This is a genomic window from Kitasatospora sp. NPDC059599, assembly GCF_042735125.1.
GTDB lineage: Bacteria > Actinomycetota > Actinomycetes > Streptomycetales > Streptomycetaceae > Kitasatospora.
On sequence record NZ_JBHWCL010000006.1, the window covers coordinates 1 to 56,533 of the forward strand.

Annotated in this window: 58 protein-coding genes (1 of these 58 cut by a window edge); 50 read left to right on the forward strand and 8 right to left on the reverse strand. The window is 70.6% G+C overall.

The genetic code is table 11. From position 1 onward, the window contains the following. The first annotated feature begins 140 nt into the window (after window positions 1-140). From rplK to ACFV04_RS03515, 17 genes are all read left to right on the forward strand, one after another. A complete protein-coding gene (rplK, locus tag ACFV04_RS03435) occupies window positions 141-575 on the forward strand; it encodes a 50S ribosomal protein L11 (RefSeq protein ID WP_360254583.1) in 435 nt (144 codons plus the stop codon). A 77-nt stretch (window positions 576-652) separates the two neighbouring features. After that, complete coding sequence (rplA, locus tag ACFV04_RS03440) at window positions 653-1,375, forward strand: 50S ribosomal protein L1 (protein ID WP_360254585.1); 723 nt, start codon at window positions 653-655, stop codon at window positions 1,373-1,375. A 201-nt stretch (window positions 1,376-1,576) separates the two neighbouring features. Continuing rightward, window positions 1,577-2,359, forward strand: coding sequence for a hypothetical protein (locus ACFV04_RS03445; protein WP_380341378.1), 783 nt, complete (start codon window positions 1,577-1,579; stop codon window positions 2,357-2,359). Between the two features lie 126 nt (window positions 2,360-2,485). Beyond that, complete coding sequence (locus tag ACFV04_RS03450; RefSeq protein ID WP_380341375.1) at window positions 2,486-3,325, forward strand: hypothetical protein; 840 nt, start codon at window positions 2,486-2,488, stop codon at window positions 3,323-3,325. 160 nt (window positions 3,326-3,485) lie between these two features. Continuing rightward, window positions 3,486-4,364, forward strand: a complete 879-nt coding sequence (locus ACFV04_RS03455; protein ID WP_380341373.1) for a hypothetical protein — start codon at window positions 3,486-3,488, stop codon at window positions 4,362-4,364. Window positions 4,365-4,766: 402 nt separating this feature from the next. Continuing rightward, window positions 4,767-5,330: a 50S ribosomal protein L10 gene (gene rplJ, locus ACFV04_RS03460; protein WP_045693068.1), complete on the forward strand. Its 564-nt coding sequence runs from the start codon at window positions 4,767-4,769 to the stop codon at window positions 5,328-5,330. Between the two features lie 88 nt (window positions 5,331-5,418). After that, on the forward strand, window positions 5,419-5,802 hold the full coding sequence (gene rplL / locus ACFV04_RS03465) for a 50S ribosomal protein L7/L12 (protein WP_189916036.1): 384 nt from the start codon (window positions 5,419-5,421) through the stop codon (window positions 5,800-5,802). A gap of 696 nt (window positions 5,803-6,498) precedes the next feature. Continuing rightward, window positions 6,499-9,975 carry a DNA-directed RNA polymerase subunit beta gene (gene rpoB / locus ACFV04_RS03470; protein ID WP_360254595.1) on the forward strand — a complete coding sequence of 1,159 codons (3,477 nt, stop codon included), beginning with the start codon at window positions 6,499-6,501 and terminating at the stop codon, window positions 9,973-9,975. A 100-nt stretch (window positions 9,976-10,075) separates the two neighbouring features. After that, the gene (locus tag ACFV04_RS03475) at window positions 10,076-13,969 is read left to right on the forward strand and encodes a DNA-directed RNA polymerase subunit beta' (protein ID WP_360254597.1); all 3,894 of its coding nucleotides are present in this window, start codon (window positions 10,076-10,078) and stop codon (window positions 13,967-13,969) included. A 260-nt stretch (window positions 13,970-14,229) separates the two neighbouring features. Further along, window positions 14,230-14,904, forward strand: coding sequence for a DUF4097 family beta strand repeat-containing protein (locus ACFV04_RS03480; protein WP_380526573.1), 675 nt, complete (start codon window positions 14,230-14,232; stop codon window positions 14,902-14,904). An 82-nt stretch (window positions 14,905-14,986) separates the two neighbouring features. Continuing rightward, a complete protein-coding gene (locus ACFV04_RS03485) occupies window positions 14,987-16,174 on the forward strand; it encodes a sensor histidine kinase (protein ID WP_380341366.1) in 1,188 nt (395 codons plus the stop codon). Then, a complete protein-coding gene (locus tag ACFV04_RS03490; RefSeq protein WP_360254603.1) occupies window positions 16,171-16,851 on the forward strand; it encodes a response regulator transcription factor in 681 nt (226 codons plus the stop codon). Before ACFV04_RS03485 ends, ACFV04_RS03490 begins: the two co-directional genes overlap by 4 nt. A 243-nt stretch (window positions 16,852-17,094) precedes the next feature. Then, window positions 17,095-17,766 carry a hypothetical protein gene (locus ACFV04_RS03495; RefSeq protein ID WP_380526575.1) on the forward strand — a complete coding sequence of 224 codons (672 nt, stop codon included), beginning with the start codon at window positions 17,095-17,097 and terminating at the stop codon, window positions 17,764-17,766. Between the two features lie 203 nt (window positions 17,767-17,969). After that, window positions 17,970-18,710, forward strand: coding sequence for an NAD-dependent deacetylase (locus ACFV04_RS03500; RefSeq protein WP_380526577.1), 741 nt, complete (start codon window positions 17,970-17,972; stop codon window positions 18,708-18,710). A gap of 157 nt (window positions 18,711-18,867) precedes the next feature. After that, the gene (locus ACFV04_RS03505; protein WP_380526579.1) at window positions 18,868-20,082 is read left to right on the forward strand and encodes a cytochrome P450; all 1,215 of its coding nucleotides are present in this window, start codon (window positions 18,868-18,870) and stop codon (window positions 20,080-20,082) included. A gap of 27 nt (window positions 20,083-20,109) precedes the next feature. Then, window positions 20,110-21,108, forward strand: a complete 999-nt coding sequence (locus tag ACFV04_RS03510; protein WP_380341356.1) for an ADP-ribosylglycohydrolase family protein — start codon at window positions 20,110-20,112, stop codon at window positions 21,106-21,108. An 81-nt stretch (window positions 21,109-21,189) separates the two neighbouring features. Next, entirely contained in the window at window positions 21,190-22,509 is a 1,320-nt protein-coding gene (locus ACFV04_RS03515; RefSeq protein ID WP_380341354.1) for a serpin family protein, read from the forward strand. Window positions 22,510-22,581: 72 nt separating this feature from the next. Here ACFV04_RS03515 and ACFV04_RS03520 read toward each other — a convergent pair whose 3' ends face one another. The 4 genes from ACFV04_RS03520 to ACFV04_RS03535 all read right to left on the reverse strand — a co-directional run bounded on the left by ACFV04_RS03520 (window position 22,582) and on the right by ACFV04_RS03535 (window position 27,809). After that, window positions 22,582-23,694: an ADP-ribosylglycohydrolase family protein gene (locus ACFV04_RS03520; protein WP_380526581.1), complete on the reverse strand. Its 1,113-nt coding sequence runs from the start codon at window positions 23,692-23,694 to the stop codon at window positions 22,582-22,584. Between the two features lie 55 nt (window positions 23,695-23,749). Further along, a complete protein-coding gene (locus ACFV04_RS03525) occupies window positions 23,750-25,051 on the reverse strand; it encodes a DUF2786 domain-containing protein (RefSeq protein ID WP_380526583.1) in 1,302 nt (433 codons plus the stop codon). Window positions 25,052-25,248: 197 nt separating this feature from the next. Beyond that, entirely contained in the window at window positions 25,249-26,871 is a 1,623-nt protein-coding gene (locus ACFV04_RS03530) for a transporter (protein ID WP_380526585.1), read from the reverse strand. Further along, entirely contained in the window at window positions 26,868-27,809 is a 942-nt protein-coding gene (locus tag ACFV04_RS03535; RefSeq protein ID WP_380526587.1) for an ABC transporter ATP-binding protein, read from the reverse strand. The genes ACFV04_RS03530 and ACFV04_RS03535 overlap by 4 nt, the downstream gene beginning before the upstream one ends. Before the next feature lie 242 nt (window positions 27,810-28,051). Here ACFV04_RS03535 and ACFV04_RS03540 point away from each other — a divergent pair, with 242 nt between their 5' ends. The 7 genes from ACFV04_RS03540 (at window position 28,052) to ACFV04_RS03570 (ending at window position 35,116) form a co-directional block, all read left to right on the forward strand. Beyond that, entirely contained in the window at window positions 28,052-28,651 is a 600-nt protein-coding gene (locus ACFV04_RS03540) for a DUF1707 and DUF4190 domain-containing protein (protein WP_380341340.1), read from the forward strand. A 417-nt stretch (window positions 28,652-29,068) separates the two neighbouring features. Further along, on the forward strand, window positions 29,069-29,440 hold the full coding sequence (rpsL, locus tag ACFV04_RS03545) for a 30S ribosomal protein S12 (protein ID WP_014144289.1): 372 nt from the start codon (window positions 29,069-29,071) through the stop codon (window positions 29,438-29,440). A 2-nt stretch (window positions 29,441-29,442) separates the two neighbouring features. Further along, complete coding sequence (rpsG, locus tag ACFV04_RS03550) at window positions 29,443-29,913, forward strand: 30S ribosomal protein S7 (RefSeq protein ID WP_188306747.1); 471 nt, start codon at window positions 29,443-29,445, stop codon at window positions 29,911-29,913. Between the two features lie 39 nt (window positions 29,914-29,952). Beyond that, on the forward strand, window positions 29,953-32,058 hold the full coding sequence (gene fusA / locus ACFV04_RS03555) for an elongation factor G (protein ID WP_360254625.1): 2,106 nt from the start codon (window positions 29,953-29,955) through the stop codon (window positions 32,056-32,058). Between the two features lie 220 nt (window positions 32,059-32,278). Then, window positions 32,279-33,472, forward strand: coding sequence for an elongation factor Tu (gene tuf / locus ACFV04_RS03560; RefSeq protein WP_031063092.1), 1,194 nt, complete (start codon window positions 32,279-32,281; stop codon window positions 33,470-33,472). A gap of 190 nt (window positions 33,473-33,662) precedes the next feature. After that, a complete protein-coding gene (locus ACFV04_RS03565; RefSeq protein WP_380341337.1) occupies window positions 33,663-34,625 on the forward strand; it encodes a glycosyltransferase family 2 protein in 963 nt (320 codons plus the stop codon). Beyond that, on the forward strand, window positions 34,622-35,116 hold the full coding sequence (locus ACFV04_RS03570) for a GtrA family protein (protein ID WP_360254629.1): 495 nt from the start codon (window positions 34,622-34,624) through the stop codon (window positions 35,114-35,116). The genes ACFV04_RS03565 and ACFV04_RS03570 overlap by 4 nt, the downstream gene beginning before the upstream one ends. Here ACFV04_RS03570 and ACFV04_RS03575 read toward each other — a convergent pair. Beyond that, window positions 35,103-36,677, reverse strand: coding sequence for a DUF2142 domain-containing protein (locus ACFV04_RS03575; protein ID WP_380341335.1), 1,575 nt, complete (start codon window positions 36,675-36,677; stop codon window positions 35,103-35,105). The genes ACFV04_RS03570 and ACFV04_RS03575 overlap by 14 nt on opposite strands. A gap of 101 nt (window positions 36,678-36,778) precedes the next feature. On the opposite strand from ACFV04_RS03575, the gene ACFV04_RS03580 reads away from it, so the two are divergent. Then, entirely contained in the window at window positions 36,779-37,216 is a 438-nt protein-coding gene (locus ACFV04_RS03580; RefSeq protein WP_360254633.1) for a GtrA family protein, read from the forward strand. Window positions 37,217-37,301: 85 nt separating this feature from the next. Here the strand turns inward: ACFV04_RS03580 and rfbC are convergent, their stop codons facing one another. Both rfbC and rfbA read right to left on the reverse strand, forming a co-directional pair. After that, a complete protein-coding gene (rfbC, locus tag ACFV04_RS03585) occupies window positions 37,302-37,901 on the reverse strand; it encodes a dTDP-4-dehydrorhamnose 3,5-epimerase (RefSeq protein WP_360254635.1) in 600 nt (199 codons plus the stop codon). Further along, on the reverse strand, window positions 37,898-38,773 hold the full coding sequence (rfbA, locus tag ACFV04_RS03590) for a glucose-1-phosphate thymidylyltransferase RfbA (RefSeq protein WP_360254637.1): 876 nt from the start codon (window positions 38,771-38,773) through the stop codon (window positions 37,898-37,900). Before rfbA ends, rfbC begins: the two co-directional genes overlap by 4 nt. Window positions 38,774-38,856: 83 nt before the next feature. On the opposite strand from rfbA, the gene rfbB reads away from it, so the two are divergent. The 8 genes from rfbB (at window position 38,857) to ACFV04_RS03630 (ending at window position 45,345) form a co-directional block, all read left to right on the forward strand. Next, a complete protein-coding gene (rfbB, locus tag ACFV04_RS03595) occupies window positions 38,857-39,834 on the forward strand; it encodes a dTDP-glucose 4,6-dehydratase (protein ID WP_360254639.1) in 978 nt (325 codons plus the stop codon). Then, window positions 39,831-40,745, forward strand: a complete 915-nt coding sequence (gene rfbD / locus ACFV04_RS03600) for a dTDP-4-dehydrorhamnose reductase (RefSeq protein ID WP_380341331.1) — start codon at window positions 39,831-39,833, stop codon at window positions 40,743-40,745. The genes rfbB and rfbD overlap by 4 nt, the downstream gene beginning before the upstream one ends. After that, window positions 40,742-42,061 (forward strand): hypothetical protein, encoded by a 1,320-nt coding sequence (locus ACFV04_RS03605; protein WP_360254643.1) that lies wholly within the window; start codon window positions 40,742-40,744, stop codon window positions 42,059-42,061. The genes rfbD and ACFV04_RS03605 overlap by 4 nt, the downstream gene beginning before the upstream one ends. A 121-nt stretch (window positions 42,062-42,182) precedes the next feature. Further along, window positions 42,183-42,563, forward strand: a complete 381-nt coding sequence (locus ACFV04_RS03610; RefSeq protein WP_350519905.1) for a DUF2304 domain-containing protein — start codon at window positions 42,183-42,185, stop codon at window positions 42,561-42,563. Then, window positions 42,560-43,339, forward strand: a complete 780-nt coding sequence (locus tag ACFV04_RS03615; protein WP_360254647.1) for a glycosyltransferase family 2 protein — start codon at window positions 42,560-42,562, stop codon at window positions 43,337-43,339. Before ACFV04_RS03610 ends, ACFV04_RS03615 begins: the two co-directional genes overlap by 4 nt. A gap of 6 nt (window positions 43,340-43,345) precedes the next feature. Beyond that, complete coding sequence (locus ACFV04_RS03620; RefSeq protein ID WP_360254649.1) at window positions 43,346-44,239, forward strand: glycosyltransferase family 2 protein; 894 nt, start codon at window positions 43,346-43,348, stop codon at window positions 44,237-44,239. A 48-nt stretch (window positions 44,240-44,287) separates the two neighbouring features. Next, window positions 44,288-44,977 carry a glycosyltransferase family 2 protein gene (locus tag ACFV04_RS03625; protein ID WP_380341326.1) on the forward strand — a complete coding sequence of 230 codons (690 nt, stop codon included), beginning with the start codon at window positions 44,288-44,290 and terminating at the stop codon, window positions 44,975-44,977. Beyond that, complete coding sequence (locus ACFV04_RS03630) at window positions 44,974-45,345, forward strand: DUF2304 domain-containing protein (RefSeq protein ID WP_360254653.1); 372 nt, start codon at window positions 44,974-44,976, stop codon at window positions 45,343-45,345. The genes ACFV04_RS03625 and ACFV04_RS03630 overlap by 4 nt, the downstream gene beginning before the upstream one ends. An 85-nt stretch (window positions 45,346-45,430) precedes the next feature. On the opposite strand, the gene ACFV04_RS03635 is transcribed toward ACFV04_RS03630, so the two are convergent. Beyond that, window positions 45,431-46,639, reverse strand: a complete 1,209-nt coding sequence (locus ACFV04_RS03635; RefSeq protein WP_380526592.1) for an acyltransferase family protein — start codon at window positions 46,637-46,639, stop codon at window positions 45,431-45,433. Window positions 46,640-46,970: 331 nt separating this feature from the next. Here ACFV04_RS03635 and ACFV04_RS03640 point away from each other — a divergent pair, with 331 nt between their 5' ends. The 17 genes from ACFV04_RS03640 to rpsH form a co-directional block, all read left to right on the forward strand. After that, complete coding sequence (locus tag ACFV04_RS03640; RefSeq protein ID WP_380341320.1) at window positions 46,971-48,785, forward strand: hypothetical protein; 1,815 nt, start codon at window positions 46,971-46,973, stop codon at window positions 48,783-48,785. Between the two features lie 396 nt (window positions 48,786-49,181). Continuing rightward, a complete protein-coding gene (gene rpsJ, locus ACFV04_RS03645) occupies window positions 49,182-49,490 on the forward strand; it encodes a 30S ribosomal protein S10 (RefSeq protein WP_012785157.1) in 309 nt (102 codons plus the stop codon). A gap of 14 nt (window positions 49,491-49,504) precedes the next feature. Beyond that, window positions 49,505-50,152 carry a 50S ribosomal protein L3 gene (rplC, locus tag ACFV04_RS03650; RefSeq protein WP_360254659.1) on the forward strand — a complete coding sequence of 216 codons (648 nt, stop codon included), beginning with the start codon at window positions 49,505-49,507 and terminating at the stop codon, window positions 50,150-50,152. 5 nt (window positions 50,153-50,157) lie between these two features. Further along, the gene (gene rplD, locus ACFV04_RS03655; RefSeq protein WP_093861718.1) at window positions 50,158-50,835 is read left to right on the forward strand and encodes a 50S ribosomal protein L4; all 678 of its coding nucleotides are present in this window, start codon (window positions 50,158-50,160) and stop codon (window positions 50,833-50,835) included. Further along, the gene (gene rplW / locus ACFV04_RS03660; RefSeq protein WP_030280768.1) at window positions 50,835-51,152 is read left to right on the forward strand and encodes a 50S ribosomal protein L23; all 318 of its coding nucleotides are present in this window, start codon (window positions 50,835-50,837) and stop codon (window positions 51,150-51,152) included. The genes rplD and rplW overlap by 1 nt, the downstream gene beginning before the upstream one ends. Before the next feature lie 43 nt (window positions 51,153-51,195). Further along, entirely contained in the window at window positions 51,196-52,032 is an 837-nt protein-coding gene (gene rplB, locus ACFV04_RS03665; protein WP_030393297.1) for a 50S ribosomal protein L2, read from the forward strand. A gap of 11 nt (window positions 52,033-52,043) precedes the next feature. Then, window positions 52,044-52,325 carry a 30S ribosomal protein S19 gene (gene rpsS, locus ACFV04_RS03670; RefSeq protein WP_030055821.1) on the forward strand — a complete coding sequence of 94 codons (282 nt, stop codon included), beginning with the start codon at window positions 52,044-52,046 and terminating at the stop codon, window positions 52,323-52,325. Window positions 52,326-52,382: 57 nt separating this feature from the next. Further along, a complete protein-coding gene (gene rplV, locus ACFV04_RS03675; RefSeq protein WP_095874452.1) occupies window positions 52,383-52,730 on the forward strand; it encodes a 50S ribosomal protein L22 in 348 nt (115 codons plus the stop codon). Next, entirely contained in the window at window positions 52,730-53,554 is an 825-nt protein-coding gene (gene rpsC, locus ACFV04_RS03680) for a 30S ribosomal protein S3 (RefSeq protein ID WP_360254661.1), read from the forward strand. The genes rplV and rpsC overlap by 1 nt, the downstream gene beginning before the upstream one ends. Window positions 53,555-53,559: 5 nt before the next feature. After that, window positions 53,560-53,979 (forward strand): 50S ribosomal protein L16, encoded by a 420-nt coding sequence (gene rplP, locus ACFV04_RS03685; RefSeq protein ID WP_030055824.1) that lies wholly within the window; start codon window positions 53,560-53,562, stop codon window positions 53,977-53,979. Then, window positions 53,979-54,203, forward strand: coding sequence for a 50S ribosomal protein L29 (rpmC, locus tag ACFV04_RS03690; RefSeq protein WP_049649042.1), 225 nt, complete (start codon window positions 53,979-53,981; stop codon window positions 54,201-54,203). Before rplP ends, rpmC begins: the two co-directional genes overlap by 1 nt. Further along, on the forward strand, window positions 54,203-54,475 hold the full coding sequence (gene rpsQ, locus ACFV04_RS03695) for a 30S ribosomal protein S17 (protein WP_030055826.1): 273 nt from the start codon (window positions 54,203-54,205) through the stop codon (window positions 54,473-54,475). The genes rpmC and rpsQ overlap by 1 nt, the downstream gene beginning before the upstream one ends. A gap of 102 nt (window positions 54,476-54,577) precedes the next feature. Next, a complete protein-coding gene (rplN, locus tag ACFV04_RS03700) occupies window positions 54,578-54,949 on the forward strand; it encodes a 50S ribosomal protein L14 (RefSeq protein WP_030393301.1) in 372 nt (123 codons plus the stop codon). Window positions 54,950-54,964: 15 nt separating this feature from the next. Beyond that, window positions 54,965-55,276, forward strand: coding sequence for a 50S ribosomal protein L24 (gene rplX, locus ACFV04_RS03705; RefSeq protein ID WP_030055828.1), 312 nt, complete (start codon window positions 54,965-54,967; stop codon window positions 55,274-55,276). Then, complete coding sequence (rplE, locus tag ACFV04_RS03710) at window positions 55,276-55,845, forward strand: 50S ribosomal protein L5 (RefSeq protein WP_030393302.1); 570 nt, start codon at window positions 55,276-55,278, stop codon at window positions 55,843-55,845. Before rplX ends, rplE begins: the two co-directional genes overlap by 1 nt. A 4-nt stretch (window positions 55,846-55,849) precedes the next feature. Beyond that, entirely contained in the window at window positions 55,850-56,035 is a 186-nt protein-coding gene (locus ACFV04_RS03715) for a type Z 30S ribosomal protein S14 (RefSeq protein ID WP_030393303.1), read from the forward strand. A 266-nt stretch (window positions 56,036-56,301) separates the two neighbouring features. Beyond that, on the forward strand, window positions 56,302-56,533 hold the 5' portion of the coding sequence (gene rpsH / locus ACFV04_RS03720; RefSeq protein WP_354641027.1) for a 30S ribosomal protein S8. The gene runs 176 nt beyond the window's last position; the window shows 232 of its 408 coding nt (coding positions 1-232); it begins with the start codon at window positions 56,302-56,304; its stop codon lies beyond the right edge, outside the window.

A 56,533-nucleotide genomic window follows, 5' to 3' on the forward strand; every position in this document is an offset into this window, starting at 1 on the left:
GGGCCGAGGGCCCTGCCCCGGATCCGTTTTGGTCCAGCGGCGCTGACGCGTTAGCCTGGTTCGATGTGTGTGCTGGCGGCCGGGTGTCGCCCCGGTTCCGCACGCACCAGCAATCACCTCTCGGAAGGACCCGGAGAGACATGCCTCCCAAGAAGAAGAAGGTCACGGGGCTTATCAAGCTCCAGATCAACGCCGGTGCGGCCAACCCGGCGCCGCCGGTCGGCCCCGCGCTGGGCCAGCACGGCGTCAACATCATGGAGTTCTGCAAGGCCTACAACGCTGCGACCGAGTCGCAGCGCGGCATGATCGTGCCGGTGGAGATCACGGTCTACGACGACCGTTCCTTCACCTTCGTCACGAAGACGCCGCCGGCCGCGCGCCTCATCCTGAAGGCCGCCGGTATCGAGAAGGGCTCCAGCGAGCCGCACAAGACCAAGGTCGCGAAGCTCACCAGCGCCCAGGTCCGCGAGATCGCCACCACGAAGATGCCCGACCTGAACGCCAACGACCTGGACGCGGCGGAGAAGATCATCGCCGGCACCGCCCGGTCGATGGGCATCACCGTCGAGGGCTGATCACCTTCTCGTCCCCTGTGGTAGGGCCTGCGCAGGCCCGTGAATACCACAACTCCAATCACCATTCAGGAGCAGCAGTGAAGCGCAGCAAGGCTCTGAAGGCCGCGGACGCCAAGGTCGACCGCGAGCGCCTTTACGCCCCCCTCGAGGCCGTCCGCCTCGCCAAGGCGACCAGCACCACCAAGTTCGACGGCACCGTCGAGGTCGCCATGCGTCTGGGCGTCGACCCGCGCAAGGCCGACCAGATGGTCCGCAGCACCGTGATCCTCCCGCACGGCACCGGTAAGACCGCTCGGGTCCTGGTCTTCGCGACCGGCGAGCGTGCCGAGGCCGCGCGTGCTGCGGGTGCCGACATCGTCGGTGCCGACGAGCTGATCGACGAGGTCGCGAAGGGCAAGCTGGACTTCGACGCCGTCGTCGCCACCCCGGACCTCATGGGCAAGGTCGGCCGCCTCGGCCGCGTGCTCGGTCCCCGTGGTCTGATGCCGAACCCGAAGACCGGCACCGTGACCCCGGACGTCGCCAAGGCTGTCAACGACATCAAGGGCGGCAAGATCGAGTTCCGCGTCGACAAGCACTCGAACCTGCACTTCATCATCGGTAAGGCCTCCTTCACCGACGAGCAGCTGGTCGAGAACTACGCCGCCGCGCTGGACGAGGTGCTCCGCGCCAAGCCGTCCGCCGCCAAGGGCCGCTACATCAAGAAGACCGCGTTCTCGACCACCATGGGCCCCGGCATCCTGGTGGACCCGAACCGCACCCGCAACCTCCTCACCGAGGAGGACCCGGCCGCGGTCTGAGCCCCAGTGCTCTAGAGCAGTCCGTACGGCGGGCCCGTACCCCCTTCACCGGGGGTGCGGGCCCGCCGTCGTTCCCGCCGCGGGGCCCGCGGTCCGGGCCGGTCGCGGGGACCGGGACCTGCACGGATGGGAACAAGTGCCCGAAGCGTCGTACGCTCTGTCGGTCAGCATGTGGAGAACCCGTGACCGACGGAGTGTGCCGTGCCGCCCGCCCCCCGCTCCGCCGCCCTGGTGGCGGCCCTGCTGCTGCTCGGCGCCGGCTCCGGCTGCAGCCTGCTGGCCGCACCGGCCACCCGTACCCCCGGCTCCCCGGCGGCCGTACCGCCCAAGCAGGTGGTGCTCTCGGCCGCGCAGGCCCTGGACGACGCGGGCGGTGCCCGGATCGAGGTGGTGCGGGAGGGCCCGGCCGGTCGGCGCACCGCGAGCGGCACGCTGGTCTGGGGCCCCCGGGACGAGGCCGAGCTGACCGTCACCGACGAGGCGGGCACCGGGCAGCTGGTGATGAAGGACGGTGCCATCGACCTGTCCTACGGGGGCGGTGCGGCCAAGCACGCCGAGCGGGCCACCGCCGAGGCGCTGGACCCGACGGCCGGCCCGGCCCCGGACGGTTACGCCGGCGGCTGGACGACCGCGCTGGTCACCGCCCCGGGCAGCCGCGCGTACGCGATCGCGCAGAGCGTCAAACTCGGTTCGCTCGGCGCCGAGGAACTGGCCGGCACGACCGTGGCGCACTACCAGGGCTCCGCGCCGGTGGAGGAGTTCTTCGCTGCGGACCCGGAGTCGAGCCCGCAGCGGCGTGCCGCGACGGTGGACTGGTACCGGCAGCACGGGGTGACGGCGATCGCCTTCGACGTCTGGGTGGGACCCGGCGAGCGGTTGCTCCGGCTGCGCGAGACGGTCCGGGGGAGCGACGGAACCACCGTGACCACGACCGACGTCCCCTCCTCCGGCACGGACGACGCGACACCCGCCGCAGGAGGCTGACCGGAGGCCCGGAATCCGCTGCGTGGCGGCTCCGACGATCCGTTAGAGTCCGGCTGGGCAATGCCTGGGAAGAGCTGACAATCGGCTCTTCCGTGAAGCTGTTACGGATCTCACGGGGGTACCTCCATGCGCGCTGTGCGCCTCGCCTCGGTCGTCGCGACGACGGCCGTCCTGCTCGGTGCGGTCACCGCCTGCGGTGGCAGCAAGGGCGGCAACGACGCCAAGGGCGGTGACGCCAAGGGGGGCGACCCCATCGCGGCGGCGCTGACCGGGGACCCGAAGGCGGCGCTGACCGCCTCCGCGCTGGTGATGCAGAAGGCCGGCAACGGCAAGGTCAGCATGGTCAGCCCGGACGACAGCAAGGGCGGCGGCACCGGCGACGCCGACTGGAAGGAGCCGGGCAAGGCCTCCGTCGACCTGGTCGGCGACATGGGCGGCAAGAAGCTCAAGATCCGGGTGATCGGGCCGGACGCCTACCTCGGCACGGACGACGCGGCCGCGGCCCTGGGCGGCAAGCACTGGGTCAAGCTGCCCGCCGGCAACGAGGCCGGCGACGGCTTCCGGGCGGCCGGCCAGATGCTGAACCCGGTCGTCCTGCTCACCGTCGCGGCCCAGAGCGGCAAGCTGTCCAAGGTCGGCGAGGAGACCCTGGACGGCGCCCAGACCACCCACCTGAAGGCGGTCGAGGACACCGCCACCCTGGTGGCCGGGATGGCGGCGCTCCCCGAGGAGCAGCGCAAGGTCGTCCAGAAGACGCTGGAGCAGGACGGCAAGACCCTCACCTTCGACTTCTGGCTGAACGGCAAGCAGGAACTCGTCCAGTACCAGGAGTACGGCGACGCGAACGGCCCGAAGCAGGCCGTCACCGTCAAGTACTCCGGCCTCGGCAAGGCCGCCGCGATCACCGCGCCCGCCGCCACCGACCTCGGCAGCGAGGCCGACCTGCTGAAGCTGCTCGCGGGCTGATCGACCCGGGCCCGTGACCGGGCCGGCTCGGCCGACCGGTGGATCCGGCCGGGTCCGCGCGATCCGACCAGGGGGCCGCCACCCGCCGGGCCGGGGACGGGTGGCATGGTGGCCGGACGAGGACGGCCGCCGGACGGGGCCGGCGACGAAGGGAACGGACGTGGCGGGACGGCAGCGGTTGGCGGCAGTGGCCGTCGTCGCCCTGCTGGCGAGCGGGCTGAGCGGATGCGGCGGCGGGGACGACGCGACCGCCACGCCGTCCGGCAGTCCGACCCCGACCAGCGTCTCGCCGACCGGATCCCTTCCGACCGGCCCGGCCAAGCCGACCGACCGCTCCCCGCACGGGGTGCTGCTCTCCGCCCAGCTGGCCATGCAGACCGCCCGCCGCGCCAAGGTCAGCTACCGGCTCGGCGCGGACGCCGGGTCGGGTCCGCTGTTCTGGGCGCCCAAGACGGCGCTGCAGATCAAGCGCTCCACCCCGGCCGACGCCGAACAGCTGATCGTCGTGGACACCGTCGCCTACCAGGGCGGCGACGCCGCCACCGCGGCCCGCCAGGGCGGTAAGCACTGGGAGCGCTTCACCGTCCCGCCGGACCCGGACGGCCACAAGGAGATCCCGTACGCCGGCCTGGTCGACCTGCTGAACCCGGTCGAGGCGCTGGCCGCGGCCACCGCCGACGGGGTGGACCCCGCCTTCGTCGGCGAGGAGAAGTACGAGGACTCGACCGTCGAGCACTACCGGGTCACCACCACCGCCGAGAAGTACGCGGCCGCCCAGACCCAGCTGAGCCAGACCCGGCGGGACGGCCTGCGGGCCGCGCTCGCGCCCGGCGGCTCGCTCTCGCTCACCGTGGACCTCTGGCTCAACGACAAGGACCAGCTGGTCCGGCTCCAGCGCACCGGCAGCGGGGACAGCGGCCGGGCGGACGACTCGGTGCTCTACACCGACCTCGCCGGGGCGCTGCTCTCGGCGCAGGCGCCGGCCGAGGCGGACACCGCCGACACCGGCGTCCGGACGGTCCCGCCGCCGGCCCGCTGAACCCGCCGAGCCCCGCCGGGCGTCCCCGGAACCGCTCCGGAACCGCCCGGGAGGCCGTTCCGGGCCGGTCCGTCCGAGGGCGATTTGCACCTGGGGAACGCCTCCGGCTAATCTGGCCGAAGCCAAAGACCGCTGGTTGTCGCCGCGCCCCCGCAAGGGACTCGGTGGCCGAAGGATCTGCGCTTCGTCGCAGGCAGCCCGCGCAGGTGCGTCTGGAGCTTCGACTTCCGGGTCCCGCGTTCGCGTGGGTGTCCGTCGAGGTCGTTCCGAGCCCCGTGCCCCTGCGCACCGGGGCTCGTTGCATTTCTGCAAGAGCTTCCTTCCGTCCGGTCGGTCCGCGGCGACATTGGTCGACTTTCGCGGTCGGCCCGAATTCGACATCACGGAAGGAGGCGTAAGCCTATGGCCAGGCCCGACAAGGCTGCCGCCGTCGCCGAGATCACGGACAAGTTCCGTGGCTCCTCTGCGGCGCTGCTGACCGAGTACCGCGGTCTCTCGGTGAAGCAGGTCAAGACCCTGCGTCGCTCGCTCGGCGACAACGCCGAGTACGCCGTGGTGAAGAACACGCTGACCAAGATCGCGGCCAATGAGGTCGGGATCACGGAGCTCGACGACCTGTTCAACGGTCCGACGGCTGTCGCCTTCGTCACCGGTGACCCGGTGGAGTCGGCGAAGGCTCTGCGTGACTTCGCCAAGGAGAACCCCGCTCTCATCATCAAGGGCGGTGTCCTTGACGGTAAGGCGCTGTCCGCCGATGAGATCAAGAAGCTCGCGGACCTCGAGTCCCGCGAGGTGCTGCTCGCCAAGCTGGCGGGTGCCCTGAAGGCCAAGCAGTCCCAGGCTGCCGCGCTCTTCCAGGCCCTGCCGTCGAAGCTCGTCCGCACTGTGGACGCGCTGCGCGACAAGGTCGAGCAGGGCGGTGCCGGTACGCCGGCTCCCGCCGCCGAGGACGCTGCCGCCGAGTAATTCGGCAGGCTCACGCCTCGCTGCGGGCCCGTGCCCGCCCAACCCGTACATCCGGCACCACCTGCCGATTTAGTGGAAGGACGCCATCATGGCGAAGCTGACCCAGGACGAGCTGCTCGCGCAGTTCGAGGAGCTCACCCTCATCGAGCTCGCTGCCTTCGTGAAGGCCTTCGAGGAGAAGTTCGACGTCACCGCTGCCGCCCCGGTCGCCGTTGCCGCCGCCGGTGCTGCCGGCCCGGCCGCCGAGGCCGTTGAGGAGCAGGACGAGTTCGACGTCATCCTCGACGGTGCCGGCGACAAGAAGATCCAGGTCATCAAGGAGGTGCGCACCCTGACCTCCCTCGGCCTGAAGGAGGCCAAGGACCTCGTTGACACCGCTGGTGCCAAGGTCCTGGAGAAGGTTGCCAAGGACGTTGCCGAGAAGGCCAAGGCTGCCCTCGAGGGTGCCGGCGCCAAGGTCACCGTCAAGTGATCTTGCGCCCCCTCTGAGGGGGCGTGCGGCCGGGCCGATCACCCTTGCGGGTGGTCGGCCCGGCCTTTTCGCGTTCCCGGGGGCGGGGCCGGCCGTCGGCCGCGTTCCGCCGTCCGGGTCGACGCGCTCCACCGGTGTGGCCGATCGCGCACTCGGCACCGTCGGTGGCGAGAGGTATGGTGATCACCGTCGTCGGGTGGCCCCCACCACGGGTTCTGTAACGCGGGAGGGGTCCGGGCCGATGAACGGGGTGAGGCCCGCGCCGTCGGCGGGCCCTTGACGAACCAGGCGCGGCGCGCGATTCTCAAGGCGCGAGTCCGCCCGGTTGGTCCGCTGCTGGATGCATAACCAGTGGCTCCGGCGGGAAATGACTCCACGTGAGTTAGAGCAGTACCCGGTGGGCGTCCGCGCTCCCCGGCTACCGGGAGGAGTCTCCGATTCGGTCTCCGAATCAGAGCTGGACAGCAGTGTGGCCTTTGGCTACACTGTCCCTTTGCGCTGCCTGTTAGCTGCTCCGTGACTCGTCGCCCGGAGTTTGCGTTGCCCTGAAGGGGTCTGGCATCGCCTCCGCAAAGCGGCTCTGACCTGGGGTTTCGACCCCGGCGGAGGCCGGTGGCGATGGAGGCGGGACCAAGCCCAAGCAGGCCCGGCTGGTACGCGCGTAGTGAGCTCCGAGCCCTCGGAAGGACCCCCCTCTTGGCCGCGCCGCGCAACGCCTCGAACAATTCCGCCGCATCCACCGCCCCGCTCCGCGTCTCGTTCGCGAAGATCAAGGAGCCCCTCGAGGTCCCGAACCTCCTGGCCCTGCAGACCGAGAGCTTTGACTGGCTGCTCGGCAACGCGGCCTGGAAGTCCCGGGTCGAGGCGGCCCTGGAGAGTGGTCAGGACGTCCCCACCAAGTCCGGTCTGGAGGAGATCTTCGAGGAGATCTCCCCGATCGAGGACTTCAGCGGGTCGATGTCCCTGACCTTCCGCGACCACCGTTTCGAGCCGCCGAAGAACTCCATTGACGAGTGCAAGGACCGCGACTTCACGTTCGCGGCCCCGCTCTTCGTCACGGCTGAGTTCACCAACAACGAGACCGGTGAGATCAAGTCTCAGACGGTCTTCATGGGCGACTTCCCGCTCATGACCCACAAGGGCACGTTCGTGATCAACGGCACCGAGCGTGTCGTCGTCTCGCAGCTGGTCCGCTCCCCGGGTGTGTACTTCGACTCCACCCTGGACAAGGTGTCCGACAAGGACATCTACTCCTGCAAGGTCATCCCCTCGCGTGGTGCCTGGCTGGAGATGGAGATCGACAAGCGCGACATGGTCGGCGTCCGCATCGACCGCAAGCGCAAGCAGTCCGTCACCGTGCTGCTCAAGGCGCTCGGCTGGACCAACGAGATGATTCTCGAGGAGTTCGGCGAGTACGAGTCGATGCGCGCCACCCTGGAGAAGGACCACACCCAGGGCCAGGACGACGCGCTGCTGGACATCTACCGCAAGCTGCGTCCGGGCGAGCCGCCGACGCGTGAGGCCGCGCAGACCCTGCTCGAGAACCTCTACTTCAACCCGAAGCGCTACGACCTCGCGAAGGTCGGCCGCTACAAGGTCAACCGCAAGCTGGGCAACGCCGAGTCGCTGGACTCCGGCGTGCTCACCGAGCCCGACATCATCGGTGCGATCAAGTACCTGGTGAAGCTGCACGCGGGCGAGACCGAGTGGCGTGACGGCGAGGGCCGCGACATCGTGGTCGAGGTCGACGACATCGACCACTTCGGCAACCGTCGCCTGCGCAACGTCGGCGAGCTCATCCAGAACCAGGTCCGTACGGGTCTCGCCCGTATGGAGCGGGTCGTGCGCGAGCGCATGACCACCCAGGACGTCGAGGCGATCACGCCGCAGACCCTGATCAACATCCGGCCGGTCGTCGCCTCCATCAAGGAGTTCTTCGGCACCAGCCAGCTGTCGCAGTTCATGGACCAGACGAACCCGCTGTCGGGCCTGACCCACAAGCGTCGTCTGTCCGCCCTCGGCCCCGGCGGTCTCTCCCGTGAGCGCGCCGGCTTCGAGGTCCGTGACGTGCACCCCTCGCACTACGGCCGCATGTGTCCGATCGAGACCCCCGAAGGCCCGAACATCGGTCTGATCGGGTCGCTGGCCTCGTACGGCCGGGTCAACGCCTTCGGCTTCATCGAGACCCCGTACCGCAAGGTCGTCGACGGTGTGGTCACCGAGCAGGTGGACTACCTGACCGCCGACGAGGAGGACCGCTACGTCATCGCGCAGGCGAACGCCCCGCTGACGGCGGAGCTGACCTTCGCCGAGCCGCGTGTCCTCGTCCGCCGCCGTGGCGGCGAGATCGACTACATCCCGGGCTCCGAGATCGACTACATGGACGTCTCGCCGCGCCAGATGGTGTCGGTCGCGACCGCCATGATCCCGTTCCTCGAGCACGACGACGCCAACCGCGCGCTCATGGGCTCGAACATGATGCGTCAGGCGGTGCCGCTGCTGAAGAGCGAGGCCCCGCTGGTCGGCACCGGCATGGAGTACCGCTGCGCCGTCGACGCCGCCGACGTCATCACCGCCGAGAAGGCCGGTGTCGTCCAGGAGGTCTCGGCCGACTACGTCACCGTGGCCAACGACGACGGCACGTACACCACGTACCGCGCCGCCAAGTTCACCCGCTCCAACCAGGGCACCGCCTTCAACCAGAAGGTGCTCGTGGACGAGGGCGCCCGGGTCGAGGTCAACCAGGTGCTGGCCGACGGCCCCTGCACCGACGAGGGCGAGATGGCCCTCGGCAAGAACCTGCTCGTGGCGTTCATGTCGTGGGAGGGTCACAACTACGAGGACGCGATCATCCTGTCGCAGCGCCTCGTGCAGGACGACGTCCTCTCCTCGATCCACATCGAGGAGCACGAGGTCGACGCCCGTGACACCAAGCTCGGCCCCGAGGAGATCACCCGGGACATCCCGAACGTCTCCGAGGAGGTCCTCGCCGACCTCGACGAGCGCGGCATCATCCGCATCGGCGCCGACGTCGTCACCGGCGACATCCTGGTCGGCAAGGTCACCCCGAAGGGCGAGACCGAGCTGACCCCCGAGGAGCGCCTGCTCCGCGCGATCTTCGGTGAGAAGGCCCGTGAGGTCCGCGACACCTCGCTGAAGGTGCCGCACGGTGAGTCCGGCAAGGTCATCGGCGTCCGCGTCTTCGACCGCGAAGAGGGCGACGAGCTGCCCCCGGGCGTCAACCAGCTGGTCCGCGTCTACGTGGCCCAGAAGCGCAAGATCACCAACGGTGACAAGCTCGCCGGCCGTCACGGCAACAAGGGCGTCATCTCCAAGATCCTGCCGGTCGAGGACATGCCGTTCCTGGAGGACGGCACCCCGGTCGACATCATCCTCAACCCGCTGGGCGTCCCGTCCCGAATGAACCCGGGACAGGTCCTGGAGATCCACCTCGGGTGGCTCGCCAAGCAGGGCTGGGACGTCTCCGGCCTCGCCGACGAGTGGGCCCAGCGCCTGCAGGCGATCGGCGCCGACCAGGTCGACGGTGGCACCAACCTCGCCACCCCGGTCTTCGACGGCGCCCGCGAGGACGAGATCACCGGCCTGCTGGACAACACCACCCTCACCCGTGACGGTGAGCGCCTGGTGAACTCCACCGGCAAGGCCCGGCTGTTCGACGGCCGCTCCGGCGAGCCGTTCCCGATGCCGGTCTCGGTCGGCTACATGTACATCCTCAAGCTGCACCACCTGGTCGACGACAAGCTGCACGCCCGTTCGACCGGTCCGTACTCGATGATCACCCAGCAGCCGCTCGGTGGTAAGGCGCAGTTCGGTGGTCAGCGCTTCGGTGAGATGGAGGTGTGGGCCCTTGAGGCGTACGGCGCGGCCTACGCGCTGCAGGAGCTGCTCACCATCAAGTCCGACGACGTGCTCGGCCGCGTGAAGGTCTACGAGGCCATCGTCAAGGGCGAGAACATCCCCGAGCCCGGCATTCCCGAGTCCTTCAAGGTCCTCATCAAGGAAATGCAGTCGCTCTGCCTCAACGTGGAGGTGCTGTCCTCGGACGGCCAGTCCATCGAGATGCGGGACTCCGACGAGGACGTGTTCCGCGCCGCCGAGGAGCTCGGCATCGACCTGTCCCGGCGCGAGCCGAGCAGCGTCGAAGAGGTCTGACGGAGGCCGGGCCGGCCGCACGACCGCGGCCGGCCCGCCCCCAGGCCCCCCTCAGACCACATGAACGACTCTCGACTTACGAAAGAGGGCTTGACGACCAGTGCTTGACGTCAACTTCTTCGACGAGCTCCGCATCGGCCTGGCCACCGCCGACGACATCCGCCAGTGGTCGCACGGCGAGGTCAAGAAGCCGGAGACCATCAACTACCGCACCCTGAAGCCGGAAAAGGACGGGCTCTTCTGCGAGAAGATCTTCGGCCCCACCCGGGACTGGGAGTGCTACTGCGGCAAGTACAAGCGCGTCCGCTTCAAGGGCATCATCTGTGAGCGCTGCGGCGTCGAGGTGACCCGCGCCAAGGTGCGCCGCGAGCGGATGGGCCACATCGAGCTGGCCGCCCCGGTCACCCACATCTGGTACTTCAAGGGTGTCCCGTCCCGTCTGGGCTACCTGCTGGACCTGGCGCCGAAGGACCTCGAGAAGGTCATCTACTTCGCCGCCTACATGATCACCTGGGTCGACGACGAGCGCCGCCAGCGCGACCTGCCGTCCCTGGAGGCGCACGTCTCGGTCGAGCGCCAGCAGATCGAGAACCGCCGCGACTCCGACCTCGAAGGCCGTGCCAAGAAGGCCGAGACCGACCTGGCCGAGCTGGAGGCCGAGGGCGCCAAGGCTGACGTGCGCCGCAAGGTGCGCGAGGGCGCCGAGCGCGAGATGAAGCAGCTGCGCGACCGCGCGCAGCGCGAGCTCGACCGCCTCGACGAGGTGTGGGCCCGCTTCAAGAACCTCAAGGTCCAGGACCTCGAGGGCGACGAGCTGCTCTACCGCGAGCTGCGCGACCGCTTCGGCACCTACTTCTCCGGCTCGATGGGCGCGGCGGCCCTCAAGGACCGCCTCGAGAACTTCGACCTGGCGGAGGAGTCCGAGCGCCTGCGCGAGATCATCCGCACCGGCAAGGGCCAGAAGAAGACCCGTGCGCTGAAGCGCCTCAAGGTCGTCTCCGCGTTCCTGCAGACCACCAACAAGCCCAACGGCATGGTGCTGGACTGCGTCCCGGTCATCCCGCCGGACCTGCGTCCGATGGTGCAGCTGGACGGTGGCCGCTTCGCGACCTCCGACCTGAACGACCTGTACCGCCGCGTGATCAACCGCAACAACCGCCTGAAGCGCCTCCTCGACCTCGGTGCCCCCGAGATCATCGTGAACAACGAGAAGCGCATGCTCCAGGAGGCCGTCGACGCGCTGTTCGACAACGGCCGCCGCGGCCGTCCGGTCACCGGCCCGGGCAACCGCCCGCTGAAGTCCCTCAGCGACATGCTGAAGGGCAAGCAGGGTCGTTTCCGTCAGAACCTGCTCGGCAAGCGAGTCGACTACTCGGCCCGTTCGGTCATCGTCGTCGGCCCGCAGCTCAAGCTGCACCAGTGCGGTCTGCCGAAGGCCATGGCGCTGGAGCTCTTCAAGCCGTTCGTGATGAAGCGCCTGGTCGACCTGAACCACGCGCAGAACATCAAGTCGGCCAAGCGCATGGTCGAGCGCGCCCGTCCGGTCGTGTGGGACGTCCTCGAAGAGGTCATCGCCGAGCACCCGGTCCTGCTGAACCGTGCGCCCACCCTGCACCGCCTCGGCATCCAGGCCTTCGAGCCGCAGCTGGTCGAGGGCAAGGCCATCCAGATCCACCCGCTCGTCTGCACCGCGTTCAACGCGGACTTCGACGGTGACCAGATGGCCGTCCACCTGCCGCTCTCCGCGGAGGCGCAGGCCGAGGCCCGCATCCTGATGCTGTCCTCGAACAACATCCTGAAGCCGGCCGACGGTCGCCCCGTCACCATGCCGACCCAGGACATGGTGCTGGGCCTGTTCTTCCTCACCTCGGACCGCGACAACGTGAAGGGCGCCGGCCGCACCTTCTCGTCGACCGCCGAGGCGATCATGGCCTTCGACGCCCGCGACCTGGACGTCCAGGCCCCGATCGAGCTGCGCCTGCCGGCCGGCACCGTCCCGCCGCGCGGCTGGGCCGCTCCGGTGGACGAGGACGGCCAGCCGACCTGGTACGAGGGCGAGCCCTTCCGCCTGACCACCACCCTGGGCCGCGCGCTCTTCAACGAGCTGCTGCCCGAGGACTACCCGTTCGTCGACTACGAGGTGGGCAAGAAGCAGCTCTCCGCGATCGTCAACGACCTGGCGGAGCGCTACCCCAAGGTCGTCGTCGCGGCGACCCTGGACAACCTGAAGGCGGCCGGCTTCCACTGGTCGACCCGCTCGGGCGTCACCGTCTCGATCTCGGACGTCGTCGTCCCGCCGAACAAGCCCCAGATCCTCGAGGGCTACGAGGCGAAGGCGGAGAAGGTCCAGCGTCAGTACGAGCGCGGCCTGATCACCAACGACGAGCGCAAGCAGGAGCTCATCGGCATCTGGACCCAGGCGACCAACGAGGTCGCCGAGGCCATGAACGTGAACTTCCCGAAGACGAACCCCATCTTCATGATGGTCGACTCGGGTGCTCGCGGAAACATGATGCAGATGCGCCAGATCGCCGGTATGCGTGGTCTGGTGTCGAACGCCAAGAACGAGACCATCCCGCGACCCATCAAGGCGTCGTTCCGTGAGGGTCTCACCGTGCTGGAGTACTTCATCTCCACCCACGGTGCCCGTAAGGGTCTGGCCGACACCGCCCTCCGTACCGCCGACTCCGGCTACCTCACCCGTCGTCTGGTCGACGTCTCCCAGGACGTCATCATTCGCGAGGAGGACTGCGGCACCGAGCGCGGCCTGAAGCTGGCGATCGGCTCCGTGGGTGCGGACGGCGTGCTGCGCAAGGCCGACGACGTCGAGACCAGCGTGTACGCCCGCATGCTCGCCGAAGACATCACCATCGACGGCAAGCTGCTGGCCACCGCGAACACCGACCTCGGTGACGTGCTGATCGACGAGCTGATCCGCCACGGCATCGGCGAGGTCAAGACCCGCTCGATCCTGACCTGTGAGTCGGCCGTCGGCACCTGCGCCATGTGCTACGGGCGTTCGCTGGCCACCGGCAAGCTGGTCGACATCGGTGAGGCGGTCGGCATCATCGCCGCCCAGTCCATCGGTGAGCCCGGTACCCAGCTGACGATGCGTACCTTCCACACCGGTGGTGTGGCCGGTGACGACATCACCCAGGGTCTGCCGCGTGTCGTCGAGCTCTTCGAGGCCCGTACCCCCAAGGGTGTGGCCCCGATCTCGGAGGCCACCGGCCGGGCGCGGATCGAGGACACCGAGAAGACCCGCAAGATCGTCATCACCCCGGACGACGGCAGCGACGAGATCGCCTACCCGGTCTCCAAGCGTGTGAAGCTGCTGGTCAGCGAGGGCGAGGCGGTCGAGGTCGGCCAGAAGCTGACCATGGGTGCCACCAACCCGCACGACGTCCTGCGCATCATGGGCCAGCGTGCCGTCCAGGTCCACCTGGTCGCCGAGGTCCAGAAGGTCTACAACTCGCAGGGCGTGTCGATCCACGACAAGCACATCGAGATCATCATCCGGCAGATGCTCCGCCGCGTGACGATCATCGAGTCGGGCGACGCCGAGCTGCTCCCGGGCGAGCTCGTCGAGCGCGGCCGCTTCGAGACCGAGAACCGTCGTGTGGTCGCCGAGGGCGGTCACCCCGCCTCCGGCCGTCCGCAGCTGATGGGTATCACCAAGGCCTCGCTGGCCACCGAGTCCTGGCTGTCGGCCGCCTCCTTCCAGGAGACGACCCGGGTCCTCACCGACGCGGCGATCCACGCCAAGTCGGACCCGCTGCTGGGCCTCAAGGAGAACGTCATCCTCGGTAAGCTCATCCCGGCCGGTACGGGTCTGCCCCGCTACCGCAACATCCGGGTCGAGCCGACCGAAGAGGCCAAGGCCGCGATGTACTCGGCCGTCGGCTACGACGACTACGACCTGTCGCCCTTCGGCGCCGGCTCCGGCCAGGCCGTTCCGCTGGACGACTACGACTACGGCCCGTACACCGGCTGAGTCCCCCTCCTCGCCCGTCATCGGGCAGGAGTGGCCCAGGTCACTGATCGCAGGGCGGTCACCCCTCACGGGGTGGCCGCCCTGCGGCGTTTCCGGGCTGCGGGGCCGCGGGGCCGCGGGTTCCGAGCCGAGGGCGGCGGGCCGGCGGCTCACCCGTGCGGGGGAGGGGCAGGAACCGCTCCGGGGAGGGAGGTGGGGGAGGGCGCGGGCGGGGGAGGGTTCTCGGTGTCGGGATGACGGGCTTGCGAAGGGGGCCGGGGATGAAGCGGGTACTGGGCGCGATGGCGATCACGGCGGGGGTGCTGGCCGGGATGTCGGGCTGTCTGCCGATCGGGGACGACCAGGAGCACCGGACGGTCGGCTACGGGGTGGCGGAGCCGGTCAGGGAGCTGGTGGTCGAGGGGGAGAACGGCGGTGTGGTGGTGAACGGCGGCGGTGACGCCGTGCACGTCGTCGAGAACCAGAACTACCGGGGGGACGCGCCGAAGAGCACGCACGAGGTCAAGGACGGCGTGCTCCGGCTGACGTACGACTGCGACCACTGCGGGATCGGGTACACCGTGCAGGTGCCGGCCGGGACCAAGGTGCGGGTGAAGGAGACCAACGGCGGGATCAAGCTGACCGGGCTGGCCGCCGAGGTGGAGGTGGACGTCAAGAACGGCGGGGTCGAGGCGAGCGGGCTGACCTCCCCGCGGGCGAAGCTGACCGCGGTGAACGGCGGGGTGCGGGCCGATTTCGCGGCCGCGCCGTCGAAGGTGGAGGCGACGACCTCGAACGGCGGCGTGCGGGTCACGGTGCCGACCGGGGAGGCGTACGCGGTGGACGCGCACGCCTCGGTCGGCGGGGTGGACGTGGGCATCCCCTCGCAGCAGGGGGCGGCGCGCAGTATCACCGCTCGGGCGGAGACCGGCGGCGTGACGGTCAGCGGTGCCTGACCGGGCCGTACCGGAGGCCCTGCCGGTAGGGCATGATCTTCTCCGCGGGGGCGGTGTCCCCGGCTACGGGGGAGGTAGCGGGGTGGAGCGTGCGTCGGGCCGGTCGAACCGGCCGGCCGGGCTGGGGCCGTACGTGCTGGACCCGCTGCTGGCGGTGGCCGCGGCCGGGGTCGCGGTGTGGGCGGTGTCCCAGGACGAGACGGCCCGGCCGTGGTGGATCTACCTGCTCGCGGTGACGACCGCCCTGCCGCTGCCCTGGCGGCGCCGGGGACCGCTGACGGTGCTGCTGCTGGCGACGGCGCCGGCGCTGGTGATCTCGGTCGTGGCGCACTCGGCGAACCCCCAGGTGCCGCTGTCCGGGGTGATCGCCCTGTACACGGTGGCGGAGCGCTCCTCGGACCGGATGCGGTGGAGCGTGCTGGCCGTGGTGGTGGCCGGCAACGTCCTCGGCACCCACTCGCCGAACGGCGCGCTGTTCAGCCTCGTCACCTCCGTCGGCACCTTCGTCTTCGGCTCGCTGGTGCGTGCCCAGCGGCAGTTGGCCCGGGTGCAGGCGGAGCGGGCCCGGGAAGCCGGTGAGCGGGCGGCGAGCGACGCGGCGCGGGCGGTCGCGGAGGAGCGGGCCAGGATCGCCCGGGAGATGCACGACATCCTGGCGCACGCCGTCTCGTTGATGGTGATCCAGGCCGAGGCCGGGCCGGTGGTGGTGCGCAGCGATCCGGACCGGGCGATCCGCGCGTTCGACGCCATCGGTGACGCCGGCCGGGACGCGATGGTCCAACTGCGGAGAGTGCTCGGCGTGTTGAAGGATCCGGAGGCGGGCCGGCAGCTGGCGCCGCAGCCCCGGCTGGCCGAACTCGCCGACGTGGCCGAGCGGGTGCGCGGAGCCGGCCTGCGGGTCGAGATCGAACTCCCCGACGGGAAGGGCGGGTTGCCCGCCGACGTGGAAGCTGCGGCGTACCGGATCGTGCAGGAGGCGCTGACCAACACGGTCAAGCACGCCGGGGCCGACCGGGCGGCGGTCCGGGTCCGGCGGACCGGGGAGGTGTTGGAGGTCGTGGTCTCCGACAACGGCCACGGGGTGCCGCCGACGGCCGGCCGTGCGGTGGTCGGCTGGTCCGGCGGGCGCGGGCTGGTCGGCATCCGCGAGCGGGCGGCGGCCTGCGGCGGGCGGGCCGAGGCCGGCCCGGGACCGGAGGGAAGGGGTTTCGTGGTGAGCGCCCGGCTGCCGCTGCAGGCGGGCGGAAGAGCGGAAGGGGTGGGCGGATGACGCCGATTCGGGTGGTCGTCGCGGACGACCAGGAGCTGGTGCGGGCCGGGTTCGGGATGATCCTGGACGCGCAGCCGGACATCGAGGTGGTGGCCGAGGCGGCCGACGGTGCCGAGGCGGTGGAAGCGGTCCGCGCGCACGGCCCCGACGTGCTGCTGCTGGACGTCCGGATGCCGGTGATGGACGGGCTGGAGGCCGCCCGCCGGGTGTGCGCGGAGTTCCCGTCCACCAAGGTGATCATGCTGACCACCTTCGACATCGACGACTACGTCTTCGACGCGCTGTACGCGGGGGCCAGTGGCTTCCTGCTGAAGGACGTCCGGCGGGACGACCTGGCGCACGGGGTGCGCATGGTCGCCTCGGGGGAGGCGCTGCTCGCTCCCTCGGTGACCAGGCGGCTGATCGGCGAGTTCGCCGCCCGGCGGCCGGGGGCGCCGGAGCGGGCGGTGCGTCCGCCGTCCAAGCTGCTGGAGCAGCTGACCCTGCGCGAGCAGGAGACGCTGCGGCTGATCGCGCGCGGGCTGTCCAACGCCGAGATCGCGGCCGAGCTGGTGGTCAGCGAGCACACGGTGAAGACGCACGTCAGCAATGTGCTGGGCAAGCTCGGGCTGCGGGACCGGGTGCACGCGGTGGTGTTCGCGTACGAGGCGGGCGCGGTGGTGGTGGGGGAGTCCTGAGGGCCGGGGGTCCTGAGCGCCGGGGGTCCTGAGCTCCGGGGTCCTGTGGGCGGGGGTCCTGAGGCCCGGGTTCGGGGCGTGGGGTTCGGGGCGTGGGGTTCGGGGTGTGCGGGCTCCCGCGTGGCGGCGGGCTCCCTCGTGCGGGGGAGGCCGGGAGTTCGCCGGTGCGGGCGATCCGCGAGGAGAGCCCGGACCGGGAGGCTCTGGGGTGTCGGACAGGCCCACACCACTGGAGATCGTCAGATGAACGCCACTCGCGCCGCCCAGGCCACCCGAACCACCCGCACCGGTCGCGCCGCCCGGCCCGCCCGCACCGCGGACCTCACCCGCGTCACCCCGCTCGCCGTCGTGGGAGCCCCCGCCCTGATGGCCCTCTACGGCGGCATCCGCCTGGTGCCGGGCTCCCGCGAGCCGGGCCTCGGCTGGACGGCTGGTCACACCGCGATGTTCGCCGGACTGCTCCTCTTCGCCCCCGTCTTCCTCGCCCTGCGCCGCAAGCTCGCCCCGCACGGCACGGCCGGGCGGATCGCGGCCGGGGCGGCGACGGCGACCGCCTTCGTGGGGCTGCTCTGCTCGCTGGCGCAGATCGGGATCGACCTGGTCGTCGGCCTCGCGGCGGCGGACAAGGCCGAGCAGGCGCGGCTGTTCGACCGGGTGCAGGGCGTCCCCGGGGTCCTGCCGGCCGTCTACCAGGTCGGCCCGCTGCTCTTCTACGTCGGCCTGCTGGCGCTGCTGACCGCCGCCGCGGTCGGCCGCTCCCGGACGCTGCGCTGGTGGAGCCCGGTGCTGGTGCTGCTCGGCACCCTCGCCTCGGGGGTCGACCTGGCCCTCATCCCGCTCGCCGCCGCCTGCTACCTGGTCGCGCTGGCCCCGCTCGCCCGCCCGGCGTCCGCACCGCGGCCGGTGCTCGTCTGACCGCGGCGCGACGCCGCTCGGCCCGTCCGGAACACCGGCCCGCGCCGGATGAACGGCGACCCCGGCCCGCGCGCGGTGAACGGCAGCCCGGCCCGAGCGGGGTGAACAGCGGCCCCGGCCCGCGCCGGACGAGGCGGGCGTGCCCGCGGCCGTACCCGGATTTTCGGTGGCCGGGGGAGGGCCCGTGGCCGTAGCGTCCGGGCATGAACGCGAAGCGACCCCTGATCGCCGTGCTCACCGGCGCGGGCATCTCGACCGATTCCGGCATCCCCGACTACCGCGGCCCGCAGGGGTTGTGGCAGAAGGACCCGTCGGCGCAGGAGCTGGTCACCATCGGGCCGTACCGGGAGGATCCGGAGATCCGGCGGCGGGCCTGGCGGATGCGGCTGGAGACGGGCGCGCTGGCCGCAGAGCCGAACGCCGGGCACCGCGCGCTGGTCGACCTGGAGCGCTCCGGGCTGCCGCTGCGGGTGCTCACCCAGAACGTGGACGGGCTGCACCAGGCGGCCGGGCTGAGCGGCCGCAAGGTGCTCGAACTGCACGGCACCGCACGGGAGGTGCAGTGCCTGCGCTGCCGGGTGGTCGGCTCGATGGCGGACGTGCTGGCGCGGGTCGAGGCGGGCGAGCCGGACCCGGCGTGCCGGGAGTGCGGGGGGATCCTCAAGCCGCGGACGGTGATGTTCGGCGAGAACCTGGACCCGGAGGTGCTCGGGCAGGCCGACTCGATCGCGCGGGCCTGCGACGTCTTCGTCGCGGTCGGCACCAGCCTGCAGGTGTTCCCGGTGGCGGCGCTGCCGTACAACGCGGTGAAGACCGGGGCGCGGCTGATCATCCTGAACGCCGAGCCGACGCCGTACGACGAGGCGGCGGACGAGGTGATCCGGGAGCCGATCTCGGAGGCGCTGCCCGAGCTGGTGCGGCGGCTGGTGACGGAGCGCGCCTGAGCGGGCCGAGCGGGCCGAGCGACCGGGGGCCGAGGAGGCGGGGCCGGGGGCCGGGGTCGGGGGAACGGGCAAGGGCCGGAAGGGTCTTATCCACGGACGGACCGCCTGCGTACGATGATCCTTCCGGCTTCCCCTCACGGCCTGGAGTGATCGACCGATGACGACGACGGCGAAGTTCGACCCCTGGTCGGCGGCGTTCGTGGCCCACCCGTACGACGCGTACGCCGAGCTGCGCGCCCACGCGCCGGTGACGTACTTCGAGCCGACGAACCAGTGGCTCGTCTCACGCCACGAGGACGTCAGCGCGCTGCTGCGCGACCGACGGCTCGGCCGCACCTACACCCACCGCTTCAGCCACGCGGAGTTCGGCCGCCCCGAGCCCGACCCGGCGCACGAGCCCTTCCACACCCTGAACGACCACGGCCTGCTCGACCTGGAGGCGCCCGACCACACCCGGATCCGCCGGCTGGTCTCCAAGGCCTTCACCCCGCGCATGGTCGAGGGCCTGCGCCCGACCGTCCGGCGCCTGGCCGGCGAGCTGGTCGACGACCTGCTCGCGGCCGGCGGCGGCGACCTGATCGCCACCGTCGCCGAGCCGCTGCCGGTCGCCGTGATCGCCGAGATGCTCGGCGTCCCGGAGGGCGACCGGCACCTGCTGCGGCCGTGGTCCGCCGACATCACCGGGATGTTCGAACTCAACCCGACCGAGGAGACCGCCCGCCGGGCCGTCGCCGCGAGCACCGAGTTCTCCGACTACCTGCGCGCCCTGATCCGCGAGCGCCGGTCGGAACCGGGCGAGGACCTGATCAGCGCGCTCATCCGGGCCCAGGAGGGCTCCGACGCGCTCAGCGAGCAGGAAATGGTCTCCACCTGCGTGCTGCTGCTCAACGCCGGCCACGAGGCGACCGTCAACACCACCGGCAACGGCTGGTGGGCGCTGTTCCGCAACCCCGGTGAACTCGCCCGGCTGCGCGGCTCGGTGGACGAGCTGCTGCCCACCGCGATCGAGGAACTGATGCGCTGGGACACCCCGCTGCAGATGTTCGAGCGCTGGGTCCTGGACGACATCGAGGTCCGCGGCGTCACCATCCCGCGCGGCTCCGAGATCGCCCTGCTCTTCGGCTCCGCCAACCGCGACCCTGAGCGCTTCGCCGACCCCGACCGCCTCGACCTCGGCCGCACCGACAACCCGCACGTCACCTTCGGCGCCGGAATCCACTTCTGTCTGGGCGCCCCGCTTGCCAGACTGGAACTCACCGAGTCCTACGGCACCCTGCTGCGCCGGGCCCCGGGCCTGCGGCTCGTCCGCGAGCCCGAGTGGAACCCGGGCTACGTGATCCGCGGGCTCAAGGAACTGCCGGTCGAGGTCTGACGGGGCGACGGAACAGGGGGAAGTGCCGTGGGCAAGGCGACAGGAGCACTGCTGGGGCTGGCGATCGGGGACGCGATCGGCCGGGTGACGGAGTTCAGGACCGTCGAGGCGATCGCCGCCGACCATCCGGACTGGCGGCGGCTCCCGCTGCCCGCCAGGGCGTTGGTCACCGACGACACCCAGATGACGCTGGCCCTCGGCCGAGGCCTGCGCACCGCCCTGGCACGTGGGCCGCTGACCCCGCTGCGCCTGGAGCGGCCCGTCCGCGAGGAGTTCGTCGACTGGTGGCGCTCCCCGGAGAACAACCGCGCCCCCGGCATGACCTGCCTGCGTTCCTGCGAACGGCTGAGCCACGACGGGGTCCGCTGGCAGCAGGCGAGCGACGTCGGTTCCAAGGGCTGCGGCGCCAACATGCGGGTCGCCCCGATCGGGCTGGTCCGCGAACTGGACGCCCGACAGCTCGCCGGCGCCGCCCAGCTGCAGTCCGCGCTCACCCACGGCCACCCCACCGCGCTCGCCGCCAGCGACCTGACCGCGTACGCCGTCCGCAAGCTCGCCGAGGGCCTGCCGCCGGCCGACCTGCCCGCGGTGCTGCGGGCGTACGCGCTGGCGAGCCGGGAGCGGTACGACGAGTTCTGGCTCGGGGACCTCGCCGCCCACTGGTACGGCCCCTCGCCGCAGGCCGTCATCGCCCGCGGCTGGGACGACTGCCTGGCGGTGCTCGACCAGCTGGACGCCGCGCTCGCCGCCCCGGATCCGGAGGCCGACCCCTGCCTGGCCACCGGCGAGGGCTGGGTCGCCGAGGAGGCCTTCGGCACCGGCCTGCTCTGCTTCCTGCTGCTGCCGGACGACCCGGTGGCCGCCGTCCGCCGGGCCGCCTACTCCAGCGGTGACTCCGACTCCCTCGCCTGCCTGACCGGCGCCTTCGCGGGCGCCCACCACGGCGAGACGGTCTGGCCCGCCGAGTGGGTGGAGCGGATCGAGCACCGGGACGAGCTGCTGGAGCTCGGAGCGCTCTGGGACTGAGCGGAAGCGGGCGGGGACGGGCGGGACAGCCGGTCGCCGGGCGCCGGGGAACCGGTCCGTGGGGTCGCGCGTCGAAGGGCCATGACGAACCGCAGCACCGGAACCCGTCGTCCACCCCGTCGTCCGGCGGCGCTGCTCCTCGCCGCCGCGCTCGCCGCACCACTGCTCGCCGGGTGCGGCAGCAAGGGAGCCGCCGCGCCCGCGGAGCTCCGGGCCTCGGCGCCCGCGAGCCGCCCGGCGGCCGACCCGGCCCAGGTGGCCGCGACCGCGACCGCCACCGACGCCTTCGGCCTCGACCTCCTGCACACCCTCAGCGCGCGGCCCGACGCCGCCGGCCGCAACCTCGTCGTCTCGCCGTCCGGCCTGGCCACCGTGCTCGCCATGCTGCTGCCCGGTGCCCGCGGCGCCACCGCCGACGAGCTCGCCAAGGCCCTGCACACCGAACTCACCCCGCAGCAGTACGCCCTCGCCACCGGCGCGCTGAACCGCGGGACCCCCTCCGCCGGCGGACTCACCCTGCGCCAGAGCGACGACCTCTGGACCCAGCAGGGCTTCCCGGTGCAGCCGGACTACCTGGCCACCCTGGCCGCCGCCTTCGACACCGGCGTGCACCCCGTCGACTTCGCCAAGGACCCGGACGGCTCGCGCAAGAGCGTCAACGCGGCCGTGGAGAAGGCCACCGAGGGCCGCATCAAGGACCTCTTCGCCCCGAACACCATCACCCCGGCCACCCGGCTGGTGCTCACCGACGCGCTCTACCTCAAGGCCAAGTGGGCCTCCGCGTTCAAGCCCGCACAGACCGCCGACCGCCCGTTCCACAGGCTGGACGGCTCCGCCCCGGCCGTCCCCTCGATGAGCCAGACCGGCGAGTTCAAGTACGCCGAGGGCTCCGGCGGGATCGTCGGCGAACCCTGGCAGGCCGTCGAACTCCCTTACGCGGACGGCGGGTTGGTGATGGATCTGATCGTCCCCGCGCAGGGCGGCTTCGCGGCCTTCGACAAGGGCCTGGACCAGCCCCAGCTCGACCGGATCCTCGGTGCCCTCGCCGAGCGGCGCGTCGACCTGCAGCTTCCGCGCTTCCACTTCGACACGTCCAACGAGCTCACCCCGGCGCTGCGCTCGCTCGGCGTGAACGCGGTCTTCGACCGGGCCGACCTCAGCGGAATCGCCAAGGAACCGCTCGCCGTCAGCACCGTGGTGCAGAAGGCCACCGTCGAGGTCGACGAGGACGGCACGGTCGCGGCCGCGGGCAGCGGCGTCGGGGTCGCCGCGGCGGCCGCGCCGGCCCAGGACCAGACCGCCCAGCTGCACATCGACCGGCCGTTCCTGTTCCTGATCAGGGACACCCACGGCGGGCGGCCGCTGTTCCTGGGTCAGGTCGCCGACCCCGCGGCGCGGTAGTCACCGGGCCGGCGGGGTGCCGCGCGGAGGGGCACCCGGGTCGGCCGGGCGCCGAGGCGGCACCCGGGCGGCTCACCAGGCCGGGTAGCGCCCGCCGAGCCCCGGGTGGAGCGGGTCGCGGCTGCCGAACAGCACCAGCAGGTCGCCCGCGACCTGCCGCAGCTCGGCCCGCCCCTCGACCGCCCCGGCCCACTCGGCGGGCAGCGCCGAGGCACCGTACGCGGCCCCGACCAGGTTGCCGCAGACCGCGCCGGTCGAGTCGCTGTCGCCGGAGTGGTTGACCGACAGCAGCAGCGCGGTGCGCACCGGGTCGGGGTCGAGGGTGGCCGCCAGCAGCGAGTGCACCGCGATGGCCAGGCACTCCTCGGCGGTCCAGCCGAGCCCGACCCGCTCCACCGCCTCCGCCCCGGGCTCGGACTCCTGGGCGATCCGCACCGCCCGGGCCAGGGCCTGGACGGTCTCCTTGGACGAGGGCAGCTCGCGGATCTGCTCCACGGTCTCGCCGACCGCCGCCCACGGCTCCGTCCCGTTCACGAGCCGCTCGACCAGCGCCGCGAAGGCGCCCGCCGCGAGGTAGCCGGTCGGGTGCCCGTGGGTGAGCTGGGCGCACTGCACGGCCAGCCCGAAGGACTGCTCGACGCCCAGCCGGGCCAGCCCGAACGGCGCCGAGCGCATCACCGTGCCGCAGCCCTTGGACCCGGGGTTGACCGGCCCCGGCCGCCCGATCGCGGACGGCGCCTCGAACACCGGGTGCTCGGACACCCCGCTCAGACAGGCGTTGCCCGGCGCCCGCCGCGCGTACAGGAACGGCTGGCGCAACAGCCAGCCGTCGTACGGGCGGGGCTGCGGCTCGGTGTCGGGCGCGGGCTGGTACTGCGTCATCAGCCAGCGCCGGTAGGCGCCGTGGACGGCCTCCGGTACCGAACCGCCACCGCCCGTCCAGCCGCGGACGAAGCCGCGGATCAGGCCCTCGGCGGTGAACAGCGTCATCTGGGTGTCGTCGGTGACCTCGACCGGACCCGGTCCGGCCGGCAGCGCGGTCACACCCGCCGGCCCGTACCGGTCCTGGATCTGGTGGAGCTGCTGGAACTCCACCGGCCAGCCCAGCGCATCGCCGATCGCTCCGCCGAGCAGCGCTCCGCGCACCCGGTCCCGGTACCCCGACTCGGCAGCCGGCTCCGTCACGTCGAATCCCCCTTGGTTCGTGGCGGATTAGTTTCTATCAGGTCTCCGGGTGGCACTACCGGCGGATCTGCCCGGCGCGCCCGTGCAGCGCGGCCCGGTCGGCGGCGGCGCGTCCGGCCGCCCAGCCCTCGCCGTCGCTGACCCGGACCCGCTGGGAGACCAGCTTCGGGAACAGCCGGCCGACCTCGTCGTCCACCGCCTCCGAGCGGGCGGCGAGCGCGGGCAGCAGCCGCTCGTCCGGCAGCAGCTGCTCCTCGGTGCCGTCCTCGCGCAGGTGCCGGCCGGCCGCGGCGGCAGTGGTGGTCCGCTCGGTGGCGGCGGTCAGCCGCTCGCGGATCCGCGCCGCGTAGGCGACCAGGAAGGACTGCCGGAACGCCTTGCTGCGCGAGTCCCGGCGGGAGCCCGCCTTGTTGAGCGCGTGGGTGGCCTGCACCAGCAGCGAGGTGTAGAGCAGTTCGACGCCGTCCAGGTCGCCGTCGAACCCGACCACCGTGCAGAAGCCGAACTCCTTCGCCCACACCACCCGGCACCGGTTGGCCACCGCGACGGCGTCCAGCAGCATCGTCTTGGGGCCCTCGTACGGGTTGTCCACCCCGATCCGCAGGGCCGCCGGGGTGTCCCGGTCGGCACCGGTCGCGGCCAGCAACGCGTCGTCGATGCTGTGCTGGGCCATCAGCTGCTGGGCCTTGGCGGTCAGCGCCTCGGCCTCCTCCGGGTACTCGGTGGACTCGGCCTTCGCCAGCAGCGCCCGGATCCGGGCCAGCATCCGCGGCTCGCCGGTCGCCGCTCCGGCGTGCTGCGGTCCGGTGCGCGGCGTTCCCGAGTGCGGCGACCTGCCCGCCTGCCCGGGAGCGGGTCCGACCGGGGCGATCGGCGGCAGCCGGCCCCAGGTGCGCAGCAGCTCCAGGGCGGCGGTGGCGAGCGCGAAGCGGTCCAGCCGGTGCCGGTGGGCGAAGGCGCCGAGGTACTGCTCGTCGGCGGGCCACCAGACCTCGGCCTCCAGCTCGCGCAGCTGCTCCCGCCAGCGCCGGTCGAGTGCCGCCGCGGCGTGGCGGCGGTCCTCGGCGGCGATCAGGTCCACCGCGAGCGCCAGGTGGACGGGCTTCAGCTCGCGCCGTACCACCCGCACCAGGTCCGCCGGGCGCCACCCGGCCGACCAGCAGCGGCCGACGGCGGTGTCCGCGTACCCCAGCACCGCCCGGCTGACCGCCGACCACTGCGCGGCCGAGGCGGCCAGCAGCGACGCCCCGGTGTCCAGCGCCAGGTCCAGCCCCTCCTCCGGTGCCGTCAGCACCGACCGCACCGCCTGCTCCAGCAGCGGCCCGGCGTCCCCGCCCTGCTGCGCGCGCTTGCCCACGGTGTGTCCCTGCTCTCCTCGACGGCCCGGTTCCTCCTGCCCATGATGCCGGAGCGCCCGGGGAGGACCGGAGCGGCCGGGAACGGCCGGTGCGCCCGGGAACGGCCGGGGCGGACGGCGGGGGAGCGGAGGAACAGGGCACGGACGGCGGCGCCCGGCCCCGGGGCGGGACCGGGCGCCGGGCGGCACGGTTCGGCTCAGCGCTCGACGGCCTTGGCCAGGATCTCCGGGGTGCGTTCCAGCAGCCGGGTGGCCGCCAGCCGGATGCCGAGGACGGCGACCAGGGCGCCGTAGAGCGGGCCGATCAGCAGGACCGGCCAGGTCGGTCCGTCCGAGAGCAGCGCCCAGCCGAGGTAGCCGCCCACCGGCAGGGTGAGCAGCGCGACGCCGAACATCGAGCCGAACGAGTTGAGCATGATCAGCCCGCCCTGGCCGGGGGCGGCGTTGCGCATCGGGTTGCTGTCGGCCGGCATGGTGTACGGCACCAGCACGCTGAACATCGCGCCGAGCGCCACTCCGCAGCCGAGCAGCGCGCACGCGAGGCCGAGGGCGGACGGCAGCTCGGCCCATCCGCCGGTGACGGCGGCCAGCGCGATCCCGAGCACCAGCGTGACCGGGATCGCGTACGACAGCACCGCGTACGCCCGGCCGCGCAGTTCGTCCCGGGCGTCGGCCGGGGTGCGCAGGGTGGCGGCGACCATCCAGAACGCCGAGCCGTCCATGCCGAACAGGTTGAGCATCTGCAGCCCGAGGAACATCCCGGTCATCGCCAGCAGGTAGACGCTCGCCCAGCCCTGGACCATCGACAGCAGGCAGACCACCGCCGTCATGCCGATGCTGGTGAACAGCGCGGCCTTGGCCCGCGGCTCGCGCCAGGCGTACCGCAGGTGGCGCTGCATCACCGCGCCGGTCCTGCCCTCGGGCAGGAAGGACCAGCCGCGCGAGCGCTGGACCCCGCGGGCCACCTCCAGGGTGGAGGAGTCGGCGGTGACCATCAGCTCCTGCAGGCTGCCGCGCCACCAGCGCAGCAGCAGTGCCAGCAGCACGAGGGCCGCGGCGAGCTGCAGCAGCGCGAGCCCGTACCGGCCCTCGGCGGCGGTGCGCGGGGCGTCCGCCGCGCTGATCGGCGGGATCCAGCGCAGCACGGAGGCGATCGGCTTCAGCGGGCTGAGGTCGATGTTCTGGCCGGGACGGCCGAAGACACTCTGCGAACCGACGTTGGCGGCCTGGATCAGCAGCGCGAAGGCCAGCCCGCCGAAGATCGCGAAGTCCTTGCCGCGCCGGCTGGACAGCATCCGGGCGTTGCCGGCCGCGACTGCCCGGGAGAGCGTGACCAGGCAGAGCACCGCCAGCGGCACGCCGACCACGGCGACCGCGGCCGAGGCGCCGCCGCCCGCGCCGGCCAGCACCGCGCCGGTCACCAGAACCAGGTTGGTCAGCGGGCCTGGCCCGATCAGCGCGGCCAGCAGCGTGCCGCGCAGCAGCGGGCCGGGCCGCAGCGGCAGCATGGTGAGCCGGGTCGGGTCGGCGCTCTCGTCGCTGGAGAACAGGAACAGCGGCAGGGCGGCCCAGCCCAGGGTCAGCACGCCGAGCAGCATCACCCCGGCGTCCCCGGAACCGGCGAAGCGCCCGTTCAGCGCGGCCATGGCGACGGCGATGCCGCTCGCGAAGGCCAGGCCGAGGAGGCCGCCGATCACGTAGACGGCGGTCCGGCCGGGGCTGCGCCGCAGCCCGTTGCGCAGCAGCCGCAGCTTGAGTGCCACCAGGGCGCGGACCACCGTCCGCCCGTCCGGCACCGCGTGGGGTGCGGCCGCACTCACTGCCCGCCCCCGAACTGCCCGCCGCCGACCGGGCCGCCCGCGACCGGGCCGCCTGCGACGGGGCCGCCCGCGACCGGGCCGCCCGCGACCGGGCCGTCCGCGACCGGGCCGCCCGTGGCAGGACCGTCCCCGCCCCGGCCGCCGCCGAGCCAGCCGAGCGCCTGCCCGTCGTCCTCGCGGACGCCGATCAGGTCGAGGAAGGCCTCGTGCAGGCTGCGCCCGTCCCGTACCGAGTCCAGCGGGCCCTGGGCGATCACCCGGCCCGCGTTGACCACCGCGACCCAGTCGCAGAGCTGCTCGACCAGTTCCATCACGTGGCTGGAGAAGACGACCGTGGAGCCGGCCGCCGCGTACCGCTTGAGCACGCCGCGGATGGTCTGGGCGGAGACCGGGTCGACGCCCTCGAAGGGCTCGTCGAGGAACAGCACGTCGGGGTTGTGCAGCAGCGCGGCGGCCAGCCCGATCTTCTTGCGCATACCGGTGGAGTAGTCGGCGACCAGCTTGTCGGCGTCCCGGCCGAGGTCCAGGACGGCCAGCAGTTCCTCGGCCCGGCGGTCCACCTCGGCGCCGGGCAGGCCGCGCAGCCGGCCGGTGTACTGCAGCAGTTCGCGCCCGCTGAGCCGCTCGAACATGCGCAGGCCCTCGGGCAGGATGCCGATCCGTGCCTTGACCTCGACCGGGTCGGCCCAGACGTCGGTCCCGTGGACCAGGACGGTGCCCTGGTCGGGCCGGAGCAGTCCGGTGGCCATGGAGAGCGTGGTGGTCTTCCCGGCGCCGTTCGGGCCGACCAGGCCGATGAACGAGCCCGCCGGCAGCTCCAGGTTCAGCCCGGCCACGGCGGCCTGGGTGCCGAAGTGCTTCCACAGTCCGCGGATGCTGACGGCGGACGGGGCGCCTGGTTCGGGGTGGTCGGAGGACGGTGCTGCTGACGCCTGCATGCGGCCTTCTCGGTTCGTGGTGGACGTGACTCCCGGGTTTCAGCGTGTCACTGCCCGGACGGGCTGTCGCCCGAGTTGAGGATCCCCTGAGCCTGTCCGCCGAACGGGTGAGGCGCGCCGCTCGGATTTCCCGTTCCGACAGCTACTGGGCCGAATTGGCAACTACTCAGTTCGCCTGTTCGTCCTGCACTATGAGGACGAGTGAGGGTGCGCGGGGGTGCCGCGGTACCGGGAGGTGGCGGATGTCCGTTCAACCGTGGGGCGAACCCGGTCCCGGCCACGAGTACGGCCACGGCCGGGAGCCCGGTCGGCACGGCCACGGCCACGGCCACGGCCCGGATCGTCGGCCGCTCGTCGGCTGGCAGCCGGCCGCGGTCCCGGCCCCGTCCCCGCAGGACGCGATGCGGGCGGGCCACGCGGACCGCGACCGCACGGTCGACGTGCTGAAGGCCGCGTTCGCCGAGGGTCGGCTGTCCGTCCAGGAGTACGAGCAGCGGCACGAGGCCGCGGCCGGCGCGCAGACCTACGGCCAGCTGGCCGCGCTGGTGGCGGACCTGCCCGTCGGCCCGATGGTGACGCCCGCCCCGGCCGGCCCGCCGGTTCCGGCCACCTTCCTGCCCGCCGCGCCCCCGCCGGCCCGCCCCACCAGCGTGCTGGCGGTGGTCTCCCTGCTCTCCAGCCTGATCGGCCTGTCCCTTCCGGCGGTGGTCACCGGCCACATCGCCCGCTCGCAGATCCGGCAGCGCAACATGGACGGCGACTGGGCGGCGGTCGTCGGGCTGGTCATCGGGTACATGGGCTCGGCGTTCTGGACCCTGCTGATCCTGGCGGGCATCGCCTGAGCCGGTCGGCCCGGCCCGGTGCTCCGGTGGCGACCGGTCGGCGACTGTGGTAGAGCGGGTGGAGACGGCCCGACACCGGGCGGTCACGTGCGGGACACCCGCGTGACGCCCGGCCGAAGGCGGCGACCTGCGGCGTTGCATTTGTTTTGACCGCGCCCCATGCGCTAGGTACGCTCTGACCTTGTGCCTGGGGTGTCCCCGGGTCCTTGTGCGTGCATGCACACCGGTCGCCGCGCCGAGCCGGAGCGCTTTCCAGCGCCCCGCGCGTAGAGCGCCGTCGCTGTACATCAGCCATGGGATTCCGTGCCGGAAAAAGCCCAACACACCCGACCGCGTGGGTCGACCACGGGGCCGTGTGCGAGGGAGACACCGCAGGTTAGTTCCACCAAGCCTTGGCACACAGAAAACGGAGAAACGGTGCCTACGATCCAGCAGCTGGTCCGAAAGGGCCGGCAGGACAAGGTCGAGAAGAACAAGACTCCCGCGCTGAAGGGCTCCCCGCAGCGCCGTGGGGTCTGCACGCGTGTGTACACGACCACCCCGAAGAAGCCGAACTCGGCGCTTCGTAAGGTCGCCCGTGTGCGCCTCACCAGCGGGATCGAGGTCACCGCTTACATCCCGGGCGAGGGCCACAACCTGCAGGAGCACTCCATCGTGCTGGTGCGCGGTGGTCGTGTGAAGGACCTTCCTGGTGTCCGCTACAAGATCATCCGCGGTTCGCTCGACACCCAGGGTGTCAAGAACCGCAAGCAGGCCCGCAGCCGCTACGGCGCCAAGAAGGAGAAGTAAGAATGCCTCGTAAGGGCCCCGCCCCGAAGCGCCCGGTCATCATCGACCCGGTTTACGGCTCCCCGGTCGTCACCCAGCTGGTCAACAAGATCCTGCTGCACGGCAAGCGCTCCACCGCCGAGCGGATCGTCTACGGCGCCCTCGAGGGCGTTCGTGAGAAGACCGGCGCGGACCCGGTCGTCGCGCTGAAGCGTGCGCTGGAGAACGTCAAGCCGGCCCTCGAGGTCAAGTCCCGCCGTGTCGGTGGCGCGACCTACCAGGTTCCGGTCGAGGTCCGTCCGGGCCGCGCCAGCACCCTGGCGCTGCGCTGGATGGTCGGTTACTCCCGCGCCCGTCGCGAGAAGACCATGACCGAGCGCCTGATGAACGAGATCCTCGACGCCAGCAACGGCCTGGGCGCTTCCGTGAAGCGTCGCGAGGACACCCACAAGATGGCCGAGTCCAACAAGGCCTTCGCGCACTACCGCTGGTAGTCCCTACCCCGTCACTAGACAGAGAGAGAACGAGCCACCATGGCTGCAACCTCCCTTGACCTCGCCAGGGTCCGCAACATCGGGATCATGGCGCACATCGACGCGGGCAAGACCACCACCACCGAGCGGATCCTGTTCTACACCGGTGTCTCGTACAAGATCGGTGAGGTCCACGATGGCGCTGCCACCATGGACTGGATGGAGCAGGAGCAGGAGCGCGGCATCACGATCACGTCGGCCGCGACGACCTGTCACTGGACGGTCGACGACGTCGACAACACCATCAACATCATCGACACCCCGGGTCACGTCGACTTCACCGTCGAGGTGGAGCGTTCGCTGCGCGTCCTCGACGGTGCGGTGACGGTGTTCGACGGTGTCGCCGGTGTCGAGCCCCAGTCCGAGACCGTGTGGCGGCAGGCTGACCGCTACGGCGTCCCGCGCATCTGCTTCATCAACAAGCTGGACCGCACGGGCGCGAACTTCTTCTTCTGCGTGCAGACCATCGTGGACCGCCTCGGCGCCACCCCGCTGGTCATGCAGCTCCCGATCGGTGCCGAGGCGGACTTCCAGGGCGTCGTCGACCTGGTCCGCATGAAGGCGCTGGTCTGGTCGGCCGAGGCCGCCAAGGGCGAGATGTACGACATCGTCGACATCCCGGCCGAGCTGCAGGAGCAGGCGGACGAGTACCGCACCCAGCTGATCGACACCGTCTCGAACATCAGCGACGAGATCATGGAGCTCGCCCTCGAAGAGGCCGAGATCCCGGTCGAGCTGCTGCAGGACGTCATCCGCAAGGGCACCCTGAACTCGGACTTCACCCCGATCTTCTGCGGTACCGCCTTCAAGAACAAGGGCGTTCAGCCCCTGCTCGACGCGGTCGTCAAGTACCTGCCGTCGCCGCTGGACATCGGCTCGGTCGAGGGCACCAAGCCCAACGACGCCGAGGTCAAGATCTCCCGCAAGGCGTCGGACGACGAGCCGCTGTCCGCGCTGGCGTTCAAGATCATGTCCGACCCGCACCTGGGCAAGCTCACCTTCGTCCGGATCTACTCCGGTCGCCTGGAGTCCGGCACCTCGGTGCTGAACGCCGTCAAGGGCAAGAAGGAGCGCATCGGCAAGATCTACCGCATGCACGCGAACAAGCGTGAGGAGATCGAGTCGGTGGGCGCCGGCGACATCGTCGCCGTCATGGGCCTGAAGCAGACCACCACCGGTGAGACGCTGTCCGACGAGAAGCAGCCGGTCATCCTGGAGTCCATGGACTTCCCGGCCCCGGTCATCCGCGTCGCGATCGAGCCCAAGTCCAAGGGTGACCAGGAGAAGCTGGGTGTCGCCATCCAGCGTCTCGCCGAGGAGGACCCGTCCTTCCAGGTCAACACGGACGACGAGACCGGCCAGACCATCATCGCGGGTATGGGCGAGCTGCACCTCGAGGTGCTGGTCGACCGTATGAAGCGTGAGTTCAAGGTCGAGGCCAACGTCGGCAAGCCGCAGGTCGCGTACCGCGAGACGATCCGTCAGGCCGTCGAGCGCATCGACTACACCCACAAGAAGCAGACCGGTGGTTCCGGTCAGTTCGCCAAGGTGCAGATCGCGATCGAGCCGCTCGAGCAGGCCGAGGGCTACGAGTTCGTCAACAAGGTCACCGGTGGCCGCGTTCCGCGGGAGTACATCCCGTCGGTCGACGCCGGTTGCCAGGAGGCCATGGAGTTCGGCATCCTCGCCGGCTACCCGCTGCAGGGTGTCCGCGTGAGCCTGCTGGACGGCCAGGCGCACGACGTCGACTCCTCCGAGCTCGCGTTCAAGATCGCCGGTTCGATGGCCTTCAAGGAAGGCGCGAAGAAGGCCAAGCCGGTCCTTCTCGAGCCGATGATGGCCGTCGAGGTCACCACGCCCGAGGACTACATGGGCGACGTGATCGGCGACATCAACTCTCGCCGTGGCCAGATCCGGTCCATGGACGAGCGTCACGGTGCCCGCGTCGTCACGGCGCTGGTGCCCCTCTCCGAGATGTTCGGCTACGTCGGTGACCTGCGCAGCAAGACCTCTGGTCGCGCCAGCTACTCGATGCAGTTCGACTCGTACGCCGAGGTCCCCAAGGCCGTGGCTGAGGAGATCATCGCCAAGTCCAAGGGCGAGTAGGTCCGGCTCTGTCGGCCTCGGAATCAGTCCGACATTCGGGATGATTTCGACCCCTTAGGCTATGAGGAGGCGACCCGGGAGGATCCGGACGGATCCTCCCGGGGCCTCCGGCCCCCACCCGCGGGACGGTACGAGGTGCTTCCGGCATCACGGACCAAGCCCGATACAAGACCAACTGACGTCAGCACGGCGTACAGGATCTGTCCTCAGGAGGACTGCAGTGGCGAAGGCGAAGTTCGAGCGGACGAAGCCCCACGTCAACATCGGCACCATCGGTCACATCGACCACGGTAAGACGACCCTTACCGCGGCCATCACCAAGGTGCTGCACGACGCGTACCCGGAGATCAACCCCTTCACGCCGTTCGACCAGATCGACAAGGCGCCGGAGGAGCGGCAGCGCGGTATCACCATCTCGATCGCGCACGTCGAGTACCAGACCGAGGCGCGTCACTACGCCCACGTCGACTGCCCGGGTCACGCGGACTACATCAAGAACATGATCACCGGTGCGGCCCAGATGGACGGTGCGATCCTCGTCGTCGCCGCCACCGACGGCCCGATGCCGCAGACCAAGGAGCACGTCCTCCTGGCCCGCCAGGTCGGCGTCCCCTACATCGTCGTCGCCCTGAACAAGGCCGACATGGTGGACGACGAGGAGATCCTGGAGCTCGTCGAGCTCGAGGTCCGTGAGCTCCTCTCCGAGTACGAGTTCCCGGGCGACGACCTGCCGGTCGTCCGCGTCTCCGCGCTGAAGGCGCTGGAGGGCGACAAGGAGTGGGGCGAGAAGCTCCTCGGCCTCATGCACGCGGTCGACGAGAGCATCCCGACCCCGGCCCGCGCCGTGGACCAGCCGTTCCTGATGCCGATCGAGGACGTCTTCACGATCACCGGTCGTGGCACCGTCGTCACCGGTCGTATCGAGCGTGGCATCCTCAAGGTCAACGAGACTGTCGACATCATCGGCATCAAGGAGACCAAGACCACCACCACGGTCACCGGCATCGAGATGTTCCGCAAGCTGCTCGACGAGGGCCAGGCCGGTGAGAACGTCGGTCTGCTCCTCCGTGGCATCAAGCGCGAGGACGTCGAGCGCGGCCAGGTCATCATCAAGCCGGGTTCGGTTACGCCGCACACCGACTTCGAGGCCCAGTCCTACATCCTGTCGAAGGACGAGGGTGGCCGCCACACCCCGTTCTTCAACAACTACCGCCCGCAGTTCTACTTCCGTACCACGGACGTGACCGGCGTCGTGACCCTCCCCGAGGGCACCGAGATGGTCATGCCGGGCGACAACACCGCCATGACGGTCGCGCTGATCCAGCCGATCGCCATGGAGGAGGGCCTGAAGTTCGCCATCCGTGAGGGTGGCCGCACCGTCGGCGCCGGCCAGGTCACCAAGATCATCAAGTAATTGACGATCTGACCTGCCTGCCCCGTACAGGCTGAGTCCGAAGGGCCCCGCGCACCGCACGGTGCGCGGGGCCCTTCGGCGTCTCACGGGGCACTCACCGGAGCGCGCCTCCTTTCAGGGGCCGCTCATCGCAGACTGTTATGGTCGGGCCACCAACCAGCCCCGCCGTCGCGGAAAGTGGGACCAACGCATGTCAACGGCACCGCTGTTGTCGGTCGTGATGCCGATCTACAACGAGCAGGAGGCGCTCCCGCTGACCGTGGAACGGCTGCGGCCGATCCTCGACGGGCTCGGCGTCACCTACGAGGTGGTCGGCGTCGACGACGGGAGCACCGACGCGACCCCGGTGCTGATGCAGAAGATCCGCCAGGACTGGCCGGAGTTCCGCATCGTCCGCTTCGCCCGCAACTCCGGCCACCAGGCCGCCCTCACCGCCGGCATCCACCGCGCCTTCGGCGACTACGTCGTCTCCATCGACGCGGACCTGCAGGACCCGCCGGAGAAGATCCCCGAGATGCTGGAGCTCGCCCGCGAGCAGGGCCTCGACATCGTCTACGGCGTCCGCGGGGACCGCGGCACCGACACCTTCTTCAAGCGGCACACCGCCGGCGCCTACTACTGGCTGATGCGCAAGCTGGTCGGCAAGCGGATGCCCAACCAGGCCGGCGACTTCCGGCTGCTCAGCCGGGCCGCCGTGAACGCGCTGAAGGCGATGCCCGAGCACCAGCCGGTCTACCGGCTGCTGGTGCCGTGGCTGGGCTTCCCCAGCGGCGAAGTGGTCTACGTGCGCGAGGAGCGGGTCGCGGGCAGCACCCACTACCCGCTGTCCAAGATGGTCCGGCTGGCGCTGGACAGCGTCACCAACTTCTCCGCGGCCCCGCTGCGGCTGGCGACCTGGCTCGGGCTGTTCAGCTTCCTGGTCTGCATCGCGCTGGCGCTCTACACCACGATCGCGTACGCGCTCGGCTCCACCGTGCCGGGCTGGTCCTCGCTGTTCATAGGGATGCTGTTCATCGGCGCCGTCCAGCTGGTCTGCGTGGGACTGCTCGGCGAGTACGTCGGCCGGATCTACTCGGCGGTCCAGGCCCGGCCCGCCTACTTCGTCGGCTACGACTCGGCCGAGGAGCCGGACCGGTACGGTACGGGCGAGTGAACGAGATCCTCTCCGCGGACCGGGACGAGCACGACGATCACGGCGCGCACCACGGGCAGCACGGGCACGACGGCCGGGACGAAGAAGCCGCCGGCCCGCGAACGGTCCGGCGGCAGCTGCCGTCCTTCCTGGTCATCGGGGTGCTGAGCACCCTCTTCTACCTGGCGCTGTTCGTCGCCCTGCGCCTGGTCGCCTCCTCGCAGGTGGCCAACCTGGTCGCGCTGGCCGTCAGCGCGGTGGCCAACACCGCGGCCAACCGCCGCTTCACCTTCGGCATCACCGGCTCGGACGGCGCGGTGCGCCACCAGCTGCAGGGCCTGGTGGCGTTCCTGATCGGGCTCGGCCTCAGCAGCGGTGCCCTGGCGCTGCTCGGCGCGGCGGTGCCGCACGCGTCCCGTGCGGTGGAGGTGACCGGGCTCGTGGCGGCGAACGGTCTCGCCACCGTGGCCCGGTTCGTCCTCCTCAAACTGTGGGTCTTCAGGAAGCGCTGACCCCGGTGGCCCGCTCCGCCGGTTCGGCCCCGGCACGGCTGCCGGTGCTGGTCCACGCCCAGATCCCGAGCACCACGCAGCCGGCCGCCGCGGTCAGCAGCGCGGTCGCCGAGCCCGCCGGCGGGTGCCAGGCGCCGGCCAGCGGGTTCAGCGGGGTGTAGTCCACCGAGGTGCCGACGCCGGCCTGCCAGCGGATCATGGTGTACCCCAGGAACGCCAGCTGCAGCGGCAGCACCAGCAGCGCGATCGTGCGCACCAGCGAGGCCGACCGGGCCCCTTCGAGCACGCCGCGGCGGCCGAGGACGAAGGCCGCGACCAGCGGCACCCCGACGGCGACCGGCAGCAGGTACCGGCCCTGGCCGACGAAGCCGACCTTGTGCGCCGAGATCGCGTCCGAGAGCGTGATCACCGCGAACGGGGCGAGGAAGAAGGCGAGCACCCGCCAGCGGTCGCTCCACGCGCCGAAGGCGAGCGCCGGCAGCACCAGGCAGCCGATCGCCAGGTACCAGAGGTAGTACGCGGTGGCGGGCAGGTGCGTGTCGAGCCAGGACGGCACACCGATCACCTCGGTGAAGTAGTCCGGCCAGCGCACGATCACCTCGTGCCGCAGCGCCTTGGGCACCGTTATGCCGGGCGGCACCTGGACGGGCATCAGCTCGGAGGCCTTCATGACCACGGTCCACAGCGCCCCCGCGGCGCCGGCCGCACCCAGGGCGCCGACCGTCCACCAGGCCGGCCGGAAGCGCAGCAGCTGCTTCAGCCGCTCGCGCTTGGCCGGGACCAGCATGATCCCGAAGATCGCCGCGCACCAGAGCGGCCCGAGCGCGCGGACCGTCATGAGCACCGAACCGGCGATGCCGATCTGCACCATGGCCGCGCGGCGCAGCGGCTGCTCCGGGTCCAGCAGGGTCGGGATCAGGGCGGCGACCAGGGCCACCCCGGCCGCGATCTCGATGCCGTTGGGGTTGATCGAGCCCGCCAGGTGCGCGGTGATCGGGGTGACCGCGACCAGCAGACCGGCCGCCGCGATCCGGTGCCTGGTCCAGGCGACCAGGCTGTGCGCGGCGGAGGCGAGCAGCGCCGCGACCAGGCCCGCGCTGACCAGCCGGGCCAGCGTGAGGCCCAGCCAGTTCGGCCACAGGGCCATCGGCCAGCCGACGAGCGCGTAGTAGACCGGGTTGTAGCGGCCGGCCCTGGTGCCCACCCGCTCGACGTGCTGGTCCTCACCACCGGGCGCCTTGGCGCAGGCCGCCGACTTGGTGGGGTCGAACCACCAGCAGTTGTCCCGGACGATCGAGGCCGGCACGTTCTGGAAGGCGCCGATGCCGCCGCCGGCTGCCTCCGGCTTGGGCGCGAACTCGCCCCGGGCCACCCCGACCGCGCGGATGATGTGCTCCCGCTCGTCCGGGCTCGCGTCGTACGGCGAGGCGAGGGCCCAGCCGGCGCAGACGAGGAAGAACCCGATGAACGCGGTCCACCAGGTCCGCCGGAACAGCAGGTGGCCCGGACCACGGGAATCGTGGCCGGATCCGCTCGCGGCGGGCGAGGGAGGAGAGGTCACGGCGGGGGAGTATGAGGACACGCGACCAAGATAACGGGTGGCCGAATCGGCCCTGCCCGGGCGGCTGTGTGGCCGCCGGGCGTTGCACTTACGATTCCCCCGTGACTCAACTGGAATCGCCCTCGGAAGTGTCCGGATCCACCGTGAAGGGCCGGATCGCCGGACTCCTGGGCCATAGCGCGGTGCGGTTCCTGGCCGCCGGCGTCACCAGCACGACCGTGGACATGGGCCTGCTGTACGTCCTGCACGGGGTGCTCGACCTGCCGCTCGCCCCGTCGACCCTCGTCGCGGTGCTGGCGGGCTTCACGACGAACTTCGTGCTGAACCGGATCTGGGCCTTCGACAGCTCCTCGCCGGTCGGCAAGCAGACCGTCCGCTACCTGGTGATGGCGGGCGGCAACTGGGTCGGCACCGTGCTGCTGGTCGGCGGCCTGGTGAAGCTGGGCCTCTTCTACCTGCTGGCCCGCGCGGTCGCGCTGGTGCTCCTCTCGGTGGTCAACTACTTCGGTTACAAGTACTGGGTGTTCCGGGACAACTGACCGCACGACGAAGGCCCGGCCGGATTCCTCCGGCCGGGCCTTCGTGCGTTCCGGTGGCGGGACCTCGGTCCCACCGGGCTCGGTCCTATGGGGTGCGCAGGCCCTCGGTGAACGCCTTGCACGCCTCGTAGTTCGGCAGCAGGCCGGAGGAGATCGCCTCCGCCAGCGACGGCGCGGCCTCGTCCCGGGCCGACAGCAGCGGCTGCTCGGCCGGCCACTCGATGCCCAGGTCGGGGTCGAGCGGGTGGACGGAGTGCTCGCCGGTCGGGTTGTACGTCTCGGAGCAGAGGTACGAGAGCGTGGCGTCGTCGCTCAGCGCGCAGAAGCCGTGGCCGAGGCCCTCCGGGATGTAGACCGCGCGGCGCTCCTCGTCGTCCAGCCGGACGCCCTCCCAACGGCCGAAGGTCGGCGAGCCGACCCGCAGGTCGACGATGACGTCGAGCACGGCGCCGCGCACGCAGGTCACGTACTTGGCCTGGCCGGGCGGGACGTCGGCGAAGTGGATGCCGCGGACCACGCCGCGGGAGGACACCGACAGGTTGGCCTGGGCCAGCCGCAGCGGGTGGCCGACGACCTCGGCCAGCCGGTCGAAGCGGTACCACTCGGTGAACATCCCGCGCGGGTCGCCGTGCAGCTGCGGGGTGATCTCGACCAGACCCTCGATGCTCAGTTCGCGGAACTTCACCGGGCGTCCTCCTCGTCCAGCAGGGCCAGCAGGTACTGTCCGTAGCCGCTCTTCAGCAGCGGTTCGGCGAGTTCGCGCAGCTGCTCGGACCCGATCAGGCCGGCCCGCCAGACGGCCTCCTCGATGCAGCCGATCTTGAAGCCCTGGCGCTCCTCGATGACCCGGACGAACTCCGAGGCCTGCACCATCGAGACGAAGGTGCCGGTGTCCAGCCAGGCGGTGCCGCGGTCCAGGATCGTGACGTTCAGCTCGCCCTTGCGCAGGTAGGCGTCGTTGACGGCGGTGATCTCCAGCTCGCCGCGCGCGCTGGGCTTCAGGCCGCGGGCTATCTCCACGACCTGGTTGTCGTAGAAGTAGAGGCCGGGGACGGCGTAGCGCGACTTGGGCTTCTCGGGCTTCTCCTCGATGGAGATCGCCTGGCCGTTCTCGTCGAACTCGACCACGCCGTACGCGGTCGGGTCGGCCACCGGGTAGGCGAAGACCCGGCCGCCGGCCGAGTCGGTGTGCTCGGCCAGGCGCGTGCCGAGGCCGCTGCCGTGGAAGATGTTGTCGCCGAGGATGAGGGCGACGGACTCGTCACCGATGAAGTCGGCGCCGAGCACGAAGGCCTGGGCGATGCCCTCGGGCTTCTCCTGGACGGCGTACTCCAGCTTGAGGCCGAGCTGCGAGCCGTCGCCCAGCAGGCGCTCGAACTGCTCGCGGTCGGCGGGGGTGGTGATGATCAGGATCTCGCTGATGCCCGCCATCACCAGGGTGGATAGCGGGTAGTAGATCATCGGCTTGTCGAAGACGGGGAGCAGCTGCTTCGAGACCGCCCGGGTGAGTGGCCACAAGCGCGAGCCGGTCCCGCCGGCCAGGAGGATTCCACGCATGCGAGCAGCTTAAGTGAGAGCTGCGGGCGCCCCGTCCCGGGCCGTTCGAGCGGGCCGATCGGCGACGGTAGACTACGCGCATTATGCGCATCCTCGTGACCGGCGGCGCCGGATTCATCGGTTCGGAGTTCGTCCGTCAGCTCCTCGGAGCGGATGAGAGCGCCCGGATAACCGTCTTCGACAAGCTCACCTACTCGGGCGTCCTGGAGAACCTGGCCCCGGTGGCAGACCACCAGGGCTACGCCTTCGTCCAGGGCGACATCTGCGACGCGGACGCCGTCGACCAGGTCATGCCGGGCCACGACGTGGTGGTGCACTTCGCCGCCGAGTCGCACGTGGACCGGTCGATCGCCGGCGCGGGCCCGTTCGTCGTGACCAACGTCCTGGGCACCCAGGTCCTGCTCGACTCCGCCCGCAAGCACGGCGTCGGCCGCTTCGTCCACGTCTCCACCGACGAGGTCTACGGCTCCATCAGCGAAGGCTCCTGGACCGAGACCTGGCCGCTGGCCCCGAACTCCCCCTACTCGGCCTCCAAGGCCGGCTCCGACCTGCTGGCGCTGGCGTACCACCGCACCCACGGCATGGACGTCGTGGTGACCCGCTGCTCCAACAACTACGGGCACTACCAGTTCCCGGAGAAGGTCATCCCGCTGTTCACCACCAACCTGATCGACGGCAAGAAGGTGCCGCTGTACGGGAACGGTGGCAACATCCGCGACTGGCTGCACGTCGCGGACCACTGCCGGGGTATCGAGCTGGTCATGCGCGGCGGCCGCGCCGGCGAGGTCTACAACATCGGCGGCGGCACCGAGGTCACCAACAAGGAGCTGACCGGCCTGCTGCTGGAGGCCGCGGGCACCGGCTGGGACATGGTCGAGTACGTCGAGGACCGCAAGGGCCACGACCTGCGCTACTCCCTGGACATCAGCAAGATCCGCGAGGAGCTCGGCTACGAGCCGCAGGTGTCCTTCCCGGACGGCCTCGCCGCGACCATCGCCTGGTATCGCGAGAACCGCGCCTGGTGGGAGCCGCTGAAGCAGAAGGCGGCCCTGGCCAAGTGACCGCGAACGCCGCCGGCCGGGTGCGCTGGCTGGTCACCGGCGCGGCCGGGATGCTCGGGCAGGACCTGCTGTCGGTGCTGGCCACCGACCCGACCGCCGAGATCACCGCGCTGCGCCGGGCGGACCTCGACATCACCGACGCCGCGGCCGTGCTGGCCGCCGTCGAGGGCCACGACGTCGTGGTCAACTGCGCCGCGTGGACGAACGTCGACGCCGCCGAGACCGAGGAGGACGCCGCCACCGCCGTCAACGGCACCGGTGTGCGCCTCCTCGCCGCGGCGTGCGCGAAGACCGGTGCCCGGCTGCTGCACGTCTCCACCGACTACGTCCTGCCGGGCGATGCCACCGAGCCCTGCCCGGAGGACGCCCCGACCGCGCCGGTCAACGCGTACGGCCGGAGCAAGCTGGTGGGGGAGCGGGCCGTCGCCGAACTGCTCCCCGAGCACGGCTACGTCGTGCGGACCGCCTGGCTGTACGGCGAGCACGGCCCGAACTTCGTGGCCACCATGCTCAAGCTGGCCGCCCAGCGGGAGACCCTGGACGTGGTCGACGACCAGCACGGCCAGCCGACCTGGTCGTACGCGCTCGCCGGCCGCCTGGCCGAACTCGGCCGGGCCGCGCTCGCCGGACGGGCCCCGGCCGGGGTCTACCACGGCACCGCGAGCGGCCGGACCACCTGGTGCGGGCTGGCCCGGGAGGCCTACGCGCTGAGCGGGCTCGACCCGGAGCGGATCCGCCCGACCACCTCGGAGGCGTTCGTCCGACCGGCCGTCCGTCCCGCGTTCAGCGTGCTGGGCCACGACCGCTGGGCCGCCGCCGGGCTGGCGCCCCTGCCCGAGTGGCGGGCCATGCTGGCCGAGGCCCTGGAGCGCCCGGCCTTCCGGGCGCTGCGCACCGCGGCGGAGCGGTGAGCGGCGTGCTCGGCCGGCTGACGCGCGCGCTGCCGCCGGGACTGCTGGCGGTCGGCGTCGGGACGGTCACCCTCGGGGTGGCCTCGTACGCGCACCTCGCGGTGGCCGGGCACGCGCTCGACCGCGAGTCGCTCGCCGAGGTCTCCGTCCTGTGGACGATGGCGATGTCCTTCGCGCTCGGGCTGTTCTTCCCGGTCGAGCAGGAGCTGACCCGGGTGATCGCGGCCCGGACCGCCCGCGGCGAGGGCGCGGCCCCGGTGCTGCGCAAGGCGGCGGTGCTGACCGGCGGACTGCTGCTGGTGGTGCTCGTCGGGCTCGGGGTGTTCTCCCGGCAGCTCGCGGACGTGTTCTTCCACGGCGACCGGAGCCTGGTCGTGGCGCTGGCCGCCGCGTTCGTCGGACCGGCCGCCTGCTACCTGACCCGCGGCGTGCTGGCCGGTCTCGGGCACTTCGGTGCGTACGGCCTGCAGCTCGGGCTGGACGGCGTCCTGCGGATCGTCTTCTCGGTCGGTCTGCTGGTGGCGGGCGTGCACTCCGCGCTCGCGTACAGCCTGATCCTGGCGGTCTCCCCGCTGCTGGCCATGCTGGTCAGCCTGCCGCGGACGCTGCGGATCGCTCTTCCGGGGCCGACCATCGGCTGGCGGGAGCTGTGCAGCGGCCTGGGCATGCTGACCGTCTCGTTCCTGCTGGCGCAGTTCGTCGCGAACGCCGCGGTGCTCAGCATCCAGGTGCTGGCGCCCTCGCAGGCCGTGCTGGTCGGCGCGTTCACCGGCGCGATGGTGCTCAGCCGGGTCCCGCTGTTCGTCTTCGGCGCGCTGCAGGCCTCCCTGATGTCGGGGCTGTCGACGGCCGTGGCGACCGGCGACCGGGCGGGCTTCCGCAAGCTCCTGACCAAGACCTGCGGCATGGTGGCGGCCCTCGGTGTCCTCGGCGGGGTGCCCGCCGTGGTCCTGGGGCCATGGGTGATTCACATCGCGTTCAACGCGGACCGGCATGCTCTCGGTCCGGTGGACTTCCTCTGGCTCTCGGTCGGCACGCTCGCCTACCTGCTCGCCACGGTCGTCGGCCAGGCGGTCATCGCCCGCGGCCACCACCGTCGCCAGCTGCTCGGATGGGCGCTCGGCACCGCGACCCTGCTGCTGGTGACCTGCCTCCCGGGATCGCCCGCCGTCCGGGTGGAGGCCGCCTACACCGCCGGTCCGCTGGTGGTGCTCGTGATCATGTTGCTGGCGCTGCGCGGCGACGGTAGCGTGCGCGGCGCCGGTGCGGACTCGTCACCGGTCGCCGTCTCCGCCGACTCGGTCTCCGCGAGCTGATCACGATGTCGTCACAGCTCCCCCCGGAGACGCCCCGCGGTACCGATATCCCTAGCATGTGCTCCATTCACCCCCATGCCTCACCGAAGCGTGAAAGGCGAGATCCATCGTGCAGCTGAGTGTGCTGACTTCGATCACCGGCGTGCTGGTGCTCGTGTGGATCCTGGAGCTGCTGCGTCGTCAGCAGCTCCGGGAGAAGTACGCGGCCCTCTGGCTGGCCATCGGCGTCGTGATCGCCCCGCTGGGCTTCTTCCCCCGGCTGCTGGACTCGACCGCGCGCCGCCTCGGCGTGGCCTCCGGGGTCAGCCTCGTCCTGTTCGCCGGCTTCGTGCTGGTCCTGCTGGTCTGCGTGCACCTCAGCTGGGAGACGAGCCGGCTGGAGGCCGAGACCCGCACCCTGGCCGAGGACGTCGCGATGATGCGCGCCCACCTCGCCGAGCACCACGACTTCCCGATTGCCCGCTCCGGCAGCGACGTGAACGACCCCGAGGTGAAGGCATGATCGACGGCAAGCGGGTTCTGATCATCCTCCCCGCCTGGAACGAGGCCGAGGGCCTGCCGAAGATCCTCCGCGAGATCCAGCAGAAGCTCCCCGGCGTGGACACCCTGGTGGTCGACGACGGTTCGACGGACAGCACCGCGGCGGTCGCCGCCGCGTACGGCTCGAAGGTCGCGCAGCTGCCGTACAACCTCGGTGTCGGCGGCGCGATGCGCTTCGGCTACCGCTACGCGCACCTGCACGACTACGACGTGGCGATCCAGTGCGACGCCGACGGCCAGCACGACCCGGCCTACGTGCCCGCACTGCTGGAGAAGCTCCGCGACGAGGCCGACCTGGTCATCGGCGCCCGCTTCGCCGGCGAGGGCTCGTACAAGGTGCGCGGCCCGCGCTCCTGGGCGATGAAGCTGCTCTCGGTGGTGCTGTCGCGGGTCGCCAGGACCCGGCTCACCGACACCACCTCGGGCTTCAAGGCCTGCAACAAGCCCATGATCGAGTTCTTCTCGCACTGGTACCCGGTCGAGTACCTGGGCGACACCATCGAGAGCATGGTCGGCGCGGCCCGCTGCGGCTTCGTCATCCGCCAGGTCCCGGTCGCGATGCGCGAGCGGACCACCGGCACGCCCTCCGCCTCCCCGATCAAGGCGACGATCTACCTGGCCCGGGCCGGCCTGGTGCTGCTGCTCGCCCTCATCCGCCGCATGCCCGCGAACGTGAAGGCCATCGAGCCCGCCACCCGCGCCGCCGCCCGCCGGCCCGAGCTCATTGGCAAGGTCTAGTACCCGATGTCCCGTTTCGAGATCCTGATGCCGTACTACGGCGACGTCCGGCTGATGCAGGACGCCGTCCGCAGCGTGCTGGCCCAGGACGGTGACGACTGGCGCCTCACGGTCGTCGACGACGGCAAGGAGCCGGACGTCCCCGGCTGGTTCGAGTCCCTCGCGGACCCGCGGGTGCGGTACCTGCGCAACGAGACCAACCTCGGCGTCAGCGGCAACTTCAACCGCTGCGTCCAGCTCGCCGAGTACGACCACCTCGTACTCATGGGCTGCGACGACCTGATGCACCCCAACTACCTGAAGGTGGTCCGGGACGCGCTGGAGCGCTTCCCGGACGCCGGCATGGTCCAGCCCGGCGTGCTGGTCATCGGCGCCGACGGCAACCCGGTCGGCAGCCTCGCCGACACGGTCAAGCGCCGGCTGTACGCGCCGAAGGACCCGGGGCCGCTGCTGATGTCCGGCGAGCCGCTCGCGATGAGCCTGATGCGCGGCGACTGGCTGTACTTCCCGTCCGTGTGCTGGCGCACCAAGGAGATGCAGGCGACCGGTTTCCGGGCGGACCTCGGCGTCATCCAGGACCTCGCGATCATCGTCGACCTGCTCCTCGCCGACGTCTCGCTGGCGGTCGTGCCCGAGGTGTGCTTCAGCTACCGGCGGCACGCGGTCAGCGAGTCCTCGGTCACCGCCTTCACGGGCAAGCGCTTCGAGGAGGCCCGCCGCTTCTTCCGGGAGACCGCGGACCGGCTGGACGCCCACGGCTGGCACCGGGCGGCCACCATCTCCCGCCGCTTCGTCTCGTCCCGGCTGCACGCGCTCAGCATGATCCCCGCGGCCGGCCGCAAGGCGGGCCTGCGGGGCGTCGGGGCGATGCTGAGCCATGTGGCCGGCCGCCGGGCCTGACCCGTGAGAACCCTCCAGCAAGCCCCTCCCAGCGCCCAGGAAGCGACCATGTCCCAATACGACGACGTCTGGCTGGTGATCCCCGCCTACAACGAAGGCCAGGTGATCGCCGATGTGGTGGAGAACGCCCGCAGGACGTTCCCGAACATCGTCGTGGTCGACGACGGGAGCACCGACGGCTCGGCCGAGCACATCCTGACCACCGGCGCCCACCTGGTGCGCCACCCGGTCAACCTCGGCCAGGGCGCCGCCCTGCAGACCGGGCTCTCCTACGCGCTGCAGCAGCCCGACGCCCGGTACTTCGCCACCTTCGACGCCGACGGCCAGCACCAGACGGCCGACGTCGAGAAGATGGTCGCCGTGCTGCGCGGCGGGACCGCGGACGTCGTCCTCGGCTCGCGCTTCATCGAGCAGTCCGAGCAGGTCCCGATGATCAAGCGCGTGGTGCTCCGCACGGCGGCCGCCGTCAGCCCGACCGCCCGCAAGCTGAAGCTCACCGACTCGCACAACGGCCTGCGCGTGATCAACCGCGAGGCGGCCTCCCAGCTGCGCATCACGATGAACGGCATGGCCCACGCCTCGGAGATCGTCGGCCTGCTGGCGAAGTCCTCGCTGCGCGTCGTGGAGGTCCCCGTGGACATCCTCTACACCGAATACTCGCGCGCCAAGGGCCAGTCCCTGATCAACGGCGTCAACATCCTCTTCGACATCTCGCTCCGGGAGCGTGGCCGGCGATGAAGTACTTCTGGATCCAACTGGTGCTGGTGCTGGGTTCCGGCACGGCGGCGCTCATCTTCATCCGGCGCTGGGACCGGACCAACACCAGGGCCTGGAAGCGCATCGCCTTCGTGCTGTTCGTGCTGGCGAACATCTACGCGGTGCTGCGTCCGGGCGACGTCACCTGGGTGGCGAACCGGCTGGGCGTCGGCCGCGGCACCGACCTGGTGCTGTACATGATGGTGCTGGCGCTGGCCTTCCTGGCGCTCAACACCTACCTGCGCTTCCGCTCCCTGGAGAAGAAGCTCACCGACATGGCCCGCACCGTCGCCATCACCGAGGGCGCGCGGCTCAACCAGGAGCGCTTCGACGAGAAGGTCTCCGGCTAGCTCCGTCCGGTCCCCGTCGGGGGCCGACGAACCGGGCCCGGTACGCGGTGTGCGTACCGGGCCCGGTTCCGTTCGGGGGCGGGGGTCAGGCCGAGGCCTGCGACAGCGGCCGAGCCGGCGCCGCCAGCGGCTGTTCCTGCCGGGGCGGCTTGCGCAGGCCCAGGTCCTTCAGCTTCAGCGCCGGCTTCTCCACGGCGTGCCAGGAGCAGAACGCGGCGACGACCGAGAGCGCCACCGAGGCCGCGGTGTAGGTCCAGTACCCGTGCTTGTTGACGCCCCAGAGCGCGAGGCACTGCTGGATCGGGAACGCGTAGATGTACACCCCGTACGAGAGGTCGACCTTGGTGCCGACCTTCGTCAGCGGGCCGGGCATCCGGCAGGCCAGCCAGATCAGCAGGTAGGCGAAGGCCGGCAGGCCGAACAGGGTGAAGCCGCCGTACCGGGCGGTGCCGAGGAAGACGAGGGCGGCCAGGACACCGGCCGGGTCGTTGATCGGCAGCCGGTTCTTGTACAGCTCCGCGACCGCGCCGAGGCCGAACATGAAGGTCAGCGGTATGAACATGTCCAGGCTGATCGAGCCCAGGAACGGCAGCTGCCAGCCGGTGAGGCCGGCCGGCGCGTACTCGGGGGCGCGCAGCAGGTGGAAGTCCGAGGCGAGGTGGACCATGTACGCGTAGAGCCCGAGGACCATCACCGCGACGGCCCAGCGCGCCCGGCGCAGCACGCCGACCGCGGCCAGGGCGACCACCAGCAGGTAGCAGAGCACCTCGTACGCCAGCGACCACACCGAGCCGTTGAAGGCGGTGGGGTGCGGCACGTGGTCGAGCAGCCCGGAGATGCCCCACTGGGACACTCCGATGGACCAGTTGGCCTCCAGGTACGCCAGCGGCCCCTCCGGGTGCGACCAGAAACCGGCCAGCCGGCCCTGGTGGTACGCGACGACCGGGGCGACCACGAGCGCCGTCAGCAGCAGGCAGGCCCAGAGCCCGGGGAGGATGCGGATGGCCCGGTTCCAGAGGAACCGGGCCGGGCTCAGCCGCATGCCGCTGCGGGTGATCAGCAGCCCGGAGAGCACGAAGAAGCCGCTCACCGCGATCGCGCCGACGTTGGTCTGGCCGCGGCTCTCCAGCAGCCCGAGGTCGGCCTTGCCCAGCCCCAGGGGCATCGCGTGGGCGAAGATCACGGCCAGGGCGAGGACGAGCCGGAGGAGGCCGAAGCCGTTCTTCCGTCCGAGGGCCTCCGACAGCGGCGGACTGGCCGTCAGGACCGACCTCTTGCGTGCGGTGTGCGACATGGGCGGGGGACTCCGGGCCGGTGGTCGTGGAGGGACGTGGACTGCGCGCCTCACCCTATCCGCCGGGGCCGGGCCCCCACCGGGGCGGCAGGGGCCCCTGATGGGCCGGGGGCACGCCATGACACGCTCTTGGGGGTGCGATTACCATGAGTCCCGGCCAGGGCCCGGCATCGCCGGCGGCGATGATCCATCCGCCGGAGGCCCGCAGCACGTCAGGAGTTTCGGCCGACCTGTGCCGATCGGGCGCTCGGCCGCCGCCCGCAGAGCTCGCCCGCATCCGGCGAGCCGGTCCGACCCGCGGCAGTGCGCCGCTTCACGGAAGCGAAGAGACATGACGGATTTGGCCCCGGACGTCGTCGGCGGCCGCGCCGGCGTGCCCGACGACGAGGCGACCACGGCGTCCTCCGACGGATCGCCGAGCGGCCGTCGGGGCGACCGCTTCTCGCGGTGGACGGAGAAGCGCTGGTTCCTCCCGCTGGCGGAAGGCCTCGTCAGCGTCGGCGTCGCGCTCGGCTTCATGCTGCTGTGCACGCACATCAGCGTCAACCCCACCACCCGGATCGGCCAGGTCAGCGGGCTCGCCAAGATCCAGCAGTACGCGGCGCTCCTGGGCATCCCGGTCCTCGCGGTGCTGCTGCTGCTCGCCTACCGCGGGACGCTGCGTTACTACCGGGTCGCGCAGCGGCTGGCGTGCGCCGCCGTCGCGGGCCTGGGCACCGGCGTGGTGGCCGGCGGCATCGTGGTCGCCCTGCACGGCACCCCCTGGGGCCTCGGCGGCCAGGAGGGCGACCCGGGCAACCTGATGGGCATGGCCAACGACATGCTGCGCGGGAAGGGCCTGCCCGGGGTGTACCCCCCGCTGTTCCCCGCCCTGCTCGCGGTCTGGGCCAAGTTCTTCCACAACGGCATCGCCGGTGTGGGCCACGCGCTCAAGGACCTGCAGCTGATCCTCAGCGCGCTCGTCGGCCCGATGGCCTACCTGTCCTGGCGCCTGCTGCTGCGCCCGTTCTGGGCGATGGCGATCGCGGTGCCGGCGTCGATCGTCTTCCTCGACCCGATCCGCCCGTACAGCCACGGCTCGATGCTGGTGCTGCTGCCGCTGCTGGCGGCCTGCTTCCGGGAGATCCGCCGGGTCGACGAACTCTCGACCCGCTCGGCGCTGCTGCGCGGCCTCGGCTTCGGCGCCGCGTTCGGGGTGATGTTCCTCTGGTACTCGGGCTGGTACCTGTGGGCGGCGCCGGGCTCGTTCGTCCTGGTCCTGATGATCTTCCCGTGGCGCCGCGGCCGGAGCGCCCTCAAGCGCGCGCTGGTCTTCCTCGGCGCCATGCTGGTCACCGCCGGCGTCATCGGCGCTCCGCTGCTCTACCAGCTGGTCCGCCTCGGGGCCTCCACGCTCGACCGCTACGCCTACATCAACACCTACATCGACCCGGCCTACGTCATGGGCTGGGCCTCGGACCGCTCCGGCGACCTGACGTACCACAACTGGCCGGGCCAGGGCGACATCGCCGGGCAGACCGGCTTCGGTGTGCTCCTGCTGCTCGGCGTGGGCATCGGCGTGGGCCTTGGCCTGCGCAACATGGTGATCCGCACCGCCGGCATGGTCCTCGCCGGCGCCTGGCTGATGCGCTTCTGGTTCGCCTCGCACATGGAGCACAACCAGGCCGTCCAGCTCTACCCGCGCACGACCTGGATAATTTTCTACTGCCTGATCATCCTGGCCGTCATGGGCGTCATGCTGACCTACCAGCGCGGCTTCGGCTGGGTCCGGAGCACGCTGGCCGAGGTGGCCCCGTCCCGGGCCGCCCGGATCTCGCCGCGGGTGATGGCGCAGCTGGCCGCGGGCCTGGTGTGCGCGCTCGCCCTGTTCGCGACCATGGGCGGCTCCTGGTCGGCCAACCGCTTCATGCCCTCCACCAACCCGGGCGTCGAGGACATGGGCCTGGACGCGCTGCGCGCCCACCTGCAGCAGCTCGACAACGGCCAGTGCCCCAAGTACTCGCCGTACAAGGGCAAGCAGGCCTGCAACCCGATCAACATGGACCTGACCGAGTACACCTTCGGCCCGGACCCGATGAAGCTCTGGTGCGCCAACACCACGTCGAGGGACGTGGACGTGACCTGCGGGCGCCCGCCCGCGAACTGACCTTCGCGGTCGATCACCCCGTCGGGGCCGGTGAGGAGCACCTCACCGGCCCCGATTGGCATCTCGACTGCTCCATGTGGCAGTATGTCCAAGTTGCTCGGTTGAGTGCCGATGCTGCGCGCCTCCCGCCGGGAGGACCGGAAGCGAGTCCCATCTACTCGTCGTTCCCGTGATGGCCGTCAAGCGTGAGTTCTACGCCACGGCAGCTGCGGGGCGAAAGTACGGGAATCTTCCGGGAAGCGTGAGCGGGGCCTCGGCCCGGCGCCCCCAACCCCGAAAGTTCGAAACCGACGAAGTGATTCGTTGGTTTTTTGCAAGCGCGCAGGCGACACGCCCGAGCGCGGGGGTCGGAGGGTGGTCGTGCAGTGACTAAGGACAAAGGACTACTGAGTAGCCATGGCGGGACAGAAGATCCGCATCCGGCTCAAGGCCTACGACCACGAGGTCATCGACTCTTCGGCGAAGAAGATCGTCGAGACGGTGATCCGTACTGGTGCGCAGGTCGCGGGCCCGGTGCCGCTGCCCACTGAGAAGAACGTGTACTGCGTCATCCGCTCGCCGCACAAGTACAAGGACTCGCGCGAGCACTTCGAGATGCGTACTCACAAGCGTCTGATCGACATCCTCGACCCCACGCCGAAGACGGTTGACTCGCTCATGCGTCTCGACCTGCCGGCTGGCGTCGACATCGAGATCAAGCTCTGAGAGGCGCACCGAAGATGGCTAAGCAGATTAAGGGCATCCTGGGCGAGAAGCTCGGCATGACCCAGGTCTGGGACGAGAACAACCGGGTCGTTCCGGTGACCGTCGTCAAGGCTGGGCCCAATGTCGTGACCCAGGTCCACACCGCCGACAGCCCGGCCGGCTACGACGCCGTCCAGATCGGCTTCGGCGAGATCGACCCCCGCAAGGTGAACAAGCCCCTCGCGGGCCACTTCGCCAAGGCCGGTGTCACCCCGCGCCGCCACCTGGTCGAGCTCCGTACCTCGGACGCGTCCGAGTACACCCTCGGCCAGGAGATCACCGCTGAGCTGTTCGAGGCGGGTGTCAAGGTCGACGTGACCGGCACCTCCAAGGGCAAGGGCTTCGCCGGTGTCATGAAGCGTCACAACTTCAAGGGCCTCGGCGCCGGTCACGGCGTGCAGCGCAAGCACCGTTCGCCCGGTTCCATCGGTGGCTGCGCCACCCCGGGCCGCGTGTTCAAGGGCCTGAAGATGGCCGGCCGGATGGGTCACGAGCGTGTGACCACCCAGAACCTGACCGTGCACGCGGTTGACGCGGAGAAGGGTCTGCTCCTGATCAAGGGTGCGATCCCGGGCCCGAACGGCGGCCTCGTCCTCGTCCGCACCGCGGCGAAGGGGCTGTGAAGGATATGAGCACCATTGACATCCTGTCGCCCTCGGGTGACAAGACCGGCAGCCTGGAGCTGCCGGCCGAGATCTTCGACGCGAAGGTCAGCGTTCCGCTGATGCACCAGGTCGTCGTGGCGCAGCTCGCTGCGGCCCGTCAGGGCACCCACAAGACCAAGACTCGTGGCGAGGTCCGCGGTGGCGGCAAGAAGCCGTACCGCCAGAAGGGCACCGGCCGCGCCCGTCAGGGCTCGACCCGTGCGCCGCAGTTCGCCGGCGGTGGCGTCGTGCACGGTCCCGTGCCGCGTGACTACTCGCAGCGGACCCCGAAGAAGATGATCGCCGCCGCCCTGCGCGGTGCGCTCACCGACCGGGCCCGCCACAACCGCATCCACGTCGTCACCGACGTGGTCGCGGCCGAGGTGCCGTCGACCAAGGCCGCCAAGGGCCTGTTCGGCAAGATCACCGAGCGCAAGAACATCCTCCTCGTCGTCGAGCGTGCCGACGAGCTGGGTCTGAAGAGCGCCCGGAACCTGCCGCACGTGCACATCCTGGACGCCGGTCAGCTGAACACCTACGACGTGCTCGTCTCCGACGATGTGGTCTTCACCCAGGCCGCCTTCGAGCGTTTCGTGGCGGGTCCCGCCGCGTCCGCCAAGGCCGTTGCCGCTGAGGGCGAGCTCGAAGGGAGCGCCGCCTGATGAGCGACGTTACGAGCAAGACGTTCACGGACCCCCGTGACGTCCTGGTGAAGCCGGTCATCTCCGAGAAGAGCTACAGCCTTCTCGACGAGAACAAGTACACGTTCATCGTGTCGCCGGGCGCCAACAAGACCCAGATCAAGCAGGCCGTCGAGGCGGTCTTCTCGGTCAAGGTCGAGGCTGTCAACACGATCAACCGTCAGGGCAAGCGCAAGCGCTCCAAGACGGGCTTTGGCAAGCGCAAGGACACCAAGCGCGCCATCGTGACGCTGGCCGAGGGCAACCGCATCGACATCTTCGGTGGTCCGGTCTCCTAACGGAGATCGTGATCGTCGATAAGGACGAGGACGAGAGAGCCAAATGGGCATCCGCAAGTACAAGCCGACTACGCCGGGCCGTCGTGGCTCCAGCGTGGCCGACTTCGTAGAGATCACGCGGTCCACGCCGGAGAAGTCGCTGGTTCGCCCCCTGCACAGCAAGGGCGGCCGTAACAACGCCGGTCGGATCACCGTTCGCCACCAGGGTGGCGGTCACAAGCGCGCCTACCGCGTGATCGACTTCCGTCGTCACGACAAGGACGGCGTGCCGGCCAAGGTCGCGCACATCGAGTACGACCCGAACCGCACCGCGCGCATCGCGCTCCTGCACTACGCGGACGGCGAGAAGCGCTACATCATCGCGCCGCGTGGCATCACGCAGGGCGACCGGATCGAGAACGGCGCTGGCGCCGACATCAAGCCGGGCAACAACCTGCCGCTGCGCAACATCCCGGTCGGTACCACCATCCACGCGGTGGAGCTGCGTCCCGGTGGCGGTGCCAAGCTGGCCCGCTCCGCCGGCTCCGGCATCCAGCTGCTGGCGCGTGAGGGCAAGATGGCGCACCTGCGCATGCCCTCCGGTGAGATCCGCCTGGTGGACGCGCGCTGCCGCGCGACCGTCGGCGAGGTCGGCAACGCCGAGCAGTCGAACATCAACTGGGGCAAGGCCGGCCGCATGCGCTGGAAGGGCGTTCGCCCGACCGTGCGTGGTGTCGCCATGAACCCGATCGACCACCCGCACGGTGGTGGTGAGGGTAAGACCTCCGGTGGTCGCCACCCGGTCTCGCCGTGGGGCCAGAAGGAGGGTCGCACCCGTCGCCCGAAGAAGGCGTCGGACGCTCTCATCGTGCGCCGCCGCAAGACCAACAAGAAGCGCTAGGAGCAGGTCAGATGCCGCGCAGTCTCAAGAAGGGCCCCTTCATCGACGGCCACCTTCTCAAGAAGGTGGACGCGCAGAACGAAGCGGGTACCCAGAACGTCATCAAGACCTGGTCCCGTCGCTCCGTGATCTTCCCGGCCATGCTCGGCCACACGATCGCGGTTCACGATGGTCGCAAGCACGTCCCGGTGTTCGTCACCGAGTCGATGGTCGGCCACAAGCTGGGCGAGTTCGCTCCGACCCGCACCTTCCGCGGCCACGTCAAGGACGACCGCAAGTCGAAGCGTCGCTAGTCGCCTGAGCTTCACCGCCAGAACGACTCAATGACTTACTCCATTAAGGGGACAACCATGGAAGCCAGGGCCCAGGCGCGGTACATCCGCGTCACGCCCATGAAGGCCCGCCGCGTGGTGGACCTCATCCGTGGCCTGCCGGCCACGGAGGCCCAGGCCGTCCTGCGTTTCGCTCCGCAGGCCGCCACCGTGCCGGTCGGCAAGGTGCTCGACAGCGCCATTGCCAACGCCGCGCACAACTACAACCACTCCAACGTGGACGACCTCTACATCTCCGAGGCGTACGTTGACGAGGGTCCGACCCTGAAGCGGTTCCGTCCGCGTGCCCAGGGCCGTGCCTACCGGATCCGCAAGCGGACCAGCCACATCACCGTGGTCGTCAGCAGCAAGGAAGGGACCCGGTAATGGGCCAGAAGGTTAACCCGCACGGGTTCCGCCTCGGCATCAGCACGGACTTCAAGTCCCGCTGGTACGCCGACAAGCTGTACAAGGACTACGTCAAGGAAGACGTCGCGATCCGTCGTCTCATGACGAAGGGCATGGAGCGCGCCGGCATCTCGAAGGTTGAGATCGAGCGCACCCGTGACCGCGTCCGCGTGGACATCCACACCGCCCGTCCGGGCATCGTGATCGGCCGCCGCGGCGCGGAGGCCGACAAGATCCGGGGCAACCTGGAGAAGCTGACCGGCAAGCAGGTCCAGCTGAACATCCTCGAGGTCAAGAACCCCGAGCTGGACGCCCAGCTCGTGGCTCAGGGCGTCGCGGAGCAGCTGTCCTCCCGCGTCTCCTTCCGTCGTGCCATGCGCAAGTCGATGCAGGGCACGATGAAGTCCGGCGCCAAGGGCATCAAGGTCCAGTGCTCCGGTCGTCTCGGCGGCGCCGAGATGAGCCGTTCGGAGTTCTACCGCGAGGGTCGCGTGCCGCTGCACACCCTCCGCGCGAACGTCGACTACGGCTTCTTCGAGGCCAAGACCACCTTCGGCCGCATCGGCGTGAAGGTCTGGATCTACAAGGGCGACGTCAAGAACATCGCCGAGGTCCGCGCTGAGAACGCCGCTGCCCGCTCGGGCAACCGCCCGGCCCGTCCCGAGGGTGGTCGTCCCGCCCGCGGTGGCGAGCGCCGCGGTGGCGAGCGCGGTGGCCGTGGCCGTCGCCCCGCCGCTTCCGAGGCCCCCGCGGCCCCGGTCGCCGAGGCTCCGGCTGCCGAGAACACCGGAACGGAGGCCTGACTCCCATGCTGATCCCCCGTCGGGTCAAGCACCGCAAGCAGCACCACCCCAAGCGTCGCGGCGCTGCCAAGGGTGGCACCGAGCTCGCGTTCGGCGAGTACGGCATCCAGGCCGTCACCCCGGCCTACGTGACGAACCGGCAGATCGAGTCCGCTCGTATCGCCGTCACCCGTCACATCAAGCGTGGCGGCAAGGTCTGGATCAACATCTACCCGGACCGTCCGCTCACCAAGAAGCCGGCCGAGACCCGCATGGGTTCCGGTAAGGGTTCGCCCGAGTGGTGGATCGCGAACGTGCACCCGGGTCGGGTCATGTTCGAGCTGTCGTACCCCAACGAGAAGGTGGCTCGTGAGGCGCTGACCCGCGCAGCTCACAAGCTCCCGATGAAGTGCCGGATCATCCGGCGCGAGGCAGGTGAGAGCTGATGTCGGCCGGCACCAAGGCTGCTGACCTCCGCGAGCTGGACAACGAGGGTCTCGTTGCCAAGCTCCGTGAGGCCAAGGAGGAGCTGTTCAACCTCCGCTTCCAGGCGGCGACCGGGCAGCTCGACAACCACGGACGGCTCAAGCTCGTCCGTAAGGACATCGCGCGGATCTACACCCTGATGCGCGAGCGCGAGCTGGGCATCGAGACGGTGGAGAGCGCCTGATGACTGAGAACACCAACGAGACGCGCGGTTTCCGCAAGACCCGTGAGGGTCTCGTCGTCAGCGACAAGATGGACAAGACCGTCGTCGTCGCCGTCGAGGACCGCGTCAAGCACGCGCTGTACGGCAAGGTCATCCGCCGTACGAACAAGCTGAAGGCGCACGACGAGGCGAACGCCTGCGGCATCGGCGACCGGGTCCTCCTCGCGGAGACCCGCCCGCTGTCCGCGACGAAGCGCTGGCGCGTCGTCGAGATCCTCGAGAAGGCCAAGTAACGAAGTTGATGCGGTACGGCCGTATGTGCACCAGGCCCCTTGCGGGCGCTGGTGTGAGCAGCGGCCGGCCCGTCAGCTCTCGTTGACGATCAGGAGAAAGCTGTGATCCAGCAGGAGTCGCGACTGCGTGTCGCCGACAACACGGGCGCGAAGGAAATCCTTTGCATCCGCGTTCTCGGTGGTTCCGGTCGCCGCTACGCCGGTATCGGGGACGTCATCGTCGCCACCGTCAAGGACGCGATCCCCGGCGGTTCGGTGAAGAAGGGTGACGTCGTCAAGTGCGTCGTCGTCCGTACCGTGAAGTCGCGCCGTCGTCCCGACGGTTCGTACATCCGGTTCGACGAGAACGCCGCCGTCGTCCTCAAGAACACGGACGGCGACCCCCGTGGTACCCGCATCTTCGGCCCGGTGGGCCGCGAGCTGCGCGACAAGAAGTTCATGAAGATCATCTCGCTTGCGCCGGAGGTGCTCTAACCCATGGCGAACAGCATGAAGATCAAGAAGGGTGACCTGGTTCAGGTCATCACCGGCAAGGACCGCGGCAAGCAGGGCAAGGTCATCCAGGCCATGCCCGCCGAGAACAAGGTCCTGGTCGAGGGTGTGAACCGGGTCAAGAAGCACACCAAGCCGGGCCCGGGCACTCAGGGTGGCATCGTCACCGTCGAGGCCCCGGTGCACGTCTCCAACGTCCAGCTGGTCGTGGAGAAGGACGGCAAGAAGGTCGTCACCCGCGTTGGCTACCGCTTCGATGACGAGGGCAACAAGATCCGCGTTGCCAAGCGAACCGGTGAGGACATCTGATGTCTGAGACGACTGTTGAGAAGGTGACCCCCCGTCTCAAGGAGCGTTACAACTCCGAGATCAAGGGTCAGCTGCAGGAGCAGTTCTCGTACGAGAACGTCATGCTGACGCCCGGCCTGGTCAAGGTCGTCGTCAACATGGGTGTCGGCGAGGCTGCCCGTGACAGCAAGCTGATCGAGGGTGCGATCCGCGACCTGACCGCGATCACCGGTCAGAAGCCGGCCGTGACCAAGGCTCGCAAGTCCATCGCGCAGTTCAAGCTGCGCGAGGGCCAGCCGATCGGCACGCACGTCACCCTCCGCGGTGACCGCATGTGGGAGTTCCTGGACCGTCTGGTTTCGCTGGCCCTGCCGCGAATCCGTGACTTCCGTGGTCTTTCCCCGAAGCAGTTCGACGGCCGTGGCAACTACACCTTCGGTCTGACCGAGCAGGTTATGTTCCACGAGATCGACCAGGACAAGGTCGACCGTCAGCGCGGTATGGACATCACCGTCGTGACCACCGCTCAGACCGACGACGAGGGCCGGGCGCTCCTGCGCGCTCTGGGCTTCCCGTTCAAGGAGGCGTGAGCCAATGGCGAAGAAGTCCCTCATCGCGAAGGCCGAGCGGAAGCCGAAGTTCGGCGTCCGGGCCTACACCCGGTGCCAGCGCTGCGGCCGTCCGCACTCGGTGTACCGCAAGTTCGGCCTCTGCCGTGTCTGCCTCCGTGAGATGGCGCACCGCGGCGAGCTGCCGGGCGTGACCAAGAGCTCCTGGTAATCCAGGCGCTTTAGGCACACAGCGAAGCAGAGGTGCCCGATCCCACACCCGCCCGTTTTGGGCCTGCCGTACGGAGTCCCGTAAGGTAGTGGGGTCGGGCCCCCTGCCACGGCTTCCCCATGGATGTCCGTGGTCCTCTACGGAGGGCTCGCACCCAGTCTTACGACGTCGCAGGTCCCCTGCGCTTGTGCCCCTGACGAACTCGGAAGAGTGCGGCAGGGGGACCTGGCGCGGAGAAACCGCGGCGAGAGAGGCCTGAGGCCATCATGACCATGACCGACCCCATCGCAGACATGCTCACGCGTCTGCGTAACGCGAACTCGGCGTACCACGACACCGTGGCGATGCCGGCCAGCAAGATCAAGGCGCACGTCGCCGAGATCCTGCAGCAGGAGGGGTACATCTCCTCCTACAAGGTTGAGGAGCCCACTGAGGGCGAGGTCGGCAAGAAGCTGACCATCGAGCTCAAGTTCGGCCCCAACCGTGAGCGCTCCATCG

Coding starts and splice junctions, on each gene's coding strand:
- rplK (WP_360254583.1), top strand. CDS start 141: ATGCCTCCCAAGAAGAAGAAGGTCACGGGGCTTATCAAGCTCCAGATC.
- ACFV04_RS03450 (WP_380341375.1), top strand. CDS start 2,486: ATGCGCGCTGTGCGCCTCGCCTCGGTCGTCGCGACGACGGCCGTCCTG.
- rplJ (WP_045693068.1), top strand. CDS start 4,767: ATGGCCAGGCCCGACAAGGCTGCCGCCGTCGCCGAGATCACGGACAAG.
- rplL (WP_189916036.1), top strand. CDS start 5,419: ATGGCGAAGCTGACCCAGGACGAGCTGCTCGCGCAGTTCGAGGAGCTC.
- ACFV04_RS03480 (WP_380526573.1), top strand. CDS start 14,230: ATGAAGCGGGTACTGGGCGCGATGGCGATCACGGCGGGGGTGCTGGCC.
- ACFV04_RS03490 (WP_360254603.1), top strand. CDS start 16,171: ATGACGCCGATTCGGGTGGTCGTCGCGGACGACCAGGAGCTGGTGCGG.
- ACFV04_RS03495 (WP_380526575.1), top strand. CDS start 17,095: ATGAACGCCACTCGCGCCGCCCAGGCCACCCGAACCACCCGCACCGGT.
- ACFV04_RS03500 (WP_380526577.1), top strand. CDS start 17,970: ATGAACGCGAAGCGACCCCTGATCGCCGTGCTCACCGGCGCGGGCATC.
- ACFV04_RS03505 (WP_380526579.1), top strand. CDS start 18,868: ATGACGACGACGGCGAAGTTCGACCCCTGGTCGGCGGCGTTCGTGGCC.
- ACFV04_RS03515 (WP_380341354.1), top strand. CDS start 21,190: ATGACGAACCGCAGCACCGGAACCCGTCGTCCACCCCGTCGTCCGGCG.
- ACFV04_RS03535 (WP_380526587.1), bottom strand. CDS start 27,809: ATGCAGGCGTCAGCAGCACCGTCCTCCGACCACCCCGAACCAGGCGCC.
- ACFV04_RS03540 (WP_380341340.1), top strand. CDS start 28,052: ATGTCCGTTCAACCGTGGGGCGAACCCGGTCCCGGCCACGAGTACGGC.
- rpsG (WP_188306747.1), top strand. CDS start 29,443: ATGCCTCGTAAGGGCCCCGCCCCGAAGCGCCCGGTCATCATCGACCCG.
- fusA (WP_360254625.1), top strand. CDS start 29,953: ATGGCTGCAACCTCCCTTGACCTCGCCAGGGTCCGCAACATCGGGATC.
- ACFV04_RS03565 (WP_380341337.1), top strand. CDS start 33,663: ATGTCAACGGCACCGCTGTTGTCGGTCGTGATGCCGATCTACAACGAG.
- rfbA (WP_360254637.1), bottom strand. CDS start 38,773: ATGCGTGGAATCCTCCTGGCCGGCGGGACCGGCTCGCGCTTGTGGCCA.
- rfbB (WP_360254639.1), top strand. CDS start 38,857: ATGCGCATCCTCGTGACCGGCGGCGCCGGATTCATCGGTTCGGAGTTC.
- ACFV04_RS03615 (WP_360254647.1), top strand. CDS start 42,560: ATGATCGACGGCAAGCGGGTTCTGATCATCCTCCCCGCCTGGAACGAG.
- ACFV04_RS03620 (WP_360254649.1), top strand. CDS start 43,346: ATGTCCCGTTTCGAGATCCTGATGCCGTACTACGGCGACGTCCGGCTG.
- ACFV04_RS03625 (WP_380341326.1), top strand. CDS start 44,288: ATGTCCCAATACGACGACGTCTGGCTGGTGATCCCCGCCTACAACGAA.
- ACFV04_RS03630 (WP_360254653.1), top strand. CDS start 44,974: ATGAAGTACTTCTGGATCCAACTGGTGCTGGTGCTGGGTTCCGGCACG.
- ACFV04_RS03635 (WP_380526592.1), bottom strand. CDS start 46,639: ATGTCGCACACCGCACGCAAGAGGTCGGTCCTGACGGCCAGTCCGCCG.
- ACFV04_RS03640 (WP_380341320.1), top strand. CDS start 46,971: ATGACGGATTTGGCCCCGGACGTCGTCGGCGGCCGCGCCGGCGTGCCC.
- rpsJ (WP_012785157.1), top strand. CDS start 49,182: ATGGCGGGACAGAAGATCCGCATCCGGCTCAAGGCCTACGACCACGAG.
- rplC (WP_360254659.1), top strand. CDS start 49,505: ATGGCTAAGCAGATTAAGGGCATCCTGGGCGAGAAGCTCGGCATGACC.
- rplD (WP_093861718.1), top strand. CDS start 50,158: ATGAGCACCATTGACATCCTGTCGCCCTCGGGTGACAAGACCGGCAGC.
- rplW (WP_030280768.1), top strand. CDS start 50,835: ATGAGCGACGTTACGAGCAAGACGTTCACGGACCCCCGTGACGTCCTG.
- rplB (WP_030393297.1), top strand. CDS start 51,196: ATGGGCATCCGCAAGTACAAGCCGACTACGCCGGGCCGTCGTGGCTCC.
- rpsS (WP_030055821.1), top strand. CDS start 52,044: ATGCCGCGCAGTCTCAAGAAGGGCCCCTTCATCGACGGCCACCTTCTC.
- rplV (WP_095874452.1), top strand. CDS start 52,383: ATGGAAGCCAGGGCCCAGGCGCGGTACATCCGCGTCACGCCCATGAAG.
- rpsC (WP_360254661.1), top strand. CDS start 52,730: ATGGGCCAGAAGGTTAACCCGCACGGGTTCCGCCTCGGCATCAGCACG.
- rplP (WP_030055824.1), top strand. CDS start 53,560: ATGCTGATCCCCCGTCGGGTCAAGCACCGCAAGCAGCACCACCCCAAG.
- rpmC (WP_049649042.1), top strand. CDS start 53,979: ATGTCGGCCGGCACCAAGGCTGCTGACCTCCGCGAGCTGGACAACGAG.
- rpsQ (WP_030055826.1), top strand. CDS start 54,203: ATGACTGAGAACACCAACGAGACGCGCGGTTTCCGCAAGACCCGTGAG.
- rplX (WP_030055828.1), top strand. CDS start 54,965: ATGAAGATCAAGAAGGGTGACCTGGTTCAGGTCATCACCGGCAAGGAC.
- rplE (WP_030393302.1), top strand. CDS start 55,276: ATGTCTGAGACGACTGTTGAGAAGGTGACCCCCCGTCTCAAGGAGCGT.
- ACFV04_RS03715 (WP_030393303.1), top strand. CDS start 55,850: ATGGCGAAGAAGTCCCTCATCGCGAAGGCCGAGCGGAAGCCGAAGTTC.